Annotated in this window: 43 protein-coding genes and 1 pseudogene; 25 read left to right on the top strand and 19 right to left on the bottom strand. The window is 72.7% G+C overall.

The window, feature by feature from the left end:
• The first annotated feature begins 263 nt into the window (after window positions 1-263).
• The 6 genes and pseudogenes from ABZT03_RS29855 (at window position 264) to proP (ending at window position 7,486) form a co-directional block, all read left to right on the top strand.
• Complete coding sequence (locus tag ABZT03_RS29855) at window positions 264-680, top strand: ATP-binding protein (RefSeq protein WP_356044989.1); 417 nt, start codon at window positions 264-266, stop codon at window positions 678-680.
• 314 nt (window positions 681-994) lie between these two features.
• Window positions 995-1,753, top strand: coding sequence for an IclR family transcriptional regulator (locus ABZT03_RS29860; protein ID WP_356044991.1), 759 nt, complete (start codon window positions 995-997; stop codon window positions 1,751-1,753).
• 224 nt (window positions 1,754-1,977) lie between these two features.
• Window positions 1,978-2,976: pseudogene (locus ABZT03_RS29865) on the top strand (PP2C family protein-serine/threonine phosphatase); the annotation flags it as partial.
• Window positions 2,977-3,631: 655 nt separating this feature from the next.
• Complete coding sequence (locus ABZT03_RS29870; RefSeq protein ID WP_356044993.1) at window positions 3,632-4,834, top strand: cysteine desulfurase-like protein; 1,203 nt, start codon at window positions 3,632-3,634, stop codon at window positions 4,832-4,834.
• A 235-nt stretch (window positions 4,835-5,069) separates the two neighbouring features.
• The gene (locus ABZT03_RS29875; protein ID WP_356045095.1) at window positions 5,070-5,804 is read left to right on the top strand and encodes an FAD binding domain-containing protein; all 735 of its coding nucleotides are present in this window, start codon (window positions 5,070-5,072) and stop codon (window positions 5,802-5,804) included.
• A 173-nt stretch (window positions 5,805-5,977) separates the two neighbouring features.
• On the top strand, window positions 5,978-7,486 hold the full coding sequence (gene proP / locus ABZT03_RS29880; protein ID WP_356044996.1) for a glycine betaine/L-proline transporter ProP: 1,509 nt from the start codon (window positions 5,978-5,980) through the stop codon (window positions 7,484-7,486).
• A 44-nt stretch (window positions 7,487-7,530) separates the two neighbouring features.
• On the opposite strand, the gene ABZT03_RS29885 is transcribed toward proP, so the two are convergent.
• The 3 genes from ABZT03_RS29885 to ABZT03_RS29895 are packed head-to-tail and all read right to left on the bottom strand — an operon-like array spanning window position 7,531 to window position 9,256.
• A complete protein-coding gene (locus ABZT03_RS29885) occupies window positions 7,531-8,049 on the bottom strand; it encodes a roadblock/LC7 domain-containing protein (RefSeq protein ID WP_356044999.1) in 519 nt (172 codons plus the stop codon).
• Window positions 8,050-8,084: 35 nt separating this feature from the next.
• The gene (locus ABZT03_RS29890; RefSeq protein ID WP_356045002.1) at window positions 8,085-8,858 is read right to left on the bottom strand and encodes a hypothetical protein; all 774 of its coding nucleotides are present in this window, start codon (window positions 8,856-8,858) and stop codon (window positions 8,085-8,087) included.
• Entirely contained in the window at window positions 8,855-9,256 is a 402-nt protein-coding gene (locus tag ABZT03_RS29895; protein WP_356045005.1) for a hypothetical protein, read from the bottom strand. The genes ABZT03_RS29890 and ABZT03_RS29895 overlap by 4 nt, the downstream gene beginning before the upstream one ends.
• A gap of 218 nt (window positions 9,257-9,474) precedes the next feature.
• On the opposite strand from ABZT03_RS29895, the gene ABZT03_RS29900 reads away from it, so the two are divergent.
• Window positions 9,475-9,705, top strand: coding sequence for a hypothetical protein (locus tag ABZT03_RS29900; RefSeq protein ID WP_356045008.1), 231 nt, complete (start codon window positions 9,475-9,477; stop codon window positions 9,703-9,705).
• A gap of 125 nt (window positions 9,706-9,830) precedes the next feature.
• On the opposite strand, the gene katG is transcribed toward ABZT03_RS29900, so the two are convergent.
• Together katG and ABZT03_RS29910 are read right to left on the bottom strand one after the other, a co-directional pair.
• Window positions 9,831-12,053: a catalase/peroxidase HPI gene (gene katG / locus ABZT03_RS29905; RefSeq protein WP_356045011.1), complete on the bottom strand. Its 2,223-nt coding sequence runs from the start codon at window positions 12,051-12,053 to the stop codon at window positions 9,831-9,833.
• 25 nt (window positions 12,054-12,078) lie between these two features.
• The gene (locus tag ABZT03_RS29910; RefSeq protein WP_356045014.1) at window positions 12,079-12,528 is read right to left on the bottom strand and encodes a Fur family transcriptional regulator; all 450 of its coding nucleotides are present in this window, start codon (window positions 12,526-12,528) and stop codon (window positions 12,079-12,081) included.
• A gap of 451 nt (window positions 12,529-12,979) precedes the next feature.
• Between ABZT03_RS29910 and ABZT03_RS29915 the strand changes: the two genes are divergently transcribed.
• Window positions 12,980-13,825 carry an MIP/aquaporin family protein gene (locus tag ABZT03_RS29915; protein ID WP_356045017.1) on the top strand — a complete coding sequence of 282 codons (846 nt, stop codon included), beginning with the start codon at window positions 12,980-12,982 and terminating at the stop codon, window positions 13,823-13,825.
• A 30-nt stretch (window positions 13,826-13,855) separates the two neighbouring features.
• Window positions 13,856-15,373 (top strand): glycerol kinase GlpK, encoded by a 1,518-nt coding sequence (glpK, locus tag ABZT03_RS29920; protein WP_356045020.1) that lies wholly within the window; start codon window positions 13,856-13,858, stop codon window positions 15,371-15,373.
• Between the two features lie 188 nt (window positions 15,374-15,561).
• Here glpK and ABZT03_RS29925 read toward each other — a convergent pair whose 3' ends face one another.
• Window positions 15,562-15,933, bottom strand: a complete 372-nt coding sequence (locus ABZT03_RS29925) for a hypothetical protein (protein WP_356045023.1) — start codon at window positions 15,931-15,933, stop codon at window positions 15,562-15,564.
• A gap of 269 nt (window positions 15,934-16,202) precedes the next feature.
• On the opposite strand from ABZT03_RS29925, the gene ABZT03_RS29930 reads away from it, so the two are divergent.
• Both ABZT03_RS29930 and ABZT03_RS29935 read left to right on the top strand, forming a co-directional pair.
• Window positions 16,203-16,910 carry an anti-sigma factor gene (locus ABZT03_RS29930; RefSeq protein WP_356045026.1) on the top strand — a complete coding sequence of 236 codons (708 nt, stop codon included), beginning with the start codon at window positions 16,203-16,205 and terminating at the stop codon, window positions 16,908-16,910.
• Window positions 16,891-17,439, top strand: coding sequence for a putative immunity protein (locus ABZT03_RS29935; RefSeq protein WP_356045028.1), 549 nt, complete (start codon window positions 16,891-16,893; stop codon window positions 17,437-17,439). Before ABZT03_RS29930 ends, ABZT03_RS29935 begins: the two co-directional genes overlap by 20 nt.
• 208 nt (window positions 17,440-17,647) lie before the next feature.
• On the opposite strand, the gene ABZT03_RS29940 is transcribed toward ABZT03_RS29935, so the two are convergent.
• Both ABZT03_RS29940 and ABZT03_RS29945 read right to left on the bottom strand, forming a co-directional pair.
• Window positions 17,648-17,830: a hypothetical protein gene (locus tag ABZT03_RS29940; protein WP_356045031.1), complete on the bottom strand. Its 183-nt coding sequence runs from the start codon at window positions 17,828-17,830 to the stop codon at window positions 17,648-17,650.
• A 254-nt stretch (window positions 17,831-18,084) separates the two neighbouring features.
• On the bottom strand, window positions 18,085-18,759 hold the full coding sequence (locus ABZT03_RS29945) for a trypsin-like serine protease (protein WP_356045033.1): 675 nt from the start codon (window positions 18,757-18,759) through the stop codon (window positions 18,085-18,087).
• A 60-nt stretch (window positions 18,760-18,819) separates the two neighbouring features.
• Here ABZT03_RS29945 and ABZT03_RS29950 point away from each other — a divergent pair, with 60 nt between their 5' ends.
• Window positions 18,820-20,085 carry a glycosyltransferase family 4 protein gene (locus ABZT03_RS29950; RefSeq protein ID WP_356045035.1) on the top strand — a complete coding sequence of 422 codons (1,266 nt, stop codon included), beginning with the start codon at window positions 18,820-18,822 and terminating at the stop codon, window positions 20,083-20,085.
• Window positions 20,082-20,915 carry a transferase gene (locus tag ABZT03_RS29955; RefSeq protein ID WP_356045037.1) on the top strand — a complete coding sequence of 278 codons (834 nt, stop codon included), beginning with the start codon at window positions 20,082-20,084 and terminating at the stop codon, window positions 20,913-20,915. Before ABZT03_RS29950 ends, ABZT03_RS29955 begins: the two co-directional genes overlap by 4 nt.
• 56 nt (window positions 20,916-20,971) lie before the next feature.
• Here ABZT03_RS29955 and ABZT03_RS29960 read toward each other — a convergent pair whose 3' ends face one another.
• The 3 genes from ABZT03_RS29960 to ABZT03_RS29970 all read right to left on the bottom strand — a co-directional run bounded on the left by ABZT03_RS29960 (window position 20,972) and on the right by ABZT03_RS29970 (window position 24,940).
• Window positions 20,972-22,213: a VWA-like domain-containing protein gene (locus tag ABZT03_RS29960; protein WP_356045040.1), complete on the bottom strand. Its 1,242-nt coding sequence runs from the start codon at window positions 22,211-22,213 to the stop codon at window positions 20,972-20,974.
• Window positions 22,210-23,472, bottom strand: coding sequence for an AAA family ATPase (locus tag ABZT03_RS29965; protein ID WP_356045043.1), 1,263 nt, complete (start codon window positions 23,470-23,472; stop codon window positions 22,210-22,212). The genes ABZT03_RS29960 and ABZT03_RS29965 overlap by 4 nt, the downstream gene beginning before the upstream one ends.
• Before the next feature lie 85 nt (window positions 23,473-23,557).
• Window positions 23,558-24,940, bottom strand: a complete 1,383-nt coding sequence (locus tag ABZT03_RS29970) for a hypothetical protein (protein ID WP_356045046.1) — start codon at window positions 24,938-24,940, stop codon at window positions 23,558-23,560.
• Between the two features lie 240 nt (window positions 24,941-25,180).
• On the opposite strand from ABZT03_RS29970, the gene ABZT03_RS29975 reads away from it, so the two are divergent.
• From ABZT03_RS29975 to ABZT03_RS30005, 7 genes are all read left to right on the top strand, one after another.
• Complete coding sequence (locus ABZT03_RS29975; protein ID WP_356045047.1) at window positions 25,181-25,633, top strand: hypothetical protein; 453 nt, start codon at window positions 25,181-25,183, stop codon at window positions 25,631-25,633.
• Between the two features lie 167 nt (window positions 25,634-25,800).
• Window positions 25,801-27,393: an ATP-binding protein gene (locus ABZT03_RS29980; protein ID WP_356045050.1), complete on the top strand. Its 1,593-nt coding sequence runs from the start codon at window positions 25,801-25,803 to the stop codon at window positions 27,391-27,393.
• On the top strand, window positions 27,390-27,797 hold the full coding sequence (locus tag ABZT03_RS29985; protein ID WP_356045051.1) for a roadblock/LC7 domain-containing protein: 408 nt from the start codon (window positions 27,390-27,392) through the stop codon (window positions 27,795-27,797). Before ABZT03_RS29980 ends, ABZT03_RS29985 begins: the two co-directional genes overlap by 4 nt.
• Window positions 27,794-28,141, top strand: a complete 348-nt coding sequence (locus ABZT03_RS29990) for a DUF742 domain-containing protein (RefSeq protein ID WP_356045054.1) — start codon at window positions 27,794-27,796, stop codon at window positions 28,139-28,141. The genes ABZT03_RS29985 and ABZT03_RS29990 overlap by 4 nt, the downstream gene beginning before the upstream one ends.
• A gap of 13 nt (window positions 28,142-28,154) precedes the next feature.
• Complete coding sequence (locus ABZT03_RS29995; protein ID WP_356045097.1) at window positions 28,155-28,748, top strand: ATP/GTP-binding protein; 594 nt, start codon at window positions 28,155-28,157, stop codon at window positions 28,746-28,748.
• A complete protein-coding gene (locus ABZT03_RS30000; protein WP_356045056.1) occupies window positions 28,745-29,968 on the top strand; it encodes a cytochrome P450 in 1,224 nt (407 codons plus the stop codon). Before ABZT03_RS29995 ends, ABZT03_RS30000 begins: the two co-directional genes overlap by 4 nt.
• Window positions 29,965-31,188: a cytochrome P450 gene (locus ABZT03_RS30005; protein ID WP_356045059.1), complete on the top strand. Its 1,224-nt coding sequence runs from the start codon at window positions 29,965-29,967 to the stop codon at window positions 31,186-31,188. Before ABZT03_RS30000 ends, ABZT03_RS30005 begins: the two co-directional genes overlap by 4 nt.
• A 99-nt stretch (window positions 31,189-31,287) precedes the next feature.
• Here ABZT03_RS30005 and ABZT03_RS30010 read toward each other — a convergent pair whose 3' ends face one another.
• From ABZT03_RS30010 to ABZT03_RS30025, 4 genes are all read right to left on the bottom strand, one after another.
• Window positions 31,288-33,432 (bottom strand): hypothetical protein, encoded by a 2,145-nt coding sequence (locus tag ABZT03_RS30010; protein ID WP_356045062.1) that lies wholly within the window; start codon window positions 33,430-33,432, stop codon window positions 31,288-31,290.
• Between the two features lie 159 nt (window positions 33,433-33,591).
• Window positions 33,592-35,205 carry a cation acetate symporter gene (locus ABZT03_RS30015; RefSeq protein WP_356045065.1) on the bottom strand — a complete coding sequence of 538 codons (1,614 nt, stop codon included), beginning with the start codon at window positions 35,203-35,205 and terminating at the stop codon, window positions 33,592-33,594.
• Entirely contained in the window at window positions 35,202-35,687 is a 486-nt protein-coding gene (locus tag ABZT03_RS30020; protein WP_356045068.1) for a DUF485 domain-containing protein, read from the bottom strand. Before ABZT03_RS30020 ends, ABZT03_RS30015 begins: the two co-directional genes overlap by 4 nt.
• A 305-nt stretch (window positions 35,688-35,992) precedes the next feature.
• Window positions 35,993-36,634 carry a DUF6629 family protein gene (locus ABZT03_RS30025; protein WP_356045100.1) on the bottom strand — a complete coding sequence of 214 codons (642 nt, stop codon included), beginning with the start codon at window positions 36,632-36,634 and terminating at the stop codon, window positions 35,993-35,995.
• A 249-nt stretch (window positions 36,635-36,883) separates the two neighbouring features.
• Between ABZT03_RS30025 and ABZT03_RS30030 the strand changes: the two genes are divergently transcribed.
• A complete protein-coding gene (locus ABZT03_RS30030; protein ID WP_356045070.1) occupies window positions 36,884-37,099 on the top strand; it encodes a DUF4177 domain-containing protein in 216 nt (71 codons plus the stop codon).
• A gap of 120 nt (window positions 37,100-37,219) precedes the next feature.
• Here ABZT03_RS30030 and ABZT03_RS30035 read toward each other — a convergent pair whose 3' ends face one another.
• Window positions 37,220-38,035, bottom strand: a complete 816-nt coding sequence (locus ABZT03_RS30035) for an SAM-dependent methyltransferase (RefSeq protein WP_356045072.1) — start codon at window positions 38,033-38,035, stop codon at window positions 37,220-37,222.
• Window positions 38,036-38,295: 260 nt separating this feature from the next.
• On the opposite strand from ABZT03_RS30035, the gene ABZT03_RS30040 reads away from it, so the two are divergent.
• Together ABZT03_RS30040 and argG are read left to right on the top strand one after the other, a co-directional pair.
• Window positions 38,296-39,219: an SGNH/GDSL hydrolase family protein gene (locus ABZT03_RS30040; protein WP_356045075.1), complete on the top strand. Its 924-nt coding sequence runs from the start codon at window positions 38,296-38,298 to the stop codon at window positions 39,217-39,219.
• Window positions 39,220-39,378: 159 nt separating this feature from the next.
• Entirely contained in the window at window positions 39,379-40,827 is a 1,449-nt protein-coding gene (gene argG / locus ABZT03_RS30045) for an argininosuccinate synthase (RefSeq protein WP_356045077.1), read from the top strand.
• A gap of 123 nt (window positions 40,828-40,950) precedes the next feature.
• Here argG and ABZT03_RS30050 read toward each other — a convergent pair whose 3' ends face one another.
• Together ABZT03_RS30050 and ABZT03_RS30055 are read right to left on the bottom strand one after the other, a co-directional pair.
• Complete coding sequence (locus ABZT03_RS30050) at window positions 40,951-43,251, bottom strand: Tat pathway signal sequence domain protein (protein WP_356045080.1); 2,301 nt, start codon at window positions 43,249-43,251, stop codon at window positions 40,951-40,953.
• Window positions 43,252-44,056: 805 nt separating this feature from the next.
• A complete protein-coding gene (locus tag ABZT03_RS30055; RefSeq protein ID WP_356045083.1) occupies window positions 44,057-45,211 on the bottom strand; it encodes a ferritin-like protein in 1,155 nt (384 codons plus the stop codon).
• Between the two features lie 219 nt (window positions 45,212-45,430).
• Between ABZT03_RS30055 and ABZT03_RS30060 the strand changes: the two genes are divergently transcribed.
• Window positions 45,431-48,334 carry a BTAD domain-containing putative transcriptional regulator gene (locus ABZT03_RS30060; protein WP_356045086.1) on the top strand — a complete coding sequence of 968 codons (2,904 nt, stop codon included), beginning with the start codon at window positions 45,431-45,433 and terminating at the stop codon, window positions 48,332-48,334.
• Window positions 48,335-48,387: 53 nt separating this feature from the next.
• Here ABZT03_RS30060 and ABZT03_RS30065 read toward each other — a convergent pair whose 3' ends face one another.
• A complete protein-coding gene (locus ABZT03_RS30065; protein ID WP_356045089.1) occupies window positions 48,388-49,041 on the bottom strand; it encodes a response regulator transcription factor in 654 nt (217 codons plus the stop codon).
• Window positions 49,042-49,783: 742 nt separating this feature from the next.
• On the opposite strand from ABZT03_RS30065, the gene ABZT03_RS30070 reads away from it, so the two are divergent.
• Window positions 49,784-50,797, top strand: coding sequence for a hydroxyacid dehydrogenase (locus ABZT03_RS30070; protein WP_356045092.1), 1,014 nt, complete (start codon window positions 49,784-49,786; stop codon window positions 50,795-50,797).
• The last annotated feature ends 212 nt before the right edge of the window (window positions 50,798-51,009 follow it).

Consider the following 51,009-nt stretch of genomic DNA (forward strand, 5'->3'; position numbering starts at 1 on the left):
CTTGCGTAGATAGTACGGACAACAGGAACACATGGTTCGCCTCGTGCATGCCGGGAAAACGACGGTGAGGCCGTGTGGGTACTGGTGAACGGGCTATTGGCACACCGGTGCGCGACACATCATGGGGCCGAACGCCCACACATGTCCGGTGAGTTGTCACCTGAAGGTGGCGGGTTTCGCAGGCCGGGGGCGTGCGGCGGTGCGGACCGGGTACCCGTCCCACCTGGAGCGGATCTGGTCGGCAACGGTGGAAATGAGGGACGATGGCGGTCAAGGCGATGGGCTGGGCCCACTCCTTTCCCGTGTCGGGAGGTGTGCGCGCGGGGCGCGAGTGGGTGCGGGGACATGTGGCGGCACTGCCGTGGACGTCCGAGGAACCGGAGACGGTGGAGTCGATCGTGCTGGCCGTGTCGGAGCTGCTGACCAATGCCCACGTCCACGCGCACAGTGACGCGCACCTGATCCTCACCTGGGACGGCGACTGTCTGCAGGTGAGTGTCCACGACGAGGACCCCACCCTGCCGCGGCGCCGGGAGCCGGGCGAGGGTGAGGTGTCGGGTCGTGGGGTGTCGATCGTCAGCGCTCTCGCCGACACCTGGGGCATCAAGTGCGGACGGCACGGCAAGACGGTCACGGCCTGCTTCCGCCCCTCCCACACGCGCGACGGCGACACCGACTGACAGTCACTCCCCGGGGGTGAGCCCCCCACGGGTGTCCCCGGTCCGGGGCCATGTCCGGCGCCGCGCGGGTGGTGTGTTCCCCGTACGTCATGTGTGTGCGGCGCGCGCCATGTGTCGGCCGTACGGCGTGCGCGGGGTGGGCGGGCGACGGGTCACGCATATGTCTTGCACAGGTCGCACGGGCCGTGGGTGACTCATATGCCGTGCACAGGTCGCCCCAGCCGTGTGTCACCCGTACGTCCGCCCGCGGCGCGCGGCCGTGAGTCGGGCCGTACGCCTTGCCTGGACCGTGCGCCCGGCGCACTCTGGTCCTTATGGGTGCTCGCGACGGCCCGACGCTCATCGGTTCGGTGCAGCGGGCCTTCCGCCTGCTGGAAGCGGTGAGCGCACACGAGAACGGCGCGCCGGCGAAACAGCTGGCGCGTGAGACCGGCCTGTCCCTGCCCACCGCGTACCACCTGCTGCGCACGCTGGTGCACGACGGTTATCTGCGCAAGCTCGCCGACGGCGGGTTCGTGCTGGGGGACAAGGTGCAGACGCTGCACACCGCGGGCCGCGGCCAGGCGCTGCTGAGCCGGGTCCGTCCAACCCTCGCGGCGCTGCGGGACCAGTTCGCGACCCCCGCCTACCTCACCTTCTACGAGGAGGGCGAGATCCGGGTCGCCGAGATCGTCGACGGGCCCCGCGCGCCCCGCGTCGACCTGTGGGTGGGGTTCGAGGACGCCGGACACGCCACCGCGCTCGGCAAGTCCGTGCTGCGTGAACTGGACGACGACGCCCGCCGGGAGTACCTCTCCCGGCACACCCTCGCCGATCTCACGCCGAGAACCATCACCAGCTCCCCGGAGCTGCTGCGGCGCCTCGACGACTCGCCCGTCGCCCCGGCCGTCACCGACCTGGAGGAGTACGCCCTCGGCACGGTCTGCGTGGCCGTGCCCGTCTACAGCGGGGACATCGTCGGCTCCCTCGGCGTCTCGATGCCGGTCAACCGGCTCTCGCGCCTCCCGGAGATCCGGTCGCGGCTGATCCCGACCGCGAACCGGGTGACCAGGAGTCTGTCGCTCACTATCTGAAATCCCGGTGCTTGTCGCGTCCGGCCCGAGTCCGTTTCCTGGTGGAGTCAGGTTTTTGCGACATTCACCCAGGTGAGGACTGCGGACCACACATGAGTCAGGCCCGAGACCATGGCGGCGACCACTGGCCGATCAGGCCCCTTCGACACCGTGCGGCCGGCTCCGGCCGCTCGGCCGCGGTCCGCGCGGTGCTACGGCATGCCGCCGTCACGCCCGCGCTGCCCGTGCTCATCGTGTCCGTCGTCGTGCTGGCCGACCTCGCCGGCGGCGCGGGGATGGTGTGGCTGCCGCTGCTCGCGGCCGGCCCCGCGCTGGCCGCCACCACCAGCGGACCCCGGGGCGTGCTGTGCGTCGGTCTCTTCGCGGCGGTCCTGGGCACCACCCTCGGCGCCCGCGACGGTGTGCCGGGCCGGGAGCTGGCGGCGATCCAGACCACCCTGCTGGCCGTCACGCTGGCGAGCGGCCTGGCCAGCGCGCTGCGGGCACGCCGGGAACAGGTGCTCGCGGCGGTCCGTTCGGTGGCCGAGGCCGCCCAGCACGCGCTGCTCAGGCCCGTTCCCTCGACCGTCGGCCCGTTCCAGGTCGCCGTCCGCTACAGCGCCGCGGCCGCCGAGGCCCGGATCGGAGGGGATCTGTACGCCCTGGTGCCCACCCCGTACGGCGTGCGGGTGATCGTCGGTGACGTGCGCGGCAAGGGCCTGCCGGCCGTCGGCACGGCCGCACTCGTCGTCGGGGTCTTCCGCGAGGCGGCCTACGACGAGCCTGACCTGCTCGCCGTCGTCGCCAGGATCGAACGGAGCCTGGCGCGGAACCTGGGCCACGACGACTTCGTCACCGCGGTGGTCGCCGGCTACCCGCGCCAGGGTCAGCTGGAGCTGGTCAACTGCGGACACGCGCCGCCGCTGCGGGTCGGTGCGGCCGGCGCCGTCACGGCGATCGAGCCCACGCTGCCGGCCCCGCCGCTCGGGCTGCGTGCCCTCACCGGCGAGACCCCCACCCTCCAGGTGGTGCCCTTCTCGGACGGCGAGCAGTTGCTCCTCTACACCGACGGGGTCACCGAGGCCCGCGACCACGGCCGCGCGTTCTATCCGCTCGCCGAGGGGCTCGCCCGGCACCTGACCGACAAGCCGGCGGACACGCTCACCGCGCTCCACGACGAGTTGCTGACCCATGTGGGTGGCCGACTGCACGACGACGCGGCCCTGCTGCTGCTGCGCAAGCCCCCCACCGCCGCGACGGCCACCCCGGCCCGGCGGACCCCCGACCGCGCCACCGCCGACACCCGCGTCACCGGCGGCCCCGCGACCGCCAGCCGTACGGCCGACGGGGCCGCGACCGCCAGCCGTACGACCGACAGTCCAGCGAGCGACAGTCCCGCGACCGGCGGCTCTACGGCAGGCGCCCCCGCGGCCGACAGTCCTCCGACCGGCACCTTCACGACGGGCGGCCATACGACCGGCACCTCCGCGGCCGACAGCCCTACGACCGTCGGCCCGACGACCGGCGCCTCTACGACCGTCGACCCGACGACCGGCGCCCCCGCGGCCGGCACCTCCGCGACCAGCGGCCCCACGGCCCGCACTCCCGCGATCGGCACCCCCGCCGCCCCCGACCCGGCCGTGCGGGACACCTCCGCAGGCTCCCCGCCGGACGCGGGACCCGGCACCGTCGTCGACGGCCGGCTCGAACCGGTCGCTCCCTGCGGCCGGCACGGCGTGTGATGCTGGTCCCGTGGTTGATCAAGGCCGGTCCGGTGCCGTTCGCCGGCCGGGCAGGAGGCCACCGGTGACGGTGTTCGCGCAGGAGGGGCGCCGTCGCCGACGTGTGGGGCGCACCCCGCTCCACCGGGCCCGCACCCTTCTCTCGACTGGAGTACGCATGGCCTTCGACGTCGGTGCCGTCCGCGCACAGATACCCGCACTGAAGTCCGGCACCGCCCGATTCGACGCGCCCGGCGGAACGCAGACCCCGCAACCGGTCATCGACGCCATCAGCGACACCCTGGCCAACCCGCTGGCCAACCGGGGACGCACCACGCAGGGCGAGCGCAACGCGGAGGCCGTCGTCACCGGCGCCCGGGAGGCACTCGCCGACCTGCTGGGCGGACAACCGCGCGGCACGGTGTTCGGGCGCAGCGCCACCCAGCTCGTCTACGACCTGTCGCGCACCCTCGCCAAGACCTGGGCCGCCGGTGACGAGGTGGTCGTCACCCGGCTCGACCACGACGCCAACATCCGACCCTGGGTCCAGGCGGCCGAAGCGGTCGGCGCCACCGTCCGCTGGGCCGACTTCGACCCGGCCACCGGCGAACTGCACCCCGAGCAGATCGAAGCCGTCCTGTCGTCGCGCACCCGGCTGGTGGCCGTCACCGCGGCGTCCAACCTCATCGGCACCCGTCCCGACGTCCCCGCCATCGCGGATCTGGCCCACCGTGCCGGGGCCCTGCTGCACGTCGACGCCGTGCACTACGCCTCGCACGCCGCGGTCGACCTGACAGCTCTCGGCGCGGACACCCTGGTCTGCTCGCCGTACAAGTTCCTCGGCCCGCACCTCGGCGTCCTGGCGAGCAGCCCCGACTTCCTGGAGACCCTGCGTCCCGACAAGCTGGCGCCCTCCACCGACGTCGTGCCCGAACGCTTCGAACTGGGCACGCTGCCCTACGAGTTGCTCGCCGGCGCCCGGGCGGCCGTGGACTTCCTCGCGGGGCTCGCACCGGAGGCGTCCGGCTCCCGCCGCGAGCGTCTGCTCGCCGCCTTCACGGCGCTGGAGGCCCACGAGGAGGTCCTGCGGAGCCGTATCGAGCGGGGCCTGGCGGAGATCCCCGGCCTCACCGTGTACTCCCGGGCGGCCCGGCGCACCCCCACACTGCTGTTCACGCTGGCGGGCCGTGAGTCGGCGGCCGTCTCGGCCCGTCTGGCCGAACGGGGCGTCGACGCCCCGGCGGGGACGTTCTACGCCGCGGAGGCCGCGCGCCGGCTGGGGCTCGCGGACGTGGGCGGGGTCCGGGTCGGACTCGCGCCGTACAGCAGCGAGGAGGACGTGGACCGGCTCCTGGAGGCGCTGGGCGGCCTGGGCGACTGACCAACTGCTCGACAGTATCGGCGCGTTGAGGGGCCGCGTCGCGGACGGCCGCGGAACTCGGCGGGCGACGGCCCTCGGAAGGAAGGGTGTGCCGGCGAGGGGCGCATGGCGTGGCGGTGTGAGCCCTGTACGCGCCCCCGCGTATCCGGGGACACTGCCCATGTCAGCGATCAGGTGGCCCGGCTGCGGTGTCCTTCCGCCGGGTGCCACGTCCGGGGAAAGCAGGTCGGCCACCGTGCTGTTGCGTCTGCCCACATCCGTGTCCGAAGCGCAGGAGTGCCTCACCGACGGGGCGGTGCCGGTGGGTGGGGCGACGCTCGTGTGGGCCACCTGGCAGCGGGACGGCTTTCCCGAGCAGGCCATGTCGCTGCGGGACGTGCCGGAGGCCCGGGTCGTCGACCGTGAGGCGCTGGGCGCGGCCGTGGTGCTCCACCAGATCGACGCCCGGCTGCCGGAGGTGCTGCGGCGGGCCGCCGCCACCATCGGGACGGGAGCCGTGCGCCGCACGGCCACCGTCGGCGGCAACCTCGTGGGCAGCACACTGCGTTGTCTGCTGCCCGCCGCGCACGTACTGGACGCCCGGGCCGTGGTGCTGGAGACGGACGGGCCCTACGAGACCGACCTGGCGGAGGTCGTGGCCAAGCGTCAGCTGCTGCTCGGCCTGCGCTGGCGCGAGCCCGTCCTCAGCGGCTACCACAAGGCGGCCGGCGAGGCGGGCGGGCCGCCGCCCCTGGTCGTGGCCTCCGCGGTGCACGCCGGCGACGACGGCCGACACCGACTGCGGGTCGCCGTCCGCGACGGCCACGAGGTGCTCGGCGGCAGCACCACGTGCGAACTCGGTGCCGACGCCGACGTGTTGACCGTACTGCGGGCCCTGCGTTCCACCGCACTGGGCGCCGCGCCCACCGCCGCCTGGGACGTGGTCGCCGGACACGTCACCGACCTCCTGGCCCGCCCCGCCGCCCGCTGAGGCGCCACCGGACACAAAATCGCCGTCGGCGGCCGCGCCCGCCGACCGGTCCCGGCGCGCACCGACGGCCGGCCAATGGTGCCGAACGTCCCTGCGGAATCCGGGTTGTTTGCAGATGCCATGAGTGAGCAGGCTCCCCTGAGTCCGCGCACGAAGGCAGAAAGGTACGTTTCATGGTGGCCACTGAGCCCGACCCCGTCGAGGCCGCCGCTCATCCCGAAGCCGTCAGACGACATCGCAGGCTCTTCCGAGCGATACGACGTCGCAGGAACCCGCCGTTGCGGCGGACCGACATCACCGTCACCGACGAGGCCGCCGTCAAGCGCGCCGTTCAGGCGGCCTCACTCGGCAACGCCATGGAATGGTTCGACTTCGGCATCTACAGCTACCTCGCCGTCACCATCGGGCACGTCTTCTTCCCGTCCGGGAACGACACCGTCCAACTCCTGTCCTCCTTCGCGGCGTTCGCGGTGTCCTTCCTCGTGCGCCCGCTCGGCGGTGCGGTCTTCGGACCGATGGGGGACAGGATCGGCCGTCAGAAGGTCCTCGCGACCACCATGATCATGATGGCGGTGGGCACCTTCGCCATCGGACTGATCCCGTCGTACGCCACGATCGGCTTCTGGGCCCCCGCGCTGCTGATCCTCTTCCGCCTCGTGCAGGGCTTCTCCACGGGCGGCGAGTACGGCGGGGCGTCCACCTTCATAGCCGAGTACGCGCCCGACCGGCGCCGCGGCTACTTCGGCAGCTTCCTCGAACTCGGCACGCTGGCCGGGTACGTGGGCGCGGCCGGTCTCGTGACGGCCCTCACCGCGCTGCTGGGTGACGGCGGCATGGAGTCGTGGGGCTGGCGTGTGCCGTTCCTGGTGGCGGGGCCGATCGGGCTGGTCGGCCTCTATCTGCGGCTGCGGCTGGACGAGACACCGGCCTTCCGGAAGCTGGCGGACAACTCCGCGGGCAGGGCCCCGGATCCGGCGTCCACCGTGGAGACCACCGCCAAGGGCGATGTGGCGAGGATCTTCCGGGACCACTGGCCGACGCTGATCCTGTGCGTCTGCCTGGTCGGCGCGTACAACATCACCGACTACATGATCCTTTCGTACATGCCCACCTACCTGTCCGACGAGTTGGGCTACTCCGAGACGCACGGTCTGCTGATCCTGATCGCGACCATGGTGGTGCTGATGCTGTTGGTCAGCCGGGTGGGCAGGCTCTCCGACCGGTGGGGACGCAAGCCCGTGCTGATGGCGGGCATGCTCGGTTTCCTGGTGCTGTCCGTACCGGCCTTCGTGCTGGTCGGGCAGGGTGACCTGGTGGCCGTCTCGGCGGGCATGCTGATGCTGGGGCTGTCCCTGGTGTGCATGCTGGGCACGATGTCGGCAGCGCTGCCCGCGCTCTTCCCGACGCCCGTCCGCTACGGCTCCCTGTCCATCGGCTACAACCTCGCCACCTCCCTGTTCGGCGGGACGACTCCGCTGGTGGTCACGGCGCTGATCTCCGTCACCGGCACCGACATGATGCCCGCGTACTACGCCATGGCCGCGGCGCTGGTGGGTGTCATCGCGGTGGCGTGCATGAAGGAGACCGCGCGGCAGCCGCTGGAGGGTTCACCGCCTTCGGTGGGGACGGCCGAGGAGGCCGCCGAACTCGTGGCGAGCAGGGCACCGGCACCGAGGTTCTGACCCGCTCGATCCAGGCGACCACCGGCCCGGCGGCACTGGTGCGGCTACTCGCCGGGGTCCGGACGCAGCCGCGGGCGTGACTGTCTCGGCAGCCGCACGGGCAGGGTGCCGAGGGTGCGGTTGTGCGACGGCGGCACCGCGTCGTCCAGGACGAACGCGGGGCGCCGGTCCTGGTCCCGTGCCTGCGCGTCGAGGTGGGCGGCCACCAGGTCCGCGATCCGGGCCCCGCTGCGCCGGCCCTCCAGATGCAGCCGGCCGACGTTGGCGCGGCCGTCCGCCAGCAGGGTCAACACGGCGGAGGAGCCGGCCGCGTAGGTCGCGACATAGCCCTGTGCTCCCCGCATCAGCAGTTCGCAGAACTCGCCGCGCCGGGCGGTGTCCGCCATGCGGTGGGCGATGCCGAGGGCCGCCGCGGTGAGCGCCGCCAGACCGTCCGGTTCCACGCCGGGCATGTCCTGGGCCAGTACGAGACCGTCGGCGCTGGCCGCCAGGGACCCCGTCAGCTGGGGCATCCGGGTGCGCAAGCGCCGTAACTCGTTGAGTACTTCGGCTTCGACGGCCATGACCAGTCTCCTTTCGGCACGGCGGCGCGCGCGGATCACAAAGCCTCCAGGGCGTCGCGCAAGCGCCTCAGCAGTGCGGTGTCGGGCTCTTCCTGCGGCGTGTCCGGCGGCAGAGCGGCGAACGCCGGTCCGGTCGGCCGGGCGGTGACGGTGACGAGTCCGTCGGCGGCGAGCCGACGCAACTCGATCAGGGTGGGGTAGGCGCGGCAGGCCAGCCGCGCCGCTATCTCCGCCGCCGTACGCACCCCGTCGACCTCGGCCAGCACCCGGAGCCTGCGGGCGGGCAGGGCCCCCGTGGCGGCCTGCGGCACCCGGGCCAGGGGAGCGCTGTCGAGGTCGGGCTCGGGCCAGATGCGCTGGAGGCGGTCGCGCCGCCGCCGGGACTCGCGTACGACGGTGTCGACCGCCACGGCGCGCACGGCGCCGAGCCAGTGCGCGGCGCCCGGGCGGAACCGCGGCGCGTGCCCGACGCCGCCCAGCGCGAAGTACGCGGCGTCGAACAGCGCCCCCAGATGGCACAGTTCGAGCGCTCCCACGGCCAGCTGTCCGCTGTCCACGAGCTGCCGGCCCACCCGCAGGTCGGCCCCCGCCTCCTCGAGCGCCTCGTGCCAGCCGAGCGCGTCGATCACACCGCTCCCGGTGAGGAGGACACCGAGGCCGGGGGAGAGGGGGGAGTCGACGTGGGTGACTCCGCCCGCGCTGAGGAAGAACGTGCCCCGTTCGCTGGAGAGGGCTCCGGTGGCCCGCTCGGCGGCGAGCAGCGCGAGCGAGTCGAGGACCGTGTCCGCGAGGCGGGTGGGCGAGGTCATCCGAGGACCAGCCGGTCGGCGGTGTCGGCCAGGCGGATGCGGGCCAGCGCGAGGTTCCCGGCGGCCCGGTCGATCCACAGGTGGAGGAAGACGGTGCTCTCGAACCGCGTGCCGACGAACCGCAGTACGTGGTAGGAGTCCGGGGTCGTCACCACCAGGTCCTCCACGGGAGGCGGGCCGCCGGGCGCCACCGGATCGCCGCCCTGGCGGGTGAAGGCGCCGCTCTCCAGCGCCGAGCGGGCGAACTCCGCGGTCTCGGTGGCCGTCACCTCGTGGTCGCCGCTCGACGCCTCACCCACCGATCCCAGGGAGAGGCCGCTGATCCAGTCGACCACGGACGCACCCCGCGCACCGGTCACCCGCATGGCGTCGAGCAGACTCTCGTCGATTCCGGGCACGCCGAATCCCTCCCCGCACGACTACCTCGACTGTGATGCCGACACTACGGAAAGTGGTGGCGCGAGGTGAGAGCTTTGGCATTTTCCAGCGGAACATGCGCGGTTTCGACCGCGTGCGGATCGACACCTGTCGTAGTGGGCCGAGTCGACCCTCCGGCACGGGGGTATACGTCAGACGCCCCGGCCGTCGTCGGGGCCGATCGTCGAAGGGAAGACACGTGAAGGTTGCGCCCGACGCCCGGGTCATCGCCGCTGGGGATCTGAACGACACCCTCGTGGGCGAACGCTTTTCGTACGAGAACGCCGAGGGTGTCGCCTTCCACGCGCGCATCGCCTTCGTCGAGATCCGGCCCGACCTCGTCAACGTCACCCTCGACGGCGTGGTGCACGAGGGCAACTCGGTCGTGCTGGGACTGCGTCCCGAGGAGGAGCTCTACTTCACGCCCTGACGGGTGCCGCGGGAACACGTCAGGGCCGGCCGTCGCCGGCCGGCCCTGACGTCACGTCGGACGGGTCCGGGCCCTCAGAACCGGCAAGGGGTTCGAGAGCGCGTCACCTTCGACCGAGCGGGAACTCAGACGAGGTCGAACCGGTCCAGGTTCATGACCTTGTCCCACGCCTTGACGAAGTCCCGCACGAACTTCTCCTTCGCGTCGTCGCTCGCGTAGACCTCGGCGAGCGCGCGCAGCTCGGAGTTGGAGCCGAAGACCAGGTCGGCACGGCTGCCGGCCCACTTGACCTCGCCCGTGGCGGCGCCGCGGCCCTCGAAGGAGTTCTGGTCCTCCGACGTCGCCTTCCACGCCGTACCCAGGTCGAGCAGGTTGGCGAAGAAGTCGTTGGTCAGCGACCCGGGCGTGGTGGTGAGGGCGCCGAGCTGCGACTGCTGGTAGTTGGCGCCCAGCACGCGCAGACCGCCGACCAGGACCGTCATCTCGGGGGCGCTCAGGGTGAGCAGGTTCGCCCGGTCCAGCAGCAGGAACTCGGCCGGCAGCCGGTTGCCCTTGCCGAGGTAGTTGCGGAACCCGTCCGAGGTCGGCTCGAGCGCGACGAACGACTCGACGTCGGTCTGCTCCTGCGTCGCGTCCACCCGGCCCGGCGTGAACGGGACCTGGATCTCGTAGCCGGCGTCCTTGGCGGCCCGCTCCACGGCCGCGGCGCCGCCCAGCACGATCAGGTCGGCCAGGGAGACCTTCTTGGCACCGGAGTTGAACTCCGCCTGGACGCCTTCCAGGGTGCGCAGCACCTGGGCCAGCTGGTCGGGCTCGTTGACCTCCCAGCCGCGCTGCGGCTCGAGGCGGATGCGGGCGCCGTTGGCACCGCCGCGCTTGTCGCTGCCGCGGAACGTCGAGGCGGACGCCCACGCGGTGGAGACGAGCTGGGAGACGCTCAGCCCCGAGTCGAGGAGCTTGGCCTTGAGGACCGCGATGTCCTCGGCGCCGATGACCTCGCCCTCCGCCTCGGGCAGCGGGTCCTGCCACACGAGGGTCTCGGCGGGGACCTCCGGGCCCAGGTACAGCGACTTCGGGCCCATGTCACGGTGGGTCAGCTTGAACCAGGCGCGGGCGAAGGCGTCCGCGAACTGGTCGGGGTTCTCGTAGAAGCGGCGCGAGATCTGCTCGTAGACCGGGTCGAACCGGAGCGCGAGGTCGGTCGTCAGCATGGTCGGGGCGTGGCTCTTCGACGGGTCGTGCGCGTCCGGGACGGTGCCCGCGCCGGCGCCGTCCTTGGCGACCCACTGGTTCGCGCCCGCGGGGCTGCGGGTCAGCTCCCACTCGTACTCGAAGAGGTTCTTGAAGAAGTTGTTGCTCCACTGCGTCGGCGTCTGGGTCCAGGTGACCTCGAGACCCGAGGTGATGGCGTCGCCGCCCTTGCCGGTGCCGTAGGTGCTCTTCCAGCCGAGGCCCTGCTCTTCGAGCGCGGCGGCCTCGGGGTCGTCGCCGACGTGGTCCGCGGGGCCAGCGCCGTGGGTCTTGCCGAAGGTGTGGCCACCGGCGATGAGGGCGACGGTCTCCTCGTCGTTCATCGCCATCCGGCGGAACGTCTCCCGGATGTCGCGGGCCGAGGCCAGCGGGTCCGGGTTGCCGTTGGGGCCCTCGGGGTTGACGTAGATGAGGCCCATCTGGACCGCGCCGAGCGGGTTCTCCAGCTCGCGGTCGCCGGTGTAGCGCTGGTCGTCGAGCCAGGTGGTCTCGGGACCCCAGTAGACGTCCTCCTCGGCCTCCCAGACGTCCGCGCGGCCGCCGCCGAAGCCGAAGGTCTCGAAGCCCATCGTCTCCAGGGCGACGTTGCCGGTGAGGACCATGAGGTCGGCCCAGGAGATGCTCTGGCCGTACTTCTTCTTGACCGGCCACAGCAGACGGCGGGCCTTGTCGAGGTTGGCGTTGTCCGGCCAGCTGTTGAGCGGGGCGAAACGCTGCTGGCCCGCGCCGGCACCGCCGCGGCCGTCGCTGATGCGGTAGGTGCCCGCGCTGTGCCAGGCCATCCGGATCATCAGCGGGCCGTAGTTGCCGAAGTCGGCCGGCCACCAGTCCTGGGAGGTCGTGAGCACCTCGGCGATGTCCTGCTTCACGGCCGCGAGGTCCAGGGCCTGGAAGGCCGCCGCGTAGTCGAACTCCTCGCCGAGCGGGTTCGCCACTGCGGGGTTCTTGGCGAGGATCTTGAGGTTGAGGCGTTCCGGCCACCACTGGCGGTTTCCGCCGCCCTGCGTCGGGTGGGCGGCGCGACCGTGCGCGACCGGGCAGCCACCTGCCTCCTCCGACTTCGTGTCAGTGACGATCGCGTCGTGGTTCTCAGTCATGCGAATCCTTCCGAACGGGGGTGGATCAGGGTGCTGAAGCTGGGGCTGGGGCGCTGGAACAGTCGGGGCACAGGCCCCAGTAGATGACCTCGGCCTCGTCGATCGTGAAGCCGCGGTCGTCGGACGCGGCGAGGCAGGGCGCATGGCCGACGGCGCAGTCGACATCGGCGACGACGCCGCAGGAGCGGCAGACGAGATGGTGGTGGTTGTCCCCGACGCGTCCCTCGAACCGGGCGGGGCTGCCGGGCGGTTCGAGCCGCCGGACGAGGCCCGCCGTGGTGAGCGCGTGCAGCGCGTCGTAGACGGCCTGCAGGGATATGTGGCCCACGCGGTCACGTACCCCGGAGGCGATCGCCTCGACGCCGAGGTGGTCACCGCCGCGGACGGTCTCCAGCAGCGCGACGCGGGCGGCCGTCACCCGCAGGCCGGCACCGCGCAGCTCCTCGGCGGTGGTCGGGGTCCGGGATGCGGTCATGGCGTCGAACCTATCGCCCTTAAGACGAATCATTCAAGAGAACGAAGGGTTCAAGTTTGATGTCACGCCGGCCAACATCCGGTCGGCCCCTGCCCTGCGCCCGGTCCCGCCACCGTGCGCTATGCTGGATCTTGAGCGGTCACCGGACACCCGGCAGCCGGTCGCGCGTTGGTGGTCCAAGGAAAGACGCCCCACTTCCCGTGGGGAAATGCAGGTGCAAGGCCTGCCCGGCGCTCCGCACGCGAACCCCATCCCATGATCCACGGGATGGGGTTCGTCGCGTGTGGGGGCGGCCCGTACGGCGGCAACGTGCCGCGAGACAGCCCACAATGCCCTGTCCTGTCCGGGATTCCGGCTGTCTGTGCGATTCGTCCTTGATCGCCTTATGCTGATACGGGGAGGGCTCTGGCAGTCGACGGGCCGGTCCTGAGCCGGCGGGAAGCAGGCTTCCATGGCTGAGCGATTCAAAAGGACAGGGTTGATCGGCGAGGTGTCGGCCGAATTCGCCGGCACCATGATTCTCATCCTCTTCGGCGTCGGTGTCGTCGCCCAGGTCGTCGCCGGCGGGGCGCTCACGACACCGCCGGGAGGTCTCGGAAACCACGACAGCATCGCCTGGGCCTGGGGCCTCGGCGTCACCCTCGGTGTCTACGTGGCGGCCCGCCTGAGCGGCGCGCACCTCAACCCCGCGGTGACGGTCGCGCTCGCCACGTTCAAGGGGTTCCCGTGGAGCAAGGTGGCGCCCTACGTGGTCGCCCAGACCGCCGGAGCCTTCGTTGCGGCCCTGATCGTGCGCTGGAACTACACCGAGGCGCTGGCGAAGGCCGACCCCGGTCACACCATCAAGACGCAGGGCGTCTTCTCCACCCTCCCGGCCAACGGCAACCCGAACCTGCCGGTCCACGAGTGGGGCGCGTTCCGCGACCAGATCATCGGCACGGCGATCCTGCTGCTGCTGATCCTCGCCGTCACGGACCTGCTCAACACGCCGCCGGGCGCCAACCTGGCTCCGTTCATCGTCGGTCTGATCGTCGTGGCGATCGGCATGGCGTGGGGCACCAACGCGGGGTACGCCATCAATCCGGCACGTGACTTCGGGCCGCGACTGGCCAGCTTCCTCACCGGCTACGGCGGAGCGTGGCGAGATCAGTACGGCAACTTCTACTTCTGGGTGCCGATCATCGGTCCCCTCATCGGCGGTCTGCTCGGTGCCGGCCTGTACAAGATCTTCATCGGCCACTTCCTGCCCACGGCGGAACCGGAGCCTCCCGGGCGCGTCCCGGCACCCGAGGAATGACACTGACACCCAGAGCAGAGGCGGCAACCCATGGCTGACTTCGTGGGCGCGGTGGACCAAGGGACCACCAGCACCCGTTTCATGATCTTCGACCACGCCGGCAACGAGGTGGCGAAGCACCAGCTGGAACACGCCCAGATCCTCCCGCGGTCCGGCTGGGTCGAGCACGACCCGGTGGAGATCTGGGAGCGCACCAACTCCGTGATGCAGAACGCACTGCGGCACGGCAACCTCGCCCCGGAGGACCTGGCGGCGATCGGCATCACCAACCAGCGGGAGACCACCGTCGTGTGGGACCCGCGCAACGGACGGCCCTACTACAACGCCATCGTCTGGCAGGACACCCGTACCGACTCCATCGCCGCGGCCCTGGAGCGCTCGGGCCAGGGCGACGTCATCCGCCGCAAGGCCGGACTGCCGCCGGCGACGTACTTCTCCGGAGGCAAGATCCAGTGGATCCTGGAGAACGTCGACGGGGTCCGCGCGGCGGCCGAGGAAGGGCACGCCCTCTTCGGCAACACGGACGCCTGGGTGCTGTGGAACCTCACGGGCGGCCCCGACGGAGGCATCCACGCCACCGACGTCACCAACGCCAGCCGCACCATGCTGATGGACCTCGAAACCCTCGACTGGGACGACGAGTTGCTCGGCTTCTTCAACATCCCCCGGGCGATGCTGCCGACCATCAACGCCTCGTCCCACCGGGAGGCGTTCGGCGTCACGCGCACCTCCCGGCCGCTGCGCGCGCCCATCCCCATCACCGGCGTGCTCGGCGACCAGCAGGCGGCCACGGTCGGACAGGTCTGCTACGCGCCGGGCGAGGCCAAGAACACCTACGGCACCGGCAACTTCCTGGTGCTCAACACCGGTACGGAACTGGTCCGTTCGCAGCACGGCCTGCTGACCACCGTGGCCTACCAGTTCGGTGACAGCCCCGCGATCTACGCGCTGGAGGGCTCCATCGCGGTCACCGGGTCCGCGGTGCAGTGGCTGCGCGACCAGATGAAGATCATCTCTGACGCGGCCGAGAGCGAGACGCTGGCCCGCACGGTCGAGGACAACGGGGGCATGTACTTCGTCCCCGCGTTCTCCGGCCTGTTCGCTCCGTACTGGCGCTCCGACGCCCGCGGCGCGATCGTCGGCCTGGCCCGCTACAACGACAACGGCCATCTGGCCAGGGCGACTCTGGAGGCCATCTGCTACCAGAGCCGTGACGTCGTCGAGGCCATGGAGCAGGACTCCGGTGTCCACCTCGACGTGCTCAAGGTCGACGGCGGTGTCACGGCCAACGACCTGTGCATGCAGATCCAGGCCGACGTCCTCGGCGTACCGGTCAGCCGTCCCGTGGTGGCCGAGACCACCGCGCTCGGCGCCGCGTACGCGGCGGGACTGGCCACCGGCTTCTGGCGCGACACCGACGAACTGCGCACCCACTGGCAGGAGTCCAAGCGCTGGGAGCCCCAGTGGTCCGACGACCAGCGGACGGCGGGCTACGAGGGCTGGAAGAAGGCGGTGGAGCGCACGCTCGACTGGGCCAAGGTCGAGTAGCGACCGCTCGACGGGGTGCGCCGGCCGACCGACCGGCGCACCCCGTCCGTGCGCCCACGGTCCGGCGCACCCCGTCCCGTGTCCCCACCGTGCGGTGGCCCCTGGATGCGTGCGTACGTGGGTGAGGGCCCGGAGGCCATGTCCGCTCCGGGCCCTCACCCACGCCGCGTCCGCGCGGCCTGGGGCTGTCAGTGGTCGTGGTGGTGGCAGTCCCAGTGTCCCTTCACCCACACCTTCTCCCAGTGGGCGGGCACGTAGACCCACTTGAAGTGGCTCCAGTGACCCGGATGCCAGGTGCCGTTCATGTCCCGGTGGCCCGGGTGCCAGGTGCCGTGGTCGAACCACTTCTTCTCCCAGTGGCCCTTGACCCACGTCTTCTCCCAGTGGCCCTTCACCCACTCGCACCGGTCGTGATGGTCGCTGGTCACCACGGACGCGGTGGACGTCGGTGTCGGAGCCGCGACGGCCGTTGCCGACATGCCGAGCGCGGCACCGCCGGCCAGCAGACCTGTGGCGGCGGTACCGGCCAGCAGACGCCGGACCCTGATGGATGTGGTCATCGGACTCACCTCCCTCGGAAAGTCGGAAGTGCGGGTGCGACGGAAGCCGGTACGAACCTTCTCGAGCCGAAGGGCCCGGCCGGCTGCTGCGTGGTTCCCGTCGCGGCGGACACAAGGCATTCGGAGCGACGAGATACACGTATGAAGATCTTTCATCATAATTCTGTCCCTACGGGATTTCTCGTTGAGGGTCCGTCATCCCCCCACCGCGCGGCTACGCACACCTGACAGACCAGGCGAACGAACGAACGACACGGATTGTGGGACGGATGCCCAACACCGGGCAGGGCGGACACGGCCCGCCGCACGAACCTCTCGCACTGCGGCCGGCGCGGGCGGCCTGTCTCGGCGCCGCCGTAGCGCTCGGCGGTGTCGCCGCGTGGCAGTCCACGCGCGCCCACGACGCCCGCGCCGCGCTCACCCGCGAGGAGGCGGGCGCCGCCACGTTCGCCGACATCCCCGCCGCCCGGGACGCGACGGTCAGCACCCGCGCGCTGGCCGACGGCGGCCGCATCAGCGTCGTCGCCTCCCGCAGCCGGGGCCGCGCCGCCGCCGTCGCCACGGACCAGCCCCGCCTCGGCGGCGACCGGGTCCACGAGCTCTGGTACGCCGAGACGACCGGCGTCCTCCGCCCGGCCGGTCTACTGCCCGGCTCCGGTGGACGGGCCGCGCGGGTCCTGGCCGGCGAACTCGGCGACGCGGGCGCCGTCGGCGTCACCGTCGAACCGGCCGGCGGGTCGCGGCAGCCCACCGGCGCACCGCTCGGCATCGTCACCGTCCCGTGGGGGACAGGCCGCGTAGTAGGTCATCTGGCAGAGCGGTCGGCTCACCGGTTCCTGCCTGCTGTGGCCGAGTGGCGTTCCACGACCCGATCTGCTCGGGAGCCAGTCGGTATGGGGCCGGCCCGGAGTCGCCCCAACTGCCTGCCTGTCCAGCGCAATGGTCGAGGATGGAGTCATGACAGGGGAAGTGAGTGAGATCGCTCTGAGTAAGCAAGATCTGCGTGAGGTCACCGCGTTCGCCGCAGCGTGCGCGGAAGTGGTGCTCGAGGTATTCGAGAGCGATCAGCCGGACGACTCGCGGCCTCGAGACGCTCTCGGCGCAGCGTGGGAATTCGCGCGCGGTGGTGAGCGAGGGAAGGCTCTGCGCGACACGGCGTGGGCGGCGCTCAGGGCAGCCAACAGCACGGACACCGCGGCTGCGCGCGAGGCGGCTCGGGCAGCGATGTCTGCGGCAGGCGCCGCCTACCTGCATCCGCTGGCCAAGGCCGTCCAGGTCAAGCACATTCTCGGAGCCGGCGCTCACGCGGCAAGAGCGGCCGAACTCGTCGCCGACGACGATCGGAGCGTTGGTGTCAAACACCTTGAGCAGACGACGCATCGTGCGACACCGGTCGTCGTCGCAGTGCTAAAACGGTTCCCCACGGCGCCGAGTGGCGGCGGACGGGTTGGTGAGTTGATCCGCAAGCTGGACACTGATCTTCGTTCACTGACCCTCGCTGAGTGACTTTGAACGTCAGACGGTGCGGCCCCACCTCAGTCAGCGGTTGACTTCAAGGTTCGTCAGACAAGCGAGGCGCGCAGGAGCTGGGTGGCGCGGGCGGGATCAGTGCGGAACTTGGTGAGGATCCGCCAGTTCTTGAGGTGGGCGAAGCCGTGTCCGACTGGCGCGCGTCCGACGGCGAGAACTCTGTTGGCGTCCTTCTGACCAGCGGTCAGCTTGTGGGTGCGGCTGGCATGGAAGCCGTGACGGTCACGGGGTCGCGGACGTCGTTGTCCAAGCCGCGCAAGCCGAGGTCCGCGAGAGCACCGAGGCCGGCGGCGCGCAGGTGGGCCAGGATGTGGTCGTAGGGGGCGGCGGTGTTGTCGTGGGTGCGGCCGGGCCGGGCTGCGGACATCCAGATCAGGCGGCCTCTCTCGTCTCTCAGTGACGCAGCACGGGTGGTGAACCGGTCGTCGGACGGTTTGCGCAAACAGCCGCGGTCGGTCAGTGCCAGGCCGTTGTCCGTCAGCGTGGCGACTCCTCTCCTTGACCTATCGCGCACACGTCAGCGACCTCGGCTGGTCCAAGTGACGTTGGATTGCCGGGAGTAGCCGGCAGCGCACCGCGGTTTGCGGGCAGGCATAAAGGCCCCCGGAGACGGTGGCACACTCACCCCTTCCAGGCGGCAACGGGTGAGATCACCAGTTTCGCCTGCTTCAGCCGGTCGCCCGGGACGCCGGGGCCGGTACGCCCCCAGCCGAGCACGGTCGCCCTGCGGCCGTCGGCGACCGGCGTGGAGTCCCGCGGACCGGCCACCTTGATCGTGCGGTACGGCATCGGCCGGTTCAGCGTGAGGACGGCGGCGTCGTAGGCCGATCGGGGCGCGCCGTAGCGCGAGTCCAGCCGGTACGACGCGACCCGCCGCACGGTGCCGCCGTTGCCGTCGACCCGGTCCCGGCCGCCGATGATCCGCAGCGCGGAGACGTCCCCGGCGTTTTCCACGCAGTGGCCGGCGGTGAGCACCTTGGTGGGTGCCACGAGGGTGCCGCCGCAGAACTGGCTGCCGTCGAGTTCGATGAGCATGGCGTACGGCCGGGCGGCGGTCGTGGCCGGACCACCGCCCTTCACGGCGGCGGCGGGGCCGGCGGCGGCCAGCAGCGCTCCCGCGGAGAGGACGGCGGTGACGGCGGCTGCGCGCAGCCGGGCGCGCCCGGGCGCGGTGAGACGGATCGGGATGTGGATTCCCCCTGGAACGGCTCGGTGCGCGGCCCTGGCGGCACCCGCACCCCTGTGGTCGGTGGTGAGGACGCGCCCCGGGATCCGTCCGGTTTCACGCCGGGACAAGGACTAACGAAGTGGTAACGGACCGCAACCGTAGGGGGAACAGTCATGGTCTAGCCCGCCATGAAGATCTCTTTTCTGCTCCACAACGCCTATGGAATCGGAGGCACGATCACCACGACGTTCAACCTGGCCCAGGCACTGGCCGAGCGGCACGAGGTGGAGATCGTCTCCGTGCTGCGGCACCGCGCACGCCCCGATTTCACCCTGGACCCCAGGGTGTCGCTGCGGCCGCTGGTGGACCTCAGGCAGGAGAAGGAGCAGCCGTTGCACCGGAGACCGGCGAGGGTGTTCCCCCGGGCCGAGTACCGCTACGAGCAGTACAGCGAGTTGACCGACCAGCGCATCGGCGAGTGCCTCGCCACGACCGACGCCGACGTGGTGATCGGCACCAGGCCCGGCCTCAACGTGCACCTCGCGCTCCAGGCCCCGCCGCACGTCGCACGCGTCGGACAGGAACACCTCACCCTCGACAACCATCCGCCGCGGCTGCGCAGCGCACTGCGCCGGGCGTACCGCGGGCTCGACGTGCTCACCACGGTGACCGAGGCGGACGCGGCCTCCTACCGGCGCAAGATGGCCCTCCCGGGTGTCCGCGTCGAGGCGCTGCCCAACAGCGTGCCGGACCCCGTGCTGCCCACCGCGGACGGCACCTCCAAGGTGGTCGTCGCGGCCGGCCGGCTGGTACCGGTGAAGCGCTACGACCTGCTCGTCGAGGCGTTCGCAGCGGTCGCCGCCGAACATCCCGACTGGCAGCTGCGGATCTACGGCAAGGGCGAGGAACGCGACCGGCTGCGGACGCTCGTCGCGGATCTGGGCCTGGGGAACAACGTCTTCCTGATGGGGGCGACGGCCCCCATGGAGGCGGAGTGGGTGAAGGGCTCCATCGGTGCGGCGGCCTCCGACTTCGAGCCGTTCGGCATGACGATCGTCGAGGCGATGCGCTGCGGCCTGCCGGTGGTGAGCACCGACTGCCCCTACGGACCTGGCGAGATCATCAAGGACGGGGTCGACGGCCTGCTCGTGCCGGTCGGCGACCGTGACGCCCTCGGGGCGGCCCTGCTGGACCTCGTCCGCGACGACGACCGGCGCCGCCGTATGGGCCGCGCCGCCGAGGAGAACGCGCGCCGGTTCGCGCCGGTGCCCGTCCTGGAACAGGCCGAACGGCTGCTCGCGGAGGCCGTCGCGGCGAGGAGCGCGGGACGGCCGGCGGTGCGTCGGGACGCCGGCGTGCACCGCGCCCTGGTCAGCCGGGGATTCGCCGCGCGCGACGTCGCGCTGACCGCGAGGAGCAGCGCACTGAACACGGTGCGGAAGGGACAGCGATGACCGTGGAACCGACCCAGGACGCCCAGCCGCGCGTGGCCTGCACGGCGGACGCGGACGGCCGGATCGTCTTCGACCTGCCGCCCTCCGCGCCCCTGGAAGGGCGGTTGCTGCTGCGGCTGCGCCCGAAGAAGGGCGAGCCCGAGACGCTCCTGCACCACCTCGACCTGGGGGCCGCCGCAGCCGGAGGCCGACGTGCCGTGCTGGCTCCGCACACGGTGCTGGAGGAGGGCCGGTGGGACGTGTACCTGCTCTCCGGCCCGGACGCCACACGCCACCGCCTGCGCCCGGGCCCCCGCGACCTGCGGGCCCTGGTCGACGGCCACCTCCGGGACCGGCGGTCCCCGCTCGCCGTGCGCGTCCCGTACGCCACCCGGGGCGGCCACCTCGCCGTGCGGGCCTGGCTGCGCCCCGCGCACGCCGAGGTCGAACGCGTCGACGTCACGGACCGTACGACGACGGTCAGCGCCCGCCTGCACGGCGCCGCGCTCCGGGAGACAGCCGTCGTACGGCTGCGCCGGCGCGGCGGCGGCGCCGTCGAACGCGCCCTGGAACCACGGTCCGGTGACGGCGACCGGTTCTCCTTCACCGTCGAGCACGCGGAGCTGGTGGCGGAGTCGGCCGCCGGGCCGGGCGGGGACAAGGACGTGTGGGACGTCTTCGTCCGGCCGGCGGCGGACGCGCCGGTGGTGCGGGTCGCCCGTCTCCTCGACGACCTGGCGGACCGTAAGGAGGTGTACGTCTACCCGACGGTCACCGTCGGCGGCGCCGCGGTGCGCCCCTACTACACGAACGACAACGACCTCTCGGTGGAGGTGAAGCGACCCGTCTGAGCCGGGACGGGACCGGATGCCCGGCGGCCCACCGGCCGAAGGCCCCCCGCACGGGGCTATCCGATCTCGACCACGCGGGCCCAGGCGGGCGGGGGCTCCGGCCGGTGGTCGGGATCGTTCTCGTTCCAGGACGAGGGCTCACTCCGGCGGGGGAAGAGACCCACCACCGTCCGGCACGGCGGGGCCGCGGCCGGCCAGGGAGTCTGCCCGTCGGTCAGGGCCACGACGACGTCGGGGCGCGGGTTCGTTCCCAGCGCCCTGGTGAATCCCGTGCGCAGATCGGTGCCGCCGCCGCCCACCAGGGGAATCCCCTCGCCGGCGCACAGCGGGTGCACGAAAGGGGCCGCCGCGTCGCACGGCAGCACGGAGACCAGGTCGCGGCGGCCGCCGAGGGTCCGGGAGATCGCGGCGACCTCCAGGAGCGCGCTGCCCAGCTCGGCGTCGGCGACGGAACCGGAGGTGTCGATGATCACGCAGACCCGGGGCGGTCGGCGCCGCAGGCTCGGCAGCACCACCCGGGGCACACCCGCCGAGCGCCGTGACGGCCGGCCGTAGGTGTAGTCCTCGCCCGCGCCGGCCCCGGAGGTCGCCGAGCGGACCGCCGCTCCGAGCAACTCCCGCCAGGGCTGCGGTGGATGGAACGCCTCCTCCGCCCACCGCCGCCATCCGCGCGGGGAGTTCCCGGGGCGGCCCCTGATGCCCTCGGCCACCCGGAACCGGACCGCGTCGCGTTCCTGTTCGCTCAGTCCGTGCGCGCCCTGCGCTCCCAGGTCCCAGTCCCGGTCCCGTCCGTCGACACCGCTGCCGCAGTCCAGCCAGGACAGGCTCTGCGTGCGCGGCCCGAGCCGGAACAGGCGCAGGTACTCCTCCATGAGCTGCCCGTCGGGCAGGCTGAGGAAGGCCGGGTCGACAGCGCCCTCGGGGTGCACGAGCCCGTCGCCGAACGCGTCGTCGTTGATCTCGCAGTCCGCCGCGATGTTGATCCGCAGCCGTTCCGCGGGTCCGCTGAGGCCGTGCTGCCGGGCGAACCGGTCGCCGCGCGTGTGGTGGTCGCGCAGCAGGTGCGACACCTCGTGCACCCATACGGCGGCCAGTTCCTCCGCGGGTGTGCGGTCCACGAACGCCGGCGAGACGTAGCACCGCCAGTACGGGTCGACGGCCATCGTCGGCACCTGCCGCGACTCCACGGTGTGCAGGGCGAACAGCGCCGTCGCCAGGTAGGGCCGGGCGCGGGCGGCGTGCAGCCGGGCGGCGAAGAGCTTGTCGAGGTCCAGTGCCGCCGACGCGTCACGGCTCATCGGCCGGCCTGCGCGGCGGGCGTGGACCGGGCCGCGACCTGGTCCGCCCGCCGGGACAGTGACACCACTCCGGCCAGCGCCTCGATCGAGGCGGGCACGTCCCAGTCCTCCCGGCGCAGCGCGGCGAGGGTGGTCGCGGGGACCACCACCAGGTCGGGGGCGCCGGTCTCCAGAGCGTGGACCAGCAGCGCCCACGCGGCGTCCCAGCGTGACTTCTGCGGCCGGTTGCGGACCGCGGCCACGACCGCGTCCAGCACCGCCTGGCGAAGGTCGCCCCGCTCGGGCAGGTCGGCGGCGGCCGGGTCGGCGAGCAGGTCCTCGGGATCGGGGAGGTCCATCCGGTCCACGCTCGCCAGCAGCTCCAGCCCGGGCCCGTCGCCGACGGTGCCTCTGACCAGCAGGGAGAGCACGTCCCGGGAGGAGTCGGCGGCGGTGGCGAAGGCGATCAGCCGCAGGGCCGTCTCCCAGCTCCGCGGCGAGGGCCAGGCGCCGCCCCGGCGGGTCTCGCCGCTGGGCAGCCGGTGTACGAGGGCGGGGCGCGCGGTGAGGAGGCCGCACACCGCGCGGCGGGCGAAGTCCACCGCCTCCGCCAGTCTCTCCGGCTGGAGGCGCGGCAGGGTGGCCCGGGGCCAGGTCCCGCCGAGACCGCGCACCACGACCTCGTGGTCGTGGGTCCACTGCAGGTGCACGAACCGGTTGGCCAGCGGTGGGCTCAGTTCCCAGCCGTCGGCGGCGGAGGACCGCGGGTTCGCGGCGGCCACGATCCGTACGCCGGGCGGCAGCCGCAGGGAGCCGACCCGCCGCTCCAGTACGAGCCGCAGCAGCGCGGCCTGGACGGCCGGTGGCGCGGTGGACAGTTCGTCGAGGAACAGCAGCCCCCGTCCGGCCCGTACCAGGCGTACCGCCCACTCCGGCGGGGCCATGGGTACGCCCTGTGCCGCGGGGTCGTCCCCGACGACGGGCAGGCCGGAGAAGTCGGACGGTTCGTGCACGCTGGCGATGACGGTCGTCAGCGGCAGGCCGAGGGTCGCCGCGAGCTGGGTGAGGGCGGCGGTCTTGCCGATCCCCGGTTCGCCCCACAGGAGGACCGGCAGATCGGCGGCCACCGCCAGGGTGAGCGCTTCGAGTTGGGGGTCGGGGCGCGGTTCGGTGGTCGTCTCGCGCAGCAGGGCCGACAGTTCGTCGGCGACGTCCAGTTGGGGGAGGCCGGCCGTCGTGGTGTGGAGGGCGGGCGCGGTGAACGGGGCGTATTCAGGCATGTGGTGGTCACCTTTGGGTTCGTGGTGAGCGAAGGAGGGCGGCGGGGCGTGCCCCGCCGGCTGTGGGCGGAGGGTGCGACCCGGGTCAGCGGGAGGGGGCGGGGCGTCGACGGGTGTCGCGGGGTGCCGGGCGAACGGGGTGGGGACCGGGGTCGGCGAGACCGGCCCGGAACAGGCCGTGGGCGATCCGGCCCAGGGCGGCCGCTTCGAGCGCGTCCCGCAGGGCGCCGCCGCGCAGCAGCGCGCCGGGTCCGAGCAGGCCCTCCACGACGGCCAGCGCGCCGGCGATGTCGCCGTGGTCGAGGCGTTCGCGGACGCCGGTCAGGCAGTCGGGGTGCCGGTGTGCCTCGTCGATGACCCGCAGGCAGGGAAGCGGGGTCCCGGTCAGGGCGACGAGCAGTTCCTCGCGCCGGAGTTCCGCCGGGTCGTGGTCCAGTGCGGCCAGGGCGCCGTCGGCCAGGCCGACGCGGTGCCACGCTCCCCGGCACTCCACGAGGCGTGGCTGCCCTGCCCCGTCCCGGAGCCGGGGTGGGCCGGTCGGTGCGCACTCCGGTGCGAGCGCGGAGGCGACCAGGGGATGCAGCCGTTCCACCGGGATCGCACCGGCGCGGATCAACCGCAGGTCGGGGCAGACCCAGGTCGCCGCGTGGGGGAGGACCGGCAGCGCGGAGGCCGTGTCTCCCCCGGCCGCCGGCGCGACACGCAGGGCGTACGGCCCGGAGACCGGGTCGAGGCCCACGTCCAGCACCAGCCGTACCGCTCCGGCCCGGACGAGAACGCGACCGGTGTCCCGCCCCTCGGCGCGCAGCACGAGCGCCGCCTCGTCCGCCCACCGGTCGAGAGCGGCCTCACCCCCGTGCGGCAGGGTGGCCGGCAACTCCGGTGTTTCCACGATGGGTTCGGCGTCGGGCGGCCGGTCGGCGCCGGTCCGGGTCCGCAGCTCGCCGGTTCTGCGCGCGTCCCACAGGTGGCGGTGCAGATCGAGGCGGAATCTCCGGCTGGGGTGCGGATGCGGGTGACCGCGGGCGCCGGCCCCGGGGTGTGTGGCGTCCCGGAGGGCAAGGCTGATCCGCTGACCGGCCGCCGCCCAGGCCGGGGGAGTGCGGACCACGAGCTGCAGCGGGCCCCGGCCGCCCGGCCCCCCGGTGTCGTAGCGGGCCAGCGCGAGGGTCAGACCAGGGCGGAGCAGTCCGTCGGGGGCGATCCTCGGCAGGTGCCAGCGCAACAGGTCGGGGGCGAGATGGCGCAGATCGGCGCGGAGTCGAGCCGTGAGTTCACAGCCGTGTGTGCGTGCCACCGCACGCGGGTCGAGATCGACGTCGACGCCGGCGGCGGCACATGCCCCGGCCCAGTCGCCGGTCCGGCGTCGTGCGGTCGCGGCCTCGATCATGGATGCCGGCACGGCGAACTCGCGCACGCGCGGCCAGAAACCGAGGGAGGAGTCCCCCTGCGCGGTGTCAGTGAGCATCAGCACTCACCTTGCGCGGAGGGGACCCCCAATCTGCTTGCGGATCGAGTGGTCATCGCGATGACCGTAACGCCCCCGGCGGTCCATCCGCCAACGGTTTCCGTCTCGGGCGCCCGCCCTCCCGCGGGGGGATCCGGGGAGCGTGGCAGGCGGCTCCGCCGTACGCAAAGAGGCTCGGGAGACAAGGAGTTGCTCGGGTTCCTCTGGTGGGGACACGCTCTGGTGCAGCAGGGTGGGGGCGTGGAATGGTCTGGTCTGGTCAACACGACGATGGGTGCGCTCATCGCCCTGGGCGCGTCCGCGTTCGCCGAGCGCCGCCGGTGGGTCCGGGAGAGCGAACAGCGCACGAAGGACGATCGCCGTGCCGCGTACATCGCCTTCCTCAACGCCACGGCGGAGGCGAGCGAGACGCTCATCAACATCGCTCGCGGTCACGACCGTGACGAGACGGCGCTGGCCCGGGCCGGGACGGTGCTGCGGGACAGCAGCGTGCTGTCCCGGCGCCTGGAGCTGTCCCTCTTCGCCGAGGACGGCGTACTGGAGGAGGTCGGCCGGACCGTCGGTTCGCTGCGCACCTACCGGGACGTCGTGTCCCAGGGACTGTCCTACGACGCCGAGGAGTTCCAGCGTGCCCGTGCGGCCTTCAACGAACAGCGCGACCGGCTCACGCAGTTGATGCGCCGGACCCTGTGAGCACCTTCGGCGGCCAGGTCTGAACGGAGCCGACACAACCCTCTCGATCTGATCGCAAACTCTCGTATAGTGACGCCCAGTTGATCGCTGCACACAGTTTCCTGCGCACTTTTTCCCCAAGGACGACACGAGGCCGCGACCAGAGCGGCCGCCCGAGGACCTGATTGATGACCGCGCCCGCCCGTTCCGGCGACCGATCCACCGTCCGCTCCCTGCTTCCCGTTGCCCTGCTCACCGCACTCGTGGCGGGCCTCGTCGTGGGCTGGGCCGTCTCGGCGGCGCCGTCCTCCGTGCGCGGCCCCCTCGGCTGGGGCGCGGGTGCCGCCGCCGTCCTGTTGTGCGCCGCCGTCACCGCCGCCGTACACGGCGGGCGGACCGCGCGAGCCGCCGGCGCCGAGGTGCGCCGCCTGACCGACGACGTCCTGCGCGCCACGCACGAGCGGGAGCGTCTCGCCGAGCAGTGGCGCCGGGAACAGCAACGCATCATCGACGCCGAGGCCGTCGAACACGCCCGTCTCGTCGAGGACTTCGCCCGGGAACGGGCGCACCTCACGCAGGCGGGTGAAGCCGAGCGGTCCCGCCTCACCGAGGAGGTGCGGCGGCTGACGGCACGGCTGGACCGCGCCGTCGGCGAACGGTCCGCGGCGATCTCCGCGACCGCCAACGCGGCGGCCCGCATGCAGGCCCTGGCCACCGGCACGCTCGCCGACCTGCGTGCCATGGAGGAGCGGCACAGCGACGAGGACGTCCTCGCCGACCTGCTGCACCTGGACCACCGTACGGCGCAGGCGGGACGGCTGGCCGACTCCGTCGCCGTCCTCACCGGCGCGCGCTCCGGCCGCCGTTGGGCCCGCCCCATCGGCATGGAGTCCATCCTGCGCGGCGCGATGGGCCGGATCAGCGGCTACCAGCGCATCCGGCTGCACTCCGTCAGCGACATGGCGGTCGCCGGACACGCGGCGGAGGGCGTCATGCACGCCCTGGCGGAACTCCTCGACAACGCCGCCACCTTCTCGCCGCCCAACGCCGAGGTGCACGTCTACGTCGAGGAGGTGCCGGCGGGCGTCATCGTCTCGGTGGAGGACAGCGGCCTGGTCATGGGCGACGTCCAGCTGCGGCGGGCGGAGACCGCCGTCAGCGGTGAGACGACCGAACTCGGCGGCCTCACGGGCACCCGGCTGGGCCTCGCCGTGGTCGGCCGGCTCGCGCGCAAGTACGGCCTGAAGGTGTCCTTCCGGCCCTCCGCGCGCGGCGGCACCGGCGTGCTCATGCTCATCCCGCAGGACATCCTCACCACCGTCACCACCACCGCCCCGCCCGGTCCGCGGCCCGCGGCGGCAGAACGGCCGCGCCCGGTGTCCCCGCCCGCCCCGCGGGAGCAGGACCCCGCCCGCGACACCGCACCCGCCGCCGTCACGGCCCCGCCCGTGGACGACACGCACCCGGCGGAGCCCGGCGCGCCCGGTGAACTGCCCCGGCGCCGCCGCGGCCGCACCCTCGCCGCCGCCGAACGCGCCCGCGCCGCGGCCGGCGACGCCCCACCGCGGCCGGCCCCGGCCGAGGACATCCGGGCCAAGGCCGCCCGCTTCAGCAGCTTCCGGCAGGCCGTCCGCGCGGCCGGATCCGGCGAGACCACCGGGCGGCACCCGCTGCCACCGGCTCCCGACACCCGGCGGGACGGCCCACCGGCCTCCGCCGGCACCGCGTCCGACACCCCGACCCACTCTCACACGCACCCGGAAGGCGACACCACCTCATGACCGGCACGAGTACCGCCGACGAGAAGCTCACCTGGCTCATCGAAGGGCTCCTGGAGCGCACCCCCGGCGCACGGCACGCGCTCGTGCTGTCCCGTGACGGACTGAAGCTGTGCCGCACCCCGGAGCTGACGGTCGACCAGGCGGACCAGCTCGCCGCGATCGCGGCCGGCATCCAGTCGCTCTCGCACGGCGCGTCGGTGGAGTTCGGCGACGGCAGCGGAGGCGTGCGCTCGTCCATGACCGAGTTCTACGGCGGAACCCTCTTCATCGTGGAGGCCGGCGAGGGCGCGCACCTCGCCGTCGTCACCACCGAGGACGCGGACGCGGGCCTGGTCGGGCACAACATGAGCGAGCTGGTGGAACAACTCGGCGAGCACCTGACGGCCCATCCCCGTACCGCATGAGCCGCCCCGGCAGGGACGACGCACCCGACCGGCTGTACACGCTCACCGGCGGGCGCAGCGGGGCCGGCCCGGACAGCCCCTTCGACCTGGTCACCCTGGTGGTGGCCGAATGCGGACCGGCACCCGGCATGCAGTCGGAGCACGCCGCGATCCTGCGCCTGGCGCAGACCCCCGCCGCCGTGGTGGAGGTCGCCGCGGAGCTCGGACTGCCGGTGAGCATCACCAAGATCCTCCTCTCCGACCTGCTCGCCGCGGGCCGCGTCAGCGCCCGCCACCCGCGCAGTTCGGCCCTCCCCGACCCCGACATCCTGGAGCAGGTGCTCGTTGGACTCCGCAGCCTCTGACGCCCGCACCCCGCTGGGTGCCTCCGCCGACAACGGTCTGAAGATCGTGATCGTCGGCGGGTTCGGCGTCGGCAAGACGACCATGGTCCGTTCGGTCAGCGAGATCCGTCCCCTCAACACCGAGGAGACGATGACCCTGGCCGGCGAGGCGGTGGACGACATCAGCGCGGTGCGCGCCAAGACCGCGACCACCGTGGCCTTCGACTTCGGCCGCATCACCCTCGACGCCCGCAACGTGCTGTACCTCTTCGGCGCGCCCGGCCAGGAGCGCTTCTGGTTCCTGTGGGACCGGCTGTTCTCCGGCACGCTCGGCGCGGTCGTCCTCGTCGACACCCGGCGCATCGACGACTCCTGGTACGCGATCGACCGGCTGGAGCGGCACGGCACGCCGTTCATCGTGGCCTGCAACGACTTCGGCGGCCCCGGCCACGCGCACGCGGACCTCCGCGCGGCCCTCGACCTCGATCCGCATGTGCCGCTGGTCGACTGCGACGCCCGCTCCCGCGAGTCCAGTAAGCAGACCCTGATCACTCTCGTCCAGCACATCCAGAACCAGTACGGCGGGCGGGCAGCCCCCGCCGTCGCGCCCCCACGGGAGTTCGCGTGAGCACCGAAGCCGTTCCGCTGAGCGGCCCCCGCTTCCAGACCGAACCCGCCCGCCTGTACCGGGAGATGCGCCGCGAGCACGGCGCCGTCACCCCCGTGGTGCTGGACGGCGGCGTACCGGCGTGGCTCGTGCTCGGCTACCGCGAACTGCACCAGGTGACCGGCGACCCGGTGCTCTTCAGCCGTGACTCGGACCTGTGGAACCAGTGGGACACCATCGCCGACGACTGGCCCCTGCTGCCGATGATCGGCCGCAAACAGCCGTCCATCCTGTACACGGTGGGCGAGCGCCACCGCGAGCGGGCCGGCATGATCAGCAACGCCCTGGAGGCGGTCCCGCCGTCCGAACTGCGCCACTACGCCGAGCGGTTCGCCGACGAGCTGATCGACTCCGTGTGCGCCCACGGCCAGGCGGACCTGATCGGCCAGTACGCGATGCTGCTGCCGGTGCGGGTGCTCGCGCGGCTGTACGGCTTCTTGGACGAGGAGGGGCCGGGACTGGTCACCGCCCTCAACGACATGATCGACGGAGGGGATCGGGCGCTCGCGGGCCAGAGCCATCTCGCCACGTCGATGGGGGAGTTGCTGGCGCAGCGCAGGGCCGCGCCCGCCCATGACGTCGTCTCCCGCATGACGGCCGACGCCGGTGGCTACAGCGACGAGGAGATCGCCCAGGACCTCATGGTGATGATGGCGGCCGGGCACCAGCCCACCGCCGACTGGATCGGCAACTCGCTGCGCCTGATGCTCACCGACGACCGTTTCGCCGCCTCGCTGTTCGGCGGCCGCAACAGTGTCGCCGAGGCGATGAACGAGGTCCTCTGGGAGGACACCCCCACCCAGAACGTGGCCGGCCGCTGGGCCTCGCGCGACACCCAGCTCGGCGGCCACCACATCCGGGCCGGCGACCTCCTGCTGCTCGGTCTCCAGGCCGCCAACTCCGATCCGCAGGTGCGCACCGACGGCTCCGCGCTCACCGGCGGCAACAGCGCGCACTTCTCGTTCGGCCACGGTGAGCACCGCTGCCCCTTCCCCGCCCAGGAGATCGCCGAGGTGGTCGCCCGGACGGGCATCGAGGTCGTCCTCGACCGGCTGCCCGACATCGACCTGGCGGTCCCCGCCGAGTCCCTCACCCGTCGTCCCTCGCCGTGGCTGCGCGGGCTGACCGAGCTGCCCGTGCGGTTCACACCCACCCCTGCCCTGGGAGGCAACCGACCATGACGTCCGGCACCGAAGAACTACGGATCGCGCTGGACCCGTTCGTCACCGACCTGGACGGCGAGAGCGCGAAGCTGCGCACGGCCGGCCCGCTGGCGGCGGTCGAGCTGCCCGGCGGTGTCCCGGTGTGGGCCGTCACCCGTCACGCCGAGGCCAAGGCGCTGCTGACCGACCCCCGGCTGGTCAAGGACATCAACGTGTGGGGCGCCTGGCAGCGCGGCGAGATCCCGCCGGACTGGCCGCTGATCGGGCTGGCCAACCCGGGCCGCTCGATGCTCACCGTGGACGGCGCCGACCACCGCCGGATGCGCACGCTGGTCGCGCAGGCCCTCACCCCGCGCCGGGTGGAGGCGATGCGCGCCCGCATCAGCGAGCTCACCGAGCGGCTGCTGGACGCGCTGCCCGCCGGCGACCAGGTCGTCGACCTCAAGGCCGCGTTCGCCTACCCGCTGCCGATGTACGTCGTCGCCGACCTCATGGGCATCGAGGAGGACCGGCTGCCCCGGCTGAAGGAGCTGTTCGAGAAGTTCTTCTCGACCCAGACCCCGCCGCAGGAGGTCATCGCCACTCTGGTGGAACTGGCCGGCATCATGGCCGAGACGGTCGCGGCCAAGCGGGCGAACCCCGGTGACGACCTGACGAGCGCGCTCGTCGCGGCCTCCGAGGACGGCGACACGCTCACCGACGAGGAGATCGTCTCCACCCTCCAGCTGATGGTCGCGGCCGGCCACGAGACGACGATCTCCCTCATCGTCAACGCCGTGGTGAACCTCTCCACCCATCCCGAGCAGCGGGCCCAGGTGCTGTCCGGCGCGGTGGACTGGTCGGCGGTGGTCGAGGAGACGCTGCGCTGGTCGACGCCGACCTCGCACGTCCTCATCCGGTTCGCGACCGAGGACGTGCCCGTCGGGGACAAGGTGATCCCGGCGGGGGACGCGCTCATCGTGTCGTACGGCGCGATAGGCCGCGACGAGCAAGCGCACGGGCCGACGGCCGGCGACTTCGACATCACCCGCGACACGAGGACCCGGCACATCTCCTTCGGCCACGGCCCGCACGTGTGCCCGGGAGCGGCGCTGTCCCGGCTGGAGGCGGGTGTGGCGCTGCCCGCGCTGTACGCCCGTTTCCCGCGCCTGGACCTCGCGGTGCCGGCGTCGGCCCTGGCCAACAAGCCGGTGGTGACGCAGAACGACCTCTTCGAACTGCCGGTCACGCTGACCTGACCCCGCCTCCGGCACCTCGGCGGACGGGACGAGACGCATGGTCGACGGGCGGGCCCGGAACCTCCGGGCCCGCCCGTCGACCATGGGGGCGAGCCGTGCTCAGCGGTCTCCCGGACGTCCTGTCACGAGTTGGCCGCCGGGACCGGCGTCGGACCGGGCGGGCCCGGTACCGGGGGCGAGCGCCGGGCCGCAGGAGTCGGTCCGCTGCTGCGGGAAATCCGGCTCCCGGAGCCGGGGGGCGTCCTCCTCGGCGGTCCCCGCCTCTGCCTCCGCCTCTGCCTTGGCGGCCAGTGCCTCCACCGCCGCGTTGAACCTGACGGTGGAGGTGGGCCGGTCCGGGCCCAGGACGTACTCCTTGAGGGTGCGGCGCAGCGCGGCCATCGGGTCCTGGCACGGCTCGCGGACCGACCGCAGGATCTCGGGCAGCCGCGTGCAGTCGCGGTCGAGCAGATAGGCGCCGCCGGCGGTGGTGTAGGCGGCGCGGAACTCCTCGTCGGGCAGGTCGAGGGCGTTGGTCAGGACGTACGGCTTGAGGCTCGCCACGAAGTCGGCGACCACCGAGGAGACGTCGCTGATGAGCAAGTCGGCCTGGTCGAAGCACTCGTACAGCGTGGGCAGTTGCCTCAGGATCACACTGTGCCGGACCGGGCCGCGGCTCTCCCGGAAGAGCCGGTGCCATTCGGCGTGCAGTTCCCGCCACTCGGCGGCGTCCTCGGGGTCGGGCAGGCGCGCGTCGGCGGTCTGCTGGACGAGGTCGCCGCCATGACGCCCGGCCAGTTCGTCCAGCCGGGTCTGTATCTCCTTCAGGCGCGGCCTCGCGGCCTCGATCGCGGCCTGCGCCTCGGCCGCGTCCCGCTGCTCGTTGTCGGCGTTCAGCAGCGCCCGGATCTCCCGGTCCGCGGCGGCCGCCTCCTTCGAGCGCTTGCCGGTGAGTGGATGCGGCTTGTAGACGACCCGTACGTTCTCCGCGAGGAGCCGCTCCACCAGGGTGACGCCCATCGGGATCAGGGAGGTGTGGCAGTCGTCGTCGCTCCAGCCCTCCCAGGTGGGGGCGTACAGGACGACGGGCAGCGGACCCGGCGTGTGGTCGTCGTGCAGCCGGATCGGTGACAGCTGCGGGCGGCCCACCTCGACGATGGCCTCGTCGCTGATGGCGTGCCGCACGCGCTGGTAGCGGTCCCGGCCGGCCCGGCCGGCCACCCAGATCTCGTCGTACACCTTGCTGACCCGGTTGCTGCTGGCGAGCTTGTCGCTGTCGCCGTGGCCGATGAAGACGTGCTTGGCCTCGGCGACGCGCAGCATGTGCACGTTCTTGCCGGCGTTGCCCGGATACAGCACGACGCGGACCTCGGGCAGTTCCAGTTCGGCCAGGTCGTCGGCCTTGGGCACGCAGACCACCGGGACCGAGGTGCGGCTCAGGTTCTGGAACGAGGCGTGCTCGCGCAGGATGATCAGCGGGCGCCGGTCGAGGTGTTCCAGCGTCTCGATCCACATGTTGACCTGGTACATGAAGTCACGTGACACCGCGGCGAAGCTGAAGTACAGCGCCACCTCGGGCCGGTAGCCGGCAAGCTGCCGGTTGACCTCGGCGATCACGCCCTCGCGCCCCGGCATCCGGCGGGCCCTGCGGAACTGTCCCAGCAGGGCCAGCACCGCCGCCACGGCCAGCGCGCCGGTCAGCGCGTAGCCGAGGTACGCCGGGTACCAGGTCCCCGTCGCCAGCGCGGTGAGCAGCCCCGCGTGCGCCGGCAGGTCGAGGTGGAGCATCTTGCGCAGATGGCGCCGGTAGAGGTACGCCGGCGGGCGCTGCGGGATGCCCGCCCCGCTCATGTCCAGGTTGCGCACCACCACCGGCAGGGTCCGCCGCCTGCGGATCGCGTGGTGCACGGCCGAGTACAGCATGACCAGCGCGAAGTGGGTGCTGAAGAGTGCGACGCCCACGGCCGGCACCGCGCCCGGCGCGTCCATCCGCTCGGCCAGCGCCAGCAGCATCAGCGTCCTGACGGCGAACCGCATGGTGCGGTCGACCTGGAGCGTCGACAGCCGCCGGACGAAGGTGGGAGCCCGCTGGTGCAACGCCTCGTCCGCCGCGTAGCTCACCGCCGAGGCCGCGGCGAAACCCCACAGGGACGGCGTCAGCGCGCACACGGGCAGCGCCGCGAAGCCGGCGAAGAACAAGAACACGAGGAGCAGGTCCGCCTTCCCCCGTACGCGCAGCGCGTCGCACAACCAACGGATCATCATCGGCACAGCTCCCCCGGTATTGCCCACGGCGGATGCCGTCGTTGATCTGTTCGACGTGAAGTGGGGGCGAATGGTTGTACATCCCGTGGACGGAAACAGTTCGTCTTGAATTAGTGAAAGAGTCCCCTTCCGCTTACCTGCCGGCGGCGGCCCGGCCGCTCATCCGGTCCGGCGCCGCGGCGGGCCGGCGAGCAGGACGTGCTCGATCGTCTCGTAGCGCCCCCGGGCCCGGTCGGTCGCCCGCCGCCCGGACAGCAGGGTGCCGGACCAGCCGAAGAAGAAGCCGAGCGGGACCGAGACCAGAGCGGTCGTGGTGAACGGGAACCAGTTGAAGTGGGCGTCGGGGAAGGCGGCGAGGGGCGAGCCGGACACCAGGTTGGTGCCGGTCATCAGGACCAGGACGCTGAGTGAACCGCCGATGAGCGTGCACAGCAGCCCGGCACGTGTGAAGCGCCGCCAGAAGAGGCTGTACACGAGCGCGGGGGCGATGGCGGAGGCGCCCAGGCAGAACGACAGCGTGGCGAGCGGCTGGAGACTGCGGTGCTGGGCCAGCGCCGCCAGCAGGATCACCGGTGCCCCCACGGCCAGCGCCGCGGCACGGGCCAGGGCCATCTCGCGCAGCGGCGGCATGTGGGCGCGCCGGGAGGCGGCGACGTCATGGGCCAGGGAGTTGGCGCAGGCCAGTGTCATGCTGGCCACCGAGGCGAGCAGGGTGAGGAAGATCGCCGTGGTGACCGTGGTGAACAGCAGGCTCTCCGGCCGGGACAGCTGCGGACCGAACGCGGCGCGGGAACCCAGGAGGTAGGCGGTGTTGCCCCGCGGGTCGGCGGCGGCGATGCCGGCCCGCCCCACGAGGGCCATCGCGCCGACGCCGACGACCGTGATCACGAGGACGAACAGCGCGACGGACGACACGGCCCAGGACATGGAGCGGCGCACCTGGCGCGCGCTGCCCGCGGTGTACATGCGCATGGTGACGTGCGGCAGGCAGGCGCCGCCCAGCACGATCGCGCACTGGGTGCTGACCATGTCGAGGCCGGGATGCGGGCCACCGGCGAACTGCAGGCCGTAGCGCAGGTACGCCTGGCCGGAGCCGCTGCGGTCCGCGGCGGCGTGGAACAGGGTGCGGGGGCTCCAGCCGAAGGTGTGCAGGACCAGTACGGCGATCACGAGCCCCGAGCCCAGCAGCATCACCGTCTTGAGGATCTGGATCAGGGCGGTGCCCCGCATCCCGCCCAGCGCCGCGTAACTGATCATCAGGGTGCCCGCCCCGACGACGCACCCGGTCTTCATGGAACTGTCGGAGAAACCCAGGATGAACGCCAACAGCTGTCCTACGGCGGCGAGTTGGACCACCATCATCGGGACCAGCGAGAGGATGGTGACCACGCAGGCGGTGATGCGGACCGAGCGCCCCGGCAGACGCCGGCCGAGCGCGTCGCCCATCGTGAAACGGCCCGTGTTGTGCAGGGGTTCGGCGAGCAGGAACATGAGCAGCAGCAGCGACAGCAGGGTGCTGAGCGCCAGCACGACCCCGTCGTAGCCGCACAGGGCGATGACCCCGCCGATGGTCAGCACGGTCGCTGCGGAGATGTAGTCGCCGGCGACGGCCAGGCCGTTGCGCAGCGGCGACAGGGACCGGTAGCCGGTGTAGAACTCGTCGATGTCGTCGCGGTCGGGGCCGGTCAGCACGCACAGCAGGAGCGTGACGGTCACGACACTGCAGAACGCGACGAGGGACCAGGACTGGGCGGCGCCGCTGAAGTCCGTCACGGCTGCGGCTCCCCGTCACGGTCGGCCGGGTACGCGTGCCGGCTCACCCGGCGCGCGAGGGGGTCGACGTACCGGCGCGCGGTGCACTCGAACAGGACGACGGCCAGCCAGGTGACGGGGAGTTGGAGGAGGGCGAGTACCAGTCCGGTGGGCAGGCCTCCCGGGGCGGGGCGGGTCATGACCGAGGGGACCCGGACGGTGAGGGTGAGGAAGACCGCGAAGTAGCCGAGGGCCGCGAGGGTGGCGACGCGCCGCTGCCAGCGGCAGGCACGGCGCAGGAGCCGCAGATGGCGGTGGTGGCCGGTCCAGGAGCGTGGCCGGCGTCCGCCCGGCCACGTCCGGCCGGCCGCCGGATCGGGGGCCCCGGTCGCCGGCTCGGCGGACCGCGGAGCGGGGCTCGGAGTGCGGAGGGCCGGGTCGGGAGAGGAGTGCCGTCCGTGCCGGTGTCGAGCCGGGTATAACTCGGAGCTGTCGAAGGACATCCCAGAATCTCCTAGCGAGGCGGGGCCCCGAGGAGCGGGGACCGCGAGGACGTGGGGAGCGGTTCGGGTCATCGCACGCTATGCGGGTGTCCGACCCTCCGGGAGGTCTTCCGCGGAACTTCCTGGTGGCGGCTTCGCAACGCTGTGACCTCGAACGTTGTGCGAGTTACGGCTGTTGCTGAAAGGCACGGGAGTGGCGCGTGGGCTCCGGCCTCCGCATCGCCGCACGGCTTGGCCTCGAGGGCGGACGGCCCGGGGCTGGCGCACCGTTCGGCAGGTGTCCGGCCAGGTGGGGCGGTAGGTGGTCACCCCGCCGAACGCGCCGGAGCGCGCGCCGGGCGCGACCGCGAGCGCACCCAGCCGAACAGGACCACCGAGCACAGCGCCGCGAAGGCGCACCAGGTGGAGATGAACTCCGCCCGCCACAACGTCCAGCAGACGGCCGCGCCCACTCCGGCCGACCCCCCGAGCACCACCAGCCGCCGGTCGCCGGACAGCAGCAACGAGCCGACGGTGGCCAGGAGATAGCCGAGGACCAGTGGGGTCGCGTGGGAGAGACCGAGGACGTATCCCATCGTGTGACCGCGGATCTCGGCCGTCACCGGCCGAGTGGCGAGGGCGCGCGCCAGCATCGCGGCCGTCACGGCTGCGGCGGTCAGGGGCAGGAGCAGACGGCCCCGGGCATGCCGTGGAGCGGCGCACAGCACTCCGAGCGGCACCCACACCGCCAGCAGCGGCAACGCGATGACGGCCCACAGGACAGCGGCCGGTCCGCTTCCGCCGCCGGAGTCCCACAGCACCGACTCGACGATCTGATGGGCTCCCAGCAGCAGTGGCAGCGCCGCGAGGGGAAGGTCGCGGGCGTCACGCACCCGCGCCACACAGGCCACCCCGAGGGCCGCGACACCTGCGCCCGCCACGAGATCGGCCGTCGCACTCCAACACATCACGCCACCATGGGGTCCGCCGTCGTGTGCCTCCGCGTTCGCCGCGCACCACCGTACGACGTCCGCGCGCGGCCCCCCGTTCGACACGGCACCCGGGCACCGGCGCGCCGCCGCGACGGGTGCCGCGACACATGTGGCTGTGGGCCGAAAGGAGGCCCGCCGGGACGTGGCGGGCCCGGGGGTGCTTGGCTGGTGTCGGCCGGCACCACATCACCCTGGCCCCAGCGGCCGAAGGAAGGCTTCGCCACCATGAGCAACCCGTACACCTACGAGTACAAGGTCGTCAGCTTCAGGGAGTCGCTGATCGGCGACGCGCTGGACAGCGACAAGCTGGAGAAGGTCCTCAACAAGCACGCGGGGGACGGCTGGGCCCTGAAGGCCATCACCTCGGCCGACGTCAAGGGCCGCATCGGTCCCGGAGCCGTCGAGGGCCTGCTGCTGACCTTCGAGCGTCCGCGCGGCTGAGCCGCCCCGCCGGGCGGCGAAGCGAGAAGCCCGGCCGGAGGATCCCGCACCGTCCCACGTGACGACGGGTGAGGCGGCCCCCGTCACCGGACGGACGGCCGCCTCACCCGCGCACGGCACTCAGGGTTTGCGGGCCAGACCGCCGTGCTCGGCGACGGCGTCCTGCGCGGGCGCGCCGGCGTCCGGACGCCAGTGGACGACCGACACCACGCCCGGTTCCAGCAGTTCGAGGCCGTCGAAGAACACGGTGATCTGTTCGGGGGTCCGCAGGTTGTAGGGGACCGCGCCGCTCTCGTTGTAGGCGTCCTGCGCCTGCTCGAAGACCGGGTCGACGCCCCGCGAGCCGTCGTTGATCGACAGGTAGCTGCCGGAGGGCAGCGCGGCCATCAGCCGGGTGACGATGGAACGGGCCCGGTCGTAGTCGCCGATGTGCCCCAGGATGTTGCTGAGGATCAGGGCGGTCGGCCGGCTGAAGTCCAGCGTCTTCGCGGCGGCCTCCAGGATGCGGTCCGGGTCCAGCACGTCGGCGTCGACGTAGGCGGTCGCGCCCTCCGCGGTGGAGTAGAGCAGGGCGCGGGCGTGCGTCAGGACCATGGGGTCGTTGTCGACGTAGACGATCCGCGACTCGGGAGCGATCCGCTGGGCCACCTCGTGGGTGTTGTCGGCCGTCGGCAGACCCGTGCCGATGTCCAGGAACTGCCTGATGCCCGCCTCGGCGACCAGGTGCGTGATGTTGCGGCGGAGGAAGGCGCGGCTGCTGCGGGCGATGGTGACGATCCCCGGGAAGACGGCCGTGTACGCGTCCCCGGCCTCCTCGTCGACGGGGTAGTTGTCCTTGCCGCCCAGCCAGTAGTTCCAGATGCGGGCCGAGTGCGGCACCGACGTGTCGATCTTCTGGTGCGGCTCTGCGGAGGGCGGCGTTGCGGGGTCGGTCATGGGAGGCGTCCGTCTTTCGGCCGAGGCGTGAAGTGTGCTGCGCCCAACGTACGTCCCAACGGCGCGCACGCGTACACCAGTTCACGTTTCCGGTGTGTCGCGACGCGGAGTTTCGCCGCAGGCGCTCCGGTCGTCCCGATTCGTTGCCGCGCACCTCTGGCCGATCAGTCGTACCGGCCGGTATACAAGCCAGGTCGAACGGGGAGGGACCGCGAGCCGGGCCTCGCCCCGCTGTGCGCTCCAACCAGGGGAGGCCCCTCATGAACCGTGACCCGCATCCCGCCGCACAGGCGGGGGCCCGCCGTCGGGTCAGGACCGCCGCGGCGGCGGTCGGCGGCTGCGCCCTCGTGGTGGGCCTCGCGGCGCCGGCCGGTGCCCACGGCTCGGGCGGCGGGCGCGACACCGACTACGTCGCCCTCGGGGACTCCTACACCTCGGGCCCCCTCATTCCCACCCAGGTGGACGCCAACTGCGCCCGCTCCGACCACAACTACCCCTCGCTGGTGGCGGCGGCCCGAAGAGCGGTCGCCCTCGCGGACGTGAGCTGTTCCGGGGCGACGACCGAGGAGATGTGGAAGGCGCAGGGGACCAACGCTCCCCAACTGGACGCCGTGAACCGTGACACCGACCTGGTGACGCTGCAGATCGGCGGCAACGACATCGGGTTCAGCTCCATCATCGGCACCTGCGCCCAGCTCGGCTCGCAGGACCTGGCGGGCGACCCGTGCCGTCGCCACTACGCCTCCACCGGCGTCGACCGGCTGTCCCTCGCGGTGCTGGAGACGGCGCCGAAGGTGGCACGGGTGCTCCGGTCCGTCCACGCCAGGGCGCCGCACGCCCGGGTGCTCGTCGTCGGCTACCCGGACCTGCTGCCCGACGACGGCAGCGGCTGCTACCCCTCGGTGCCGTTCGCGGCGAAGGACTTCCCCTACCTGCGCGACACCACCAAGCGGCTCAACCTGATGCTCCGGCTGGTGGCCGCGCTGAACCGCGCCGAGTACGTCGACACCTACGGCCCCACCCGCGGCCACGACATGTGCAAGGCGCCGGCCGACCGCTGGATCGAACCGTTGCGGCCGGCCTCCCCGGCGGCCCCCGCCCACCCCAACGCCAAGGGCGAGGCGGCCATGGCGACGGCCGTGCTCCAGCGCCTGGGCAGGGACGGCAGGGACGGCAGGCACTGAGGCACCGGCGTCCCCGGGGGACCACCCCGGGGGCCGCCAGGATGCGGCGAACAGGCACCCAGGTGCCGTTCGGACGCGGCGAACAGGCACCGGGACGTTCCGGAGCGCGCCCCTCACCGCCGTGTTGCATGATCATGCGGGATGTTGCATAATCTTGCCATGTCCAAGGTCCTCACCTCCCTCCCCACCGGCGAGCGCGTCGGCATTGCCTTCTCCGGCGGGCTCGACACCTCGGTCGCCGTCGCCTGGATGCGCGACAAGGGCGCCGTGCCGTGCACGTACACCGCCGACATCGGCCAGTACGACGAGCCCGACATCGCGTCGGTGCCCGGCCGTGCCTCCGCCTACGGCGCCGAGATCACCCGGCTCGTCGACTGCCGTGCCGCGCTGGTCGAGGAAGGGCTGGCGGCGCTCGCGTGCGGCGCCTTCCACATCAGGTCCGGCGGTCGCCCGTACTTCAACACCACGCCCCTGGGGCGCGCGGTGACCGGCACGCTGCTGGTGCGGGCCATGCTCGAGGACGGGGTGCAGATCTGGGGCGACGGCTCCACGTTCAAGGGCAACGACATCGAGCGGTTCTACCGCTACGGGCTGCTCGCCAACCCGCACCTGCGCATCTACAAGCCCTGGCTGGACGCGGACTTCGTCACGGAGCTCGGCGGCCGCAAGGAGATGTCGGAGTGGCTGCTCGCCCACGCGCTGCCCTACCGCGACTCGACGGAGAAGGCGTACTCCACGGACGCCAACATCTGGGGCGCCACGCACGAGGCGAAGACCCTGGAGCACCTCGACACCGGCATCGAGACGGTCGACCCGATCATGGGCGTGCGGTTCTGGGACCCGGCCGTCGAGATCGCCCCCGAGGACGTGACGATCGGCTTCGACCAGGGCCGCCCGGTCACCGTCAACGGCAAGGAGTTCGCCTCCCCGGTCGACCTCGTCATGGAGGTCAACGCGATCGGCGGCCGGCACGGCCTGGGCATGTCCGACCAGATCGAGAACCGGGTGATCGAGGCCAAGAGCCGCGGCATCTACGAGGCGCCCGGCATGGCGCTGCTGCACATCGGCTACGAGCGACTCGTCAACGCGATCCACAACGAGGACACCGTCGCCGCCTACCACAACGAGGGCCGGCGGCTGGGCCGGCTGCTGTACGAGGGCCGTTGGCTGGACCCGCAGGCGCTGATGGTGCGTGAGTCGCTCCAGCGCTGGGTGGGCACCGCGATCACCGGCGAGGTGACCGTGCGGCTGCGGCGCGGCGAGGACTACTCGGTCCTCGACACCCGGGGCCCGGCGCTCAGCTACCACCCGGACAAGCTGTCCATGGAGCGGACCGAGGACTCGGCGTTCGGCCCGGTGGACCGGATCGGCCAGCTCACCATGCGGAACCTGGACATCGCCGACTCCCGCGCCCGTCTTGAGCAGTACGCGGGCCTGGGCCTGGTCGGCAGCGACCACGCGAGGCCGATCGGTGCCGCGCAGGCGGCCTCGACCGGTCTGATCGGCGCCATGGACGAGGGCGGCGCCGAGGTGATCGCCTCACGCGGCGAGGCCACCGACGAGGAGACGATGCTGGACCGCGCCGCGATGGAGTCCGGCACCGACTGACACCGGCCACCCGGACGGCGGGCCCCGGCGGACCACGGTCCGCCGGGGCCCGCCGCCGTTACCGGACGTGCGCGGTGCGCCCGCATCCCTCCCGCACACGTCCTCCCGGCGGCGAGTCGTGGGTTACGGCAGTCCCCACGGCTCGCCCGGCTCACTGACGCCGACCGGAGCGATGTCGAGGGCGGGCCGCGCCCCCGTGTACAGCAACACCTCGCGGTTCCTGGCGAGTTCCACGGCGAGGGTGCCGTCGCCCTGCGCCCGGGTGCGGGCCGGCGTCCCGTCGTCCAGCAGCGCGGTCACCGGGCCGCCCGACAGGGAGTGGCGGATCACGAGCGGCTCCCCGGCCAGGCTCCGCACGCGCACGAAGCGGGTGACACCACCCGCGCGGACCGCGCTGACGAGGAAGGCGCCCTGGGTGCGGAAGTCGTGCAGGGTGACATCGGCCCAGGCGGCCGGTACGGCCGGGAACACCCGCACGACGCCGCCCCAGCTCTGGCAGAGCATGTCGTGCAGGGACTGCGACGCCGAGAGCGGGGTCTCGATGACCGGACCGGCCTCGGTGTAGTGCGTGTTGGCCCGGCACGGGTAGCGCGTGGTGGGGTCGAAGAACTTCTTCAGATAGGTGAGCGCGGTGTCCCCGCGGCCCATCATCGCGTACAGCGAGGCGGCCCCCGTGTAGCTGTATCCGCGGTGGGCGCCGGTCAGCGCGTGCCAGCGGACCACCGACTTCTCGATCAGCTCGCGCTGCTCCGGCTGGTCCCAGTTCACCTGGTAGAGGGGGTACACCATGAGCAGGTGCGAGTAGTGGCGGTGGGACTGCGCGTACGGGGTGTCCCCGCCGATCATGAAGCCGTTGTCGTCCACCGGGTACGGCGTGAGCTTGGCCAGCACCTCCTGCCAGCGCTGCTTCAGCGGATCGTCGATCTTCAGGCGCGCGCTCGCCTCCAGCAGGGTGGTGCAGCCCCAACGGATCAGCGCCAGGTCGTAGTTGGTGTCCCGCGGAGGCACCACGGGGTACTCCGGGGAGAGCGTCGAGGGCAGGTGCAGCTTGCCGTCGTCGCCGGGCTGGAGGAAGTGCAGGTAGTAGTTGACCGCGCGGCGCAGCAGGGGGAAGACGGTGTCGCGCAGCAGTGCCTGGTCCATGGTGTGCCGGTAGCTGAGCCACGCGTTGTGCAGGGCCCAGGTGAGGTCGCCGACCTCGGCGCCGCTGCCGGGGGTGCCGACCCCGCGCTGGGCGAACATGTCCGAACTGCGGCCGACTCCGGCGCTGTCCGACCGGTAGGCGGCGGGCACGTTCGCGGTCAGCTGTTCCTGGTTCTGCCGCAGGGTGGTCGCGAGCGCGTCGAGTTCCAGGTGGTTGGAGCCGTGGATGAGCCAGTACTCCAGCTGGAGGTTGAGGTTCCACCACACGGCGGGCCACGGGGTGGGCTCCAGCCAGGGGCCGCAGGTCGCCATCACGGGTCCGCCCGCCCGGCTGGCCGACGCGACCTTGTAGAGCTGGATCCAGTGGAAGCTCTGCAGCCGCTCGTCGGGGATCGAGACGAAGCTCTTGCGGTAGAACGCCTGCCACCAGCCGGTGTGCCGTTTGCGCAGCGCCGGGTACGACCCGGCCTGCCGGATCTTCTTGAGCGAGTCGGCCGCGGCGCGGGTGCCGGAGGGGAAGCTGTGGCTCACGTTGAGCAGCAGGGTGTCCTTGGTGCGGCGGTAGGCGGTCGCGGTCTGTCCGCCGCCGACGAGCGGCTGGAGGACCTGCTGGACGTCCCCGGTGGCCTGGGTGGTCCAGGGCGGGTTCTGGACGTAGCCGGCCGGCGGCTCCTCGCTGATCCTCCGGGGGCTGAGCGCCTCCTCGGGATGGAAGGTCCAGGTGGCCTTCTCCTCACCGGTGGCGGTCACGCGGGCCGCGAACATCCCGTCGTGGATGAGGGCGGACAGCTTCAGGGTGCCCTTGTCGGTGGTGACCGTGCCGGTGAGTTCGGCGTTCCACAGGCTCAGACGCCAGTCGACGGCGGTGACGGTCCCGACCGGGTCGAGGGTCAGATGGCCCACGGGCAGCCGGCAGGTGCCCCAGCCGCTCCCGAACTCGGGCCGGTGGTCCTGCACTTCACCGTGCTGGACGGTGAAGCGGACACTGTTGGAACCCGGCTCCTGGTACACCATGCTGCCGAGCCGCCCGTCCCCGAGGAACGGTCCTTCGTGCCACACCTTGGGCAGGCGGCGCCACACCAGGTCCTGGCCGCGCAGGAACGAGGACCACGCGTCGGCCGAGCCCATGCGGTTGTGGAGGGTCCAGGGAGCGTGGACGCCGGGAGCGGCGGCCGGGCCGGCGGCGTCGGCGGGGGCGCCGGCCGCCTGGGCGACCGTGGGGAGGGCGGCGAGGGCCGTACCGCCCAGGGCCGAGCCGAGGACTGCTCTGCGAGAGGTCATGCGGGTGCCTCCAACGAGAGGGACTGGTCAGGGGGGACCGACAGGTCAGGGGAGAGCGGGCGAGGGCGCGGTGCGCCGCACCGTCAGAGCCGGTCGGACGGGCGGCGGAGAGCGCAGACCCCGCGTGGTCCGGCCGACCGGGTGCGGTGTGTGCCGGTCGGCCGCGCGCCGCTCGGCGCGTCCCGTACCTGAGGTCGCGGAAGCGCGCCTCGGCGCGGCCGCCGCCGTGCTGGTGTTCGCCGTTCCTCACGTGCCGGGTGGCCGGGCCGCGCTCCTGCCGTGTCAGCATCGGCGAGTCGTCGAGACGGACCCGGACGGTGCGGCCGAAGGCGTCGTGCCGGGGCCGCGGGGGAGGGCGCCGACGGGGTCGTCGCGTGGGCGGTCCCTCCGGCCGGTAAGCCGCCGGCCGCGGGCACCCGGCGCCGTGATGAGTTCATGTCACTTCCCTGATCGATGGGTGTCGCGCGGGCCCGAAGCGGGCCCGGCCGCTCGGAGAGCTGTCGACCGGGCCTGCGCGATCCGAGCATTCATCGGATCTATTTCGTGCTTCAAGGTATGAGTGAGGGCTGGGCGCGTCAATATGTGTGCTGCGTCGATCAGAGATCGGATGTACGTCGGGGTGGGGCGCCCGACACGACGGGCGGTCCGCCGGGTCGTAAGACGGTCGTCCGCCGAACCGGACGGCGACGGGCGTCGGGCCGAAGGACGGGGGAGTGTCGGGTCGGACGACGGCGGAGCGCGGCCCCCCGGCCAGCCGCGCAGGGTCAGCCGGCAGGGTCAGCCGCGCCGGTTCGGTCGCGCCCGGTCAGCCGCGCCCGGCGAGGGGCGGCCGGAACTGGGGGCCGTAGTTGCCCGGTGCGTCGGGGATGGTGATGTCCATCAGCTCCACGGCGGGCCCCTCCATCCCCCGCATCGTGTGCACGGCCGCTCGCAGCGCGCTCGCGTCGCCGCCGGCCCAGGCCCCTTCGAGCGCGTCCAGCACCGTGGCGTAGGAATCGTCGAAGTGGTCCAGGATCCGCTGCACCTGCGCCGACGGGTGGGGCCAGCCGCCGGCCGGGACCCGCGCCATCGGACGCGCGTCCGGGAACGGCACGGCCGAACCCGTGAACCGCCAGCTCTTCCCCTCCTTGCGCAGCTGCCGTCCGTGGTAGATCTCGCCGAAGGCGTAGTAGTGCGCCGGGTGGTCGTCGCCGAACGCGTCGGCGGGGGAGCTCGTGCTGCCCTCGCCCTGCTCCTTGATGATGTCGAGAGAGCGCTCGACAGCGGCGAGGCTGTCGACGGGCTTCAGCACGTCGGAGCCGATGTGCTCGGACAACTGCCCTCGCTTCGACAGCTCCGGCGCCACGCTCTTGAACGCGTGGAGCAGGTTGTCGTAGAACCTGCCGATGCTGGGTGAGGTGTGGGCGTCGCGGGCCAGCGGGGTCTCGGGCGCTTCGAGCGCCATCATGACGTCGTGCACGAGGGACCTGGTAAGCCCCGACAGGTAGACGTTCACGCCGGTGCGCACGCCGCCGGGCAGCGGACCGGGGTACTCGGGCGCCACTCCCGTGAGCCGGGGCCGCCCGCCCACGGCCACCAGCAAATTGCAGACGACGCCCAGGTGGTACATCTCGTCGCCGACGATGCGCCGGATCAGCCGGGCGGCCTCTCCGCCGCGGTCCTTGATGGACCACCAGCCGCACAAGTACGGCGGGATGGTGGCGAGTTCGAGTTCGACGGCGACCTGGAGAGCCGTGCGCAGCCACTCGACGTCACGCCCCTGATGCGGCACCGCGAGCAGACGGGCGACCGCCCCGGGGCCGGGAGCGGGAGGCACCCGCTCGCTCGCCGGGAGTCCGGCGGCCTGGGCGGAGGCGGCGGAGACCGGAGCGGCCGCCGTCAGCGCGGCCGACGCGATGAAGGTCCGGCGCCTGAGCGGGGGAGTGGCCGCGCCGTCAGGACTCTTGCTCGTACCAGTCACCGTAGTCTCCGCTCATAGGCTTGGCCCCGCCTCGACTCTGGTGTCCGGGACCCTCCGACGGCTCGCGAAGCTAGCAACGATCATGGGCAATCCCAAGGCGCGTGGCTGTGACCGACCCCTGCACCACCCTGTCGGCCCACGGCGGGATCGGGTAACTCAGGGTTACAAGGTGCGGGGCGTAGGGTCGGGGCGCGGGGCGGGTGAGGTGAGGGGTCAGGGATGTCGCGGGAGCCGGTGCGCTTCGAGGTGCTGGGGCCGGTGCGGGTCTGGCGCGCGGGGACCGAGGTGGAACCGGGGCGTCCGCAGGAGCGGGCGCTGCTGGCGTTGCTGCTGGTGCGGGCCGGTGAACCGGTCGCCGTGGGGGAGATCGCCGAGGTGCTGTGGGGCGAGGGCGCCCCGGACAGCGCGGTGAACGTGGTGCGCCGTCTGGTGGGGGCCGTACGCCGTCTGCTGGAGCCCGGGCTTCCGGCGCGGGCCGCGGGCCGCTGGCTGGTGCGGGAGGCGGGCGGTTACCGGCTGGTGCTCGACCAGGAGGCGCTGGATCTGCTGCGGTTCCGGGCGCGGTGGGCCGAGGCGCGACGCGCGAGGACGGACGGGGCGTGGGCGCGGGCGGTGGAGTCCTACGATGCGGCGCTGTCGTTGTGGCGGCTGCCGGCCGTCTCCGGGATTCCGGAGCGGGCGCGGGCCCACGCCGTGTTCGGCGCGCTGGAGGGCGAGTACGTCGAGGCGGTGAAGGAGGCCGCCGACGCCGCGCTGCGGGCGGGTGCTCCGGAAGCGGTGGTGCCCCGGCTGCGGGAGGCGGTCGCGGCCTGGGGTCTCGACGAGCCGCTGGTGGCACGGCTGATCCGGCTGCTGGCGGCGGCCGGGCTGCGGCCGGAGGCCCTGGACGCCTACGGTGCGGTGTCGGCCCGGCTGGCCGACGAGCTGGGGATCGATCCCGGGCCGGAGCTGCGGGAGGCCCACCGGATCGCGGCCCGTGAGACGGCGGCTGCCCCCGCGGACGCCGGCACGGGCGGGCAACCCGCTCCCGGCGCCGCCGGGCGGGTCGCCGGGGTGCCGGTGCCCGCGCAACTGCCGCACGACCTGGCCGCGTTCACCGGGCGGCGGGCGGAGCTGGAGAAGGTCCTGGGCTGGGTGTCGGATGACGGCCGGCCGGCGGGGACGGTGGTGATCAGCGCGGTCGGCGGAATGGCCGGGGTCGGCAAGACGGCGCTCGCGGTGCACTGGGCACACCGCGTCGCCGCCCGCTATCCCGACGGACAGCTGTATGTGAACCTGCGCGGCTTCGACCCCTCGGGCGCGGTGATGAGCGCGGGGGAGGCGGTACGGGGTTTCCTCGCCGCTCTGGGGGTGGCACCGGAGCGGGTACCGCGCGGGGTGGACGCCCAGGCGGCGCTGTACCGGAGTCTGCTGGCGGGGCGCCGGGTGCTGGTGCTGCTGGACAACGCGCGGGACAGCGATCATGTACGCGCGCTGCTGCCGGCCTCGCCGGGATCGCTGGCGATCGTCACCAGCCGCAACCAGCTCACCGCCCTGGTGGCCGCGCACGGCGCCCACTCCCTGACCCTGCACTCGCTGGGAGCGGAAGAGGCGCGCGAGTTCCTGGTCCGCCGGCTCGGGGCGGAGCGGGTGGACGCGGAACCGGCGGCGGTGGCCGAGATCATCGCGTCCTGTGCGGGGCTGCCCCTGGCACTCGCCTGCGTCGCGGCGCGCGCGGCGGCGCATCCGGGGTTCTCGCTGGCCGCGATCGCGGCCGAACTGCGGGCGGCGGAAGGCAGCCTGGACGCCTTCACCCGCGCCGACGTGGCGGCGGACGTGGGCGCGGTGTTCTCGTGGTCGGTACGGGCGCTGTCGCCGGACGCGGGCCGTCTGCTGCGGCTGCTGGGACTGCATCCGGGACCGGACGTCACCGCCCCCGCGGCCGCCGCCCTCGGCGGCACGACGGTACGTCAGGCGCGGCTCCTGCTGGGCGAGTTGTCGCGGGTCCACCTCATCAACGAGCGCGTGCCGGGCCGTTACGCCTTCCACGACCTGCTGCGCGCCTACGCCGCCGAACTCGCCCGCACCGAACTCGGCGAGGAGCAGCGGGAGTCGGCGGTGAGCCGGCTCTTCGGTCACTACCTGTACTCGGCGCACGCGGCGGGGCTGCTGATCGCGCCGTACGCCGACGTGCTCCCGCTGCCCGAGGCACCCGGCCAAGTGCTGCCCCAGCCGCTGGCGGACGACGACCAGGCGCTGGCCTGGCTCACCGCGGAGTACCAGGTCCTCCTCGCCGTGGTCGAGAGCGCCGCGGCCTCCGGCGCGGCGGGGGAACGCCTGGCCTGTCAGCTGGTCTCGGGGCTGGAGCGGTTCCTGGACCGGCGTGGTCACTGGCACGGCTGGGCCGGGGTCCAGCGGACGGTGGTCGACGCGGCCCACCGGCAGGCCGATCCCGTCCTGCGGGCCCACGCCCTGCGCGGACTGGCCAGAGTGGAGGGCCGGCTCGGACTGCGCGACGAGGCCCGCGCCCACCTCGAACAGGCCCTGGAACTCTTCACCGAGACCGGGGACGACGTCGGACGGGCCTACGTCCAACTGGGGCTCGGCTGGGAGGCGGAGAGGCGCGGTGACCTGACCGCCGGACTCGAACACGACCGGCGGGCCCTGGAGCTGTTCCGCAGCACCGGCCAGAAGGCCCCGCTGGCGTCGGCCCTCAACGCGGTCGGCTGGGACCACGCCACGCTCGGGGAGTACGAGCACGCCCTCACCCACTGTCTGGAGGCCGTGGCCATTCAGCGGGAGCTCGGCGACCATGTCGGTGAGGCCGCCACCTGGGACAGCATCGCCTATGCCCACCACCAGCTCGGCGACCACGCGCAGGCCCTCACGGGATACCGCAACGCCCTGGCGGTCTTCCGTCAGGTGGGTGTGCCGTCGGAGGAGGCGTTCTGTCTGGTCCGGATCGGTGACACGCACGCGGCGACGGGAGACCGGGAGGCCGCCCGCACCGCCTGGCGAAGCGCCCTGACCCTCCTCACCGACCTCGCCCACCCCGAGGCACAGGCGGTCGCCGCCAGGCTCCGGGAACTGGACGAACCCCGCGAGCATGCCGGAGAGGCTCCGGTCAGTCCGTCGGCGCGGTGACGGCGACCGGCTCGGCGAGCCGCGCACCGGTCGTGACTCGGAGCTGGGCCGGGTCAGGTGCCGAGGTCGGCGGCGTCGCGGGCGACCAGCGCGGCCTGCACGCGGTTGGTGACCTCCAGCGCGGTCAGGATGCGGCTGACGTGGGCCTTTACGGTGCTCTCCCGCATGCCGAGGGCGCCGGCGATGTCGGCGTTCGTGTCGCCCCGCGCCAGAAGGCCCAGCACGTCGCGTTCGCGCGGGGTGAGGGTGGCGAGGCGGTCGCGGGCGTCGAGCGCCCGGGGGCGGCTGGTGGCGTGGTAGCGGTCGATGAGCCGGCGGGCCGCCGAGGGGTGCAGCATGGCCGAGCCGGCCGCGACGAGATGGACGGCGCGCAGGATCTCGTCCGGGTCGGTGTCCTTGAGCAGGAATCCGTCCGCGCCGGCGGCGAGCGCGCTGTAGACGTACTCGTCGAGGTCGAAGGTGGTCAGGGTGATCACCCTCGGCGGGTGGGGCAGGGCGCGCAGTCGGGCGGTGGCGGTGATGCCGTCCATGCGGGGCATCCGTACGTCGACCAGGGCCACGTCGATCCGATGGGCCTGGGCGAGTTCGACCGCGCGCAGCCCGTCGGCGGCCTGCGCGGTGACCTCGATGCCCTCGTCGCCGTCGAGCAGGTCGGCCAGACCGAGTCGGACCAGGGCGTCGTCGTCGACGATCATGGCGCGGATCATGTGCGGGGGCCGTTCTGTCGGGGGGCCGCGGGGACGGCGAGGACCGCCGGTGTCCTGTGCAGGCAGCGGCGGCCGTCCGTTTCGTCTCCGGTCACCCAGGAAGCGTAGGCGCCGACGACGGGGGACGCCCCCGGCGATCGTCCAGGGCGGTCCCCCACTTTCGTCGGGGGCGGCGGGCGACGGGCGGCGGCGGGGAGGCGGGGTGCCCCGCGACCCGCGCCAGCGGCCTCAGGCCAGTCGGCACCCGCCTGGACCGGACCCCGTGATGGCCTCGCACCCCGGACGTGCCTCCTCATCCGTTACGCGGGCCCTTCGGCGCAAGCCCCGCTGGGACGCCTCCGCAGGGCCACGCCGACGCCGACGCGGCGGCCCTCCGCCGGCCGGAGCGGCAGGTCAGGGCCGCCCGCCACGTTCCAGCGGGATGCGTTCGCCCGCCTCGATCTCGACGGGCAGCCGGTTTGACGTCGGCGGGCCGGTGCTCGCCGCCGGGCGCGACATCTGCCGAGCCGGTACGCGCCGTCGGGCGCAACGTCCGCCACGCCTATACGCCCCGCCGCCCGACGTCCGCCCGACCCGTACGCTCCGTCCGGCCGTCCGGAAACCGGCGCGCCGACGCGGCATTGACCGTTGCCGTACCCGCTCCCTAGCGTGGACCACGTTTGCCGTGCCGCCCCCCGGTCATCCGGCTTCCGGAGGACGCCCGGCGCCCGCCCGTCCACGTCCCCGCTCCCGGAGGAGCTGCATGCCGACGGCCCCACGTCCCCGCGCCCTGTTCGCACTGGACCCCGTCCATCTGCCCGCGCTGTTCCCCGCCCCTGAGCTGGAACGGCTGCGGGAGCTGGTGGACATCGACCCGGAGCTCGTCGTGCGGGACTTCAGCCGGCCGGAGGCCGCCGAGGCGCTGGCCGGGGCCGAGGTGCTGATCACGGGCTGGGGCTGCCCCCGTATCGACGCCGGGGTGCTGGACGCGGCCCCCCGGCTCCGCACCGTCCTGCACGCGGCGGGCAGTGTGCGGGGCATCCTGTCGGACGGCTTCTGGGAGCGGGGGCTGGTGGTCTCCAGCGCCGCGCGGGCCAACGCCCTGCCCGTCGCGGAGTACACGCTCGCCGCGATCCTGTTCGCCGGCAAGGACGCCTTCCGCCTCCGCGAGCGCTCGCGGGACGAGCCCCTCCCGCCGGCGCCGGACTCCGGTCTCGCGGTCGGCAACCTCGGAAGGCGCGTCGGCGTCATCGGCGCCTCGCACGTGGGGCGCCGGGTGCTGGAACTGCTGCGTCCCTTCGACCTCTCGGCCGTCCTGTACGACCCGTACGTGGACGAGGCCGGGGCGGCGGCACTCGGCGCCGTTCCTCTCGCGCTGGACGAACTCCTGCGGACCAGCGACATCGTGAGTGTGCACGCCCCCGACACCCCGGAGACGTACCGCATGCTCAGCCGCGAACGGCTGGCCCTGATCCCGGACGGCGCCACCCTCGTCAACACCTCGCGCGGCGCGCTCATCGATCCGGAGGCGCTCACCGAGGAGCTGGTCGGCGGCCGGATCAACGCGGTGCTGGACGTCACCGAACCGGAACCGCTGCCCCTGGACTCCCCGCTGCGCCGGCTTCCCAACGTCTTCCTCACCCCGCACATCGCCGGGTCCCTCGGCAACGAACTGGCCCGCCTCGGCGGCACCGTCGTGTCGGAACTGGAACGCCTCGCGGCCGGACTGGCGCCCGAGCACGCCCTGCACCGCGCCCAACTGGCCACCATCGCCTGAGTGGTCGACGCGGACACGGCTCAACGCCCGCTGGGGGATCGGCCGTGTGGTCAGGTCCGGGGCGGAGGTTCCGCGGCCTGCGGGGCGGGCCCCGCCGCGGCGTCGGCGTAGCGGCGCGCCAACCGGGCGAAGGCGTCCCGGAGTTCGGCAGGTTCGACGGCAACTCCCCGGCGATCCGGTCCAGCGCCTCCTCCCAGGAGGCGGGCACGAGC

This window comes from Streptomyces sp. NPDC005574 (assembly GCF_040605435.1).
Taxonomy (GTDB): domain Bacteria; phylum Actinomycetota; class Actinomycetes; order Streptomycetales; family Streptomycetaceae; genus Streptomyces.

Bases quoted from the DNA above. Each gene is read 5' to 3' on its own strand.
- ABZT03_RS29890 (WP_356045002.1), bottom strand. From the start codon at position 8,858: ATGACCTCGCCCACCCGCCTCGCGGACACGGTCCTCGACTCGCTCGCG.
- ABZT03_RS29885 (WP_356044999.1), bottom strand. From the start codon at position 8,049: ATGGCCGTCGAAGCCGAAGTACTCAACGAGTTACGGCGCTTGCGCACC.
- ABZT03_RS29980 (WP_356045050.1), top strand. From the start codon at position 25,801: ATGACCGCGCCCGCCCGTTCCGGCGACCGATCCACCGTCCGCTCCCTG.
- ABZT03_RS30030 (WP_356045070.1), top strand. From the start codon at position 36,884: ATGAGCAACCCGTACACCTACGAGTACAAGGTCGTCAGCTTCAGGGAG.
- ABZT03_RS29860 (WP_356044991.1), top strand. From the start codon at position 995: ATGGGTGCTCGCGACGGCCCGACGCTCATCGGTTCGGTGCAGCGGGCC.
- ABZT03_RS29970 (WP_356045046.1), bottom strand. From the start codon at position 24,940: ATGCTCACTGACACCGCGCAGGGGGACTCCTCCCTCGGTTTCTGGCCG.
- ABZT03_RS30005 (WP_356045059.1), top strand. From the start codon at position 29,965: ATGACGTCCGGCACCGAAGAACTACGGATCGCGCTGGACCCGTTCGTC.
- ABZT03_RS29990 (WP_356045054.1), top strand. From the start codon at position 27,794: ATGAGCCGCCCCGGCAGGGACGACGCACCCGACCGGCTGTACACGCTC.
- ABZT03_RS30050 (WP_356045080.1), bottom strand. From the start codon at position 43,251: ATGACCTCTCGCAGAGCAGTCCTCGGCTCGGCCCTGGGCGGTACGGCC.
- ABZT03_RS30035 (WP_356045072.1), bottom strand. From the start codon at position 38,035: ATGACCGACCCCGCAACGCCGCCCTCCGCAGAGCCGCACCAGAAGATC.
- ABZT03_RS29960 (WP_356045040.1), bottom strand. From the start codon at position 22,213: ATGAGCCGTGACGCGTCGGCGGCACTGGACCTCGACAAGCTCTTCGCC.
- ABZT03_RS30070 (WP_356045092.1), top strand. From the start codon at position 49,784: ATGCCGACGGCCCCACGTCCCCGCGCCCTGTTCGCACTGGACCCCGTC.
- ABZT03_RS29925 (WP_356045023.1), bottom strand. From the start codon at position 15,933: ATGACCACATCCATCAGGGTCCGGCGTCTGCTGGCCGGTACCGCCGCC.
- ABZT03_RS30020 (WP_356045068.1), bottom strand. From the start codon at position 35,687: ATGTCCTTCGACAGCTCCGAGTTATACCCGGCTCGACACCGGCACGGA.
- ABZT03_RS30060 (WP_356045086.1), top strand. From the start codon at position 45,431: ATGTCGCGGGAGCCGGTGCGCTTCGAGGTGCTGGGGCCGGTGCGGGTC.
- ABZT03_RS29930 (WP_356045026.1), top strand. From the start codon at position 16,203: ATGCCCAACACCGGGCAGGGCGGACACGGCCCGCCGCACGAACCTCTC.
- ABZT03_RS29935 (WP_356045028.1), top strand. From the start codon at position 16,891: ATGACAGGGGAAGTGAGTGAGATCGCTCTGAGTAAGCAAGATCTGCGT.
- ABZT03_RS30010 (WP_356045062.1), bottom strand. From the start codon at position 33,432: ATGATGATCCGTTGGTTGTGCGACGCGCTGCGCGTACGGGGGAAGGCG.
- ABZT03_RS29855 (WP_356044989.1), top strand. From the start codon at position 264: ATGGCGGTCAAGGCGATGGGCTGGGCCCACTCCTTTCCCGTGTCGGGA.
- katG (WP_356045011.1), bottom strand. From the start codon at position 12,053: ATGACTGAGAACCACGACGCGATCGTCACTGACACGAAGTCGGAGGAG.
- ABZT03_RS30025 (WP_356045100.1), bottom strand. From the start codon at position 36,634: ATGTGTTGGAGTGCGACGGCCGATCTCGTGGCGGGCGCAGGTGTCGCG.
- ABZT03_RS30040 (WP_356045075.1), top strand. From the start codon at position 38,296: ATGAACCGTGACCCGCATCCCGCCGCACAGGCGGGGGCCCGCCGTCGG.
- ABZT03_RS29910 (WP_356045014.1), bottom strand. From the start codon at position 12,528: ATGACCGCATCCCGGACCCCGACCACCGCCGAGGAGCTGCGCGGTGCC.
- ABZT03_RS30065 (WP_356045089.1), bottom strand. From the start codon at position 49,041: ATGATCCGCGCCATGATCGTCGACGACGACGCCCTGGTCCGACTCGGT.
- ABZT03_RS29955 (WP_356045037.1), top strand. From the start codon at position 20,082: ATGACCGTGGAACCGACCCAGGACGCCCAGCCGCGCGTGGCCTGCACG.
- ABZT03_RS29870 (WP_356044993.1), top strand. From the start codon at position 3,632: ATGGCCTTCGACGTCGGTGCCGTCCGCGCACAGATACCCGCACTGAAG.
- proP (WP_356044996.1), top strand. From the start codon at position 5,978: ATGGTGGCCACTGAGCCCGACCCCGTCGAGGCCGCCGCTCATCCCGAA.
- ABZT03_RS29965 (WP_356045043.1), bottom strand. From the start codon at position 23,472: ATGCCTGAATACGCCCCGTTCACCGCGCCCGCCCTCCACACCACGACG.
- ABZT03_RS29950 (WP_356045035.1), top strand. From the start codon at position 18,820: ATGAAGATCTCTTTTCTGCTCCACAACGCCTATGGAATCGGAGGCACG.
- glpK (WP_356045020.1), top strand. From the start codon at position 13,856: ATGGCTGACTTCGTGGGCGCGGTGGACCAAGGGACCACCAGCACCCGT.
- ABZT03_RS29915 (WP_356045017.1), top strand. From the start codon at position 12,980: ATGGCTGAGCGATTCAAAAGGACAGGGTTGATCGGCGAGGTGTCGGCC.
- ABZT03_RS29985 (WP_356045051.1), top strand. From the start codon at position 27,390: ATGACCGGCACGAGTACCGCCGACGAGAAGCTCACCTGGCTCATCGAA.
- ABZT03_RS29940 (WP_356045031.1), bottom strand. From the start codon at position 17,830: ATGTCCGCAGCCCGGCCCGGCCGCACCCACGACAACACCGCCGCCCCC.
- argG (WP_356045077.1), top strand. From the start codon at position 39,379: ATGTCCAAGGTCCTCACCTCCCTCCCCACCGGCGAGCGCGTCGGCATT.